This is a genomic window from Pseudomonas sp. NPDC098740 (assembly GCF_044760065.1).
GTDB classification, from domain to species: Bacteria; Pseudomonadota; Gammaproteobacteria; order Pseudomonadales; family Pseudomonadaceae; genus Aquipseudomonas; species Aquipseudomonas rossensis.
The window spans coordinates 22,048-77,013 of the sequence record NZ_JBIWAM010000021.1 but is presented as its reverse complement, the minus strand read 5'-3'; the positions used below and the strand labels follow the sequence as shown (position 1 = coordinate 77,013).

The 54,966-nt window shown below is 59.0% G+C and carries 55 protein-coding genes, 1 other RNA gene, 2 pseudogenes and 1 riboswitch (2 of these 59 cut by a window edge); of the genes and pseudogenes, 31 read left to right on the top strand and 27 right to left on the bottom strand.

Annotated elements, in window-relative coordinates:
• From ACIQU2_RS22435 to ACIQU2_RS22405, 7 genes and pseudogenes are all read right to left on the bottom strand, one after another.
• On the bottom strand, window positions 1–478 hold the 5' portion of the coding sequence (locus tag ACIQU2_RS22435; RefSeq protein WP_403144034.1) for an SDR family NAD(P)-dependent oxidoreductase. The gene continues 305 nt to the left of window position 1, outside the view; only the first 478 of its 783 coding nucleotides appear in the window; its start codon is at window positions 476–478; its stop codon lies beyond the left edge, outside the window.
• Complete coding sequence (locus ACIQU2_RS22430) at window positions 475–897, bottom strand: nuclear transport factor 2 family protein (protein ID WP_347804047.1); 423 nt, start codon at window positions 895–897, stop codon at window positions 475–477. The genes ACIQU2_RS22435 and ACIQU2_RS22430 overlap by 4 nt, the downstream gene beginning before the upstream one ends.
• Window positions 890–2,335 (bottom strand): deoxyribodipyrimidine photo-lyase, encoded by a 1,446-nt coding sequence (gene phrB, locus ACIQU2_RS22425; RefSeq protein ID WP_403144033.1) that lies wholly within the window; start codon window positions 2,333–2,335, stop codon window positions 890–892. Before phrB ends, ACIQU2_RS22430 begins: the two co-directional genes overlap by 8 nt.
• A 20-nt stretch (window positions 2,336–2,355) precedes the next feature.
• The gene (locus ACIQU2_RS22420; protein ID WP_403144031.1) at window positions 2,356–3,297 is read right to left on the bottom strand and encodes a MerR family transcriptional regulator; all 942 of its coding nucleotides are present in this window, start codon (window positions 3,295–3,297) and stop codon (window positions 2,356–2,358) included.
• 10 nt (window positions 3,298–3,307) lie between these two features.
• Complete coding sequence (locus tag ACIQU2_RS22415; protein ID WP_403144030.1) at window positions 3,308–4,267, bottom strand: YbgA family protein; 960 nt, start codon at window positions 4,265–4,267, stop codon at window positions 3,308–3,310.
• A gap of 216 nt (window positions 4,268–4,483) precedes the next feature.
• Window positions 4,484–4,612: pseudogene (locus ACIQU2_RS22410) on the bottom strand (TIGR02450 family Trp-rich protein); the annotation flags it as partial.
• Entirely contained in the window at window positions 4,609–5,595 is a 987-nt protein-coding gene (locus ACIQU2_RS22405) for an NAD(P)/FAD-dependent oxidoreductase (protein WP_403144028.1), read from the bottom strand. The pseudogene ACIQU2_RS22410 and the gene ACIQU2_RS22405, both read right to left, overlap by 4 nt.
• Before the next feature lie 196 nt (window positions 5,596–5,791).
• On the opposite strand from ACIQU2_RS22405, the gene ACIQU2_RS22400 reads away from it, so the two are divergent.
• Both ACIQU2_RS22400 and hemH read left to right on the top strand, forming a co-directional pair.
• Window positions 5,792–6,694 carry a TIGR01777 family oxidoreductase gene (locus ACIQU2_RS22400; RefSeq protein WP_403144026.1) on the top strand — a complete coding sequence of 301 codons (903 nt, stop codon included), beginning with the start codon at window positions 5,792–5,794 and terminating at the stop codon, window positions 6,692–6,694.
• 13 nt (window positions 6,695–6,707) lie between these two features.
• Window positions 6,708–7,733: a ferrochelatase gene (gene hemH, locus ACIQU2_RS22395; RefSeq protein WP_403144024.1), complete on the top strand. Its 1,026-nt coding sequence runs from the start codon at window positions 6,708–6,710 to the stop codon at window positions 7,731–7,733.
• Between the two features lie 129 nt (window positions 7,734–7,862).
• Here the strand turns inward: hemH and ACIQU2_RS22390 are convergent, their stop codons facing one another.
• Both ACIQU2_RS22390 and upp read right to left on the bottom strand, forming a co-directional pair.
• Window positions 7,863–9,137, bottom strand: coding sequence for a uracil-xanthine permease family protein (locus tag ACIQU2_RS22390; RefSeq protein ID WP_347803319.1), 1,275 nt, complete (start codon window positions 9,135–9,137; stop codon window positions 7,863–7,865).
• A 2-nt stretch (window positions 9,138–9,139) separates the two neighbouring features.
• Complete coding sequence (gene upp / locus ACIQU2_RS22385) at window positions 9,140–9,778, bottom strand: uracil phosphoribosyltransferase (protein ID WP_131059473.1); 639 nt, start codon at window positions 9,776–9,778, stop codon at window positions 9,140–9,142.
• Window positions 9,779–9,943: 165 nt separating this feature from the next.
• On the opposite strand from upp, the gene ACIQU2_RS22380 reads away from it, so the two are divergent.
• The 3 genes from ACIQU2_RS22380 (at window position 9,944) to ACIQU2_RS22370 (ending at window position 11,501) form a co-directional block, all read left to right on the top strand.
• Window positions 9,944–10,501 (top strand): hypoxanthine-guanine phosphoribosyltransferase, encoded by a 558-nt coding sequence (locus tag ACIQU2_RS22380; RefSeq protein ID WP_347803320.1) that lies wholly within the window; start codon window positions 9,944–9,946, stop codon window positions 10,499–10,501.
• Between the two features lie 164 nt (window positions 10,502–10,665).
• The gene (locus ACIQU2_RS22375) at window positions 10,666–11,151 is read left to right on the top strand and encodes a hypothetical protein (protein WP_347803321.1); all 486 of its coding nucleotides are present in this window, start codon (window positions 10,666–10,668) and stop codon (window positions 11,149–11,151) included.
• A 62-nt stretch (window positions 11,152–11,213) separates the two neighbouring features.
• A complete protein-coding gene (locus ACIQU2_RS22370) occupies window positions 11,214–11,501 on the top strand; it encodes a PA4642 family protein (protein WP_008153397.1) in 288 nt (95 codons plus the stop codon).
• 156 nt (window positions 11,502–11,657) lie between these two features.
• Here the strand turns inward: ACIQU2_RS22370 and mqo are convergent, their stop codons facing one another.
• Both mqo and ACIQU2_RS22360 read right to left on the bottom strand, forming a co-directional pair.
• Window positions 11,658–13,166 carry a malate dehydrogenase (quinone) gene (gene mqo / locus ACIQU2_RS22365; RefSeq protein WP_347803322.1) on the bottom strand — a complete coding sequence of 503 codons (1,509 nt, stop codon included), beginning with the start codon at window positions 13,164–13,166 and terminating at the stop codon, window positions 11,658–11,660.
• Window positions 13,167–13,905: 739 nt separating this feature from the next.
• A complete protein-coding gene (locus tag ACIQU2_RS22360) occupies window positions 13,906–14,139 on the bottom strand; it encodes a hypothetical protein (protein ID WP_347803323.1) in 234 nt (77 codons plus the stop codon).
• 194 nt (window positions 14,140–14,333) lie between these two features.
• On the opposite strand from ACIQU2_RS22360, the gene ACIQU2_RS22355 reads away from it, so the two are divergent.
• A complete protein-coding gene (locus ACIQU2_RS22355; protein ID WP_033061281.1) occupies window positions 14,334–14,918 on the top strand; it encodes a YajG family lipoprotein in 585 nt (194 codons plus the stop codon).
• A gap of 51 nt (window positions 14,919–14,969) precedes the next feature.
• On the opposite strand, the gene ACIQU2_RS22350 is transcribed toward ACIQU2_RS22355, so the two are convergent.
• A complete protein-coding gene (locus ACIQU2_RS22350) occupies window positions 14,970–15,176 on the bottom strand; it encodes a hypothetical protein (protein WP_403144021.1) in 207 nt (68 codons plus the stop codon).
• A gap of 190 nt (window positions 15,177–15,366) precedes the next feature.
• Here ACIQU2_RS22350 and ACIQU2_RS22345 point away from each other — a divergent pair, with 190 nt between their 5' ends.
• On the top strand, window positions 15,367–15,651 hold the full coding sequence (locus ACIQU2_RS22345; protein WP_347803325.1) for a hypothetical protein: 285 nt from the start codon (window positions 15,367–15,369) through the stop codon (window positions 15,649–15,651).
• A 126-nt stretch (window positions 15,652–15,777) separates the two neighbouring features.
• Here the strand turns inward: ACIQU2_RS22345 and ACIQU2_RS22340 are convergent, their stop codons facing one another.
• Window positions 15,778–16,941, bottom strand: a complete 1,164-nt coding sequence (locus ACIQU2_RS22340) for a 1-acyl-sn-glycerol-3-phosphate acyltransferase (RefSeq protein ID WP_403144018.1) — start codon at window positions 16,939–16,941, stop codon at window positions 15,778–15,780.
• A gap of 142 nt (window positions 16,942–17,083) precedes the next feature.
• Here ACIQU2_RS22340 and ACIQU2_RS22335 point away from each other — a divergent pair, with 142 nt between their 5' ends.
• The 3 genes from ACIQU2_RS22335 to ACIQU2_RS22325 are packed head-to-tail and all read left to right on the top strand — an operon-like array spanning window position 17,084 to window position 18,198.
• Complete coding sequence (locus ACIQU2_RS22335; protein WP_008153387.1) at window positions 17,084–17,266, top strand: CPXCG motif-containing cysteine-rich protein; 183 nt, start codon at window positions 17,084–17,086, stop codon at window positions 17,264–17,266.
• A gap of 12 nt (window positions 17,267–17,278) precedes the next feature.
• Window positions 17,279–17,539 carry a putative signal transducing protein gene (locus ACIQU2_RS22330; protein WP_347803327.1) on the top strand — a complete coding sequence of 87 codons (261 nt, stop codon included), beginning with the start codon at window positions 17,279–17,281 and terminating at the stop codon, window positions 17,537–17,539.
• A 35-nt stretch (window positions 17,540–17,574) separates the two neighbouring features.
• A complete protein-coding gene (locus ACIQU2_RS22325; protein WP_046048287.1) occupies window positions 17,575–18,198 on the top strand; it encodes an SOS response-associated peptidase in 624 nt (207 codons plus the stop codon).
• Window positions 18,199–18,303: 105 nt separating this feature from the next.
• Here the strand turns inward: ACIQU2_RS22325 and ACIQU2_RS22320 are convergent, their stop codons facing one another.
• Window positions 18,304–19,047 carry a methyl-accepting chemotaxis protein gene (locus ACIQU2_RS22320; protein WP_403144053.1) on the bottom strand — a complete coding sequence of 248 codons (744 nt, stop codon included), beginning with the start codon at window positions 19,045–19,047 and terminating at the stop codon, window positions 18,304–18,306.
• Window positions 19,048–19,161: 114 nt separating this feature from the next.
• Window positions 19,162–19,356 (bottom strand): annotated as a pseudogene (locus tag ACIQU2_RS22315) (HAMP domain-containing protein); the annotation flags it as partial.
• Between the two features lie 1,362 nt (window positions 19,357–20,718).
• Between ACIQU2_RS22315 and ACIQU2_RS22310 the strand changes: the two are divergent.
• Window positions 20,719–21,537 (top strand): M48 family metallopeptidase, encoded by an 819-nt coding sequence (locus ACIQU2_RS22310; protein ID WP_403144015.1) that lies wholly within the window; start codon window positions 20,719–20,721, stop codon window positions 21,535–21,537.
• A gap of 123 nt (window positions 21,538–21,660) precedes the next feature.
• Here ACIQU2_RS22310 and ACIQU2_RS22305 read toward each other — a convergent pair whose 3' ends face one another.
• The 3 genes from ACIQU2_RS22305 to ACIQU2_RS22295 form a co-directional block, all read right to left on the bottom strand.
• Window positions 21,661–22,245: a TMEM165/GDT1 family protein gene (locus tag ACIQU2_RS22305; RefSeq protein ID WP_403144013.1), complete on the bottom strand. Its 585-nt coding sequence runs from the start codon at window positions 22,243–22,245 to the stop codon at window positions 21,661–21,663.
• 89 nt (window positions 22,246–22,334) lie between these two features.
• Window positions 22,335–22,457, bottom strand: a riboswitch (yybP-ykoY riboswitch).
• 50 nt (window positions 22,458–22,507) lie between these two features.
• Entirely contained in the window at window positions 22,508–23,506 is a 999-nt protein-coding gene (locus ACIQU2_RS22300; protein WP_403144011.1) for a methyltransferase, read from the bottom strand.
• Between the two features lie 34 nt (window positions 23,507–23,540).
• The gene (locus tag ACIQU2_RS22295) at window positions 23,541–24,506 is read right to left on the bottom strand and encodes a 2-hydroxyacid dehydrogenase (RefSeq protein ID WP_403144010.1); all 966 of its coding nucleotides are present in this window, start codon (window positions 24,504–24,506) and stop codon (window positions 23,541–23,543) included.
• Between the two features lie 91 nt (window positions 24,507–24,597).
• Between ACIQU2_RS22295 and ACIQU2_RS22290 the strand changes: the two genes are divergently transcribed.
• The gene (locus tag ACIQU2_RS22290) at window positions 24,598–25,227 is read left to right on the top strand and encodes a LysE family translocator (protein ID WP_403144008.1); all 630 of its coding nucleotides are present in this window, start codon (window positions 24,598–24,600) and stop codon (window positions 25,225–25,227) included.
• A gap of 15 nt (window positions 25,228–25,242) precedes the next feature.
• Here the strand turns inward: ACIQU2_RS22290 and ACIQU2_RS22285 are convergent, their stop codons facing one another.
• Window positions 25,243–26,136, bottom strand: coding sequence for a glycosyltransferase family 2 protein (locus ACIQU2_RS22285; RefSeq protein ID WP_403144006.1), 894 nt, complete (start codon window positions 26,134–26,136; stop codon window positions 25,243–25,245).
• A 333-nt stretch (window positions 26,137–26,469) separates the two neighbouring features.
• Here ACIQU2_RS22285 and ACIQU2_RS22280 point away from each other — a divergent pair, with 333 nt between their 5' ends.
• From ACIQU2_RS22280 to ACIQU2_RS22265, 4 genes are all read left to right on the top strand, one after another.
• Complete coding sequence (locus ACIQU2_RS22280; RefSeq protein WP_347803333.1) at window positions 26,470–28,152, top strand: fatty acid--CoA ligase; 1,683 nt, start codon at window positions 26,470–26,472, stop codon at window positions 28,150–28,152.
• Between the two features lie 337 nt (window positions 28,153–28,489).
• Window positions 28,490–30,427, top strand: a complete 1,938-nt coding sequence (locus tag ACIQU2_RS22275) for a DUF1302 domain-containing protein (protein WP_283181621.1) — start codon at window positions 28,490–28,492, stop codon at window positions 30,425–30,427.
• Between the two features lie 28 nt (window positions 30,428–30,455).
• The gene (locus tag ACIQU2_RS22270; RefSeq protein WP_403144003.1) at window positions 30,456–31,820 is read left to right on the top strand and encodes a DUF1329 domain-containing protein; all 1,365 of its coding nucleotides are present in this window, start codon (window positions 30,456–30,458) and stop codon (window positions 31,818–31,820) included.
• 229 nt (window positions 31,821–32,049) lie between these two features.
• Window positions 32,050–34,788, top strand: coding sequence for a LuxR C-terminal-related transcriptional regulator (locus ACIQU2_RS22265; RefSeq protein WP_403144001.1), 2,739 nt, complete (start codon window positions 32,050–32,052; stop codon window positions 34,786–34,788).
• Between the two features lie 54 nt (window positions 34,789–34,842).
• Here the strand turns inward: ACIQU2_RS22265 and ACIQU2_RS22260 are convergent, their stop codons facing one another.
• Window positions 34,843–35,661 carry a PP2C family serine/threonine-protein phosphatase gene (locus tag ACIQU2_RS22260; protein ID WP_403143999.1) on the bottom strand — a complete coding sequence of 273 codons (819 nt, stop codon included), beginning with the start codon at window positions 35,659–35,661 and terminating at the stop codon, window positions 34,843–34,845.
• Between the two features lie 232 nt (window positions 35,662–35,893).
• Between ACIQU2_RS22260 and ACIQU2_RS22255 the strand changes: the two genes are divergently transcribed.
• Entirely contained in the window at window positions 35,894–36,538 is a 645-nt protein-coding gene (locus tag ACIQU2_RS22255) for an MBL fold metallo-hydrolase (RefSeq protein WP_347803338.1), read from the top strand.
• 117 nt (window positions 36,539–36,655) lie between these two features.
• Window positions 36,656–37,384: an OmpA family protein gene (locus tag ACIQU2_RS22250; RefSeq protein WP_403143997.1), complete on the top strand. Its 729-nt coding sequence runs from the start codon at window positions 36,656–36,658 to the stop codon at window positions 37,382–37,384.
• Between the two features lie 100 nt (window positions 37,385–37,484).
• Here ACIQU2_RS22250 and ACIQU2_RS22245 read toward each other — a convergent pair whose 3' ends face one another.
• Complete coding sequence (locus tag ACIQU2_RS22245) at window positions 37,485–37,919, bottom strand: YhcB family protein (RefSeq protein WP_123365671.1); 435 nt, start codon at window positions 37,917–37,919, stop codon at window positions 37,485–37,487.
• Window positions 37,920–38,063: 144 nt separating this feature from the next.
• On the opposite strand from ACIQU2_RS22245, the gene ACIQU2_RS22240 reads away from it, so the two are divergent.
• From ACIQU2_RS22240 to zapE, 3 genes are all read left to right on the top strand, one after another.
• A complete protein-coding gene (locus tag ACIQU2_RS22240) occupies window positions 38,064–38,708 on the top strand; it encodes an alpha/beta hydrolase (protein ID WP_403143996.1) in 645 nt (214 codons plus the stop codon).
• Between the two features lie 24 nt (window positions 38,709–38,732).
• Window positions 38,733–40,088, top strand: a complete 1,356-nt coding sequence (locus ACIQU2_RS22235; protein ID WP_403143994.1) for a tryptophan--tRNA ligase — start codon at window positions 38,733–38,735, stop codon at window positions 40,086–40,088.
• 91 nt (window positions 40,089–40,179) lie between these two features.
• Window positions 40,180–41,274 carry a cell division protein ZapE gene (gene zapE, locus ACIQU2_RS22230; protein ID WP_347803342.1) on the top strand — a complete coding sequence of 365 codons (1,095 nt, stop codon included), beginning with the start codon at window positions 40,180–40,182 and terminating at the stop codon, window positions 41,272–41,274.
• 194 nt (window positions 41,275–41,468) lie between these two features.
• Here zapE and ACIQU2_RS22225 read toward each other — a convergent pair whose 3' ends face one another.
• On the bottom strand, window positions 41,469–42,365 hold the full coding sequence (locus ACIQU2_RS22225) for a GlxA family transcriptional regulator (RefSeq protein ID WP_173860460.1): 897 nt from the start codon (window positions 42,363–42,365) through the stop codon (window positions 41,469–41,471).
• A gap of 244 nt (window positions 42,366–42,609) precedes the next feature.
• Here ACIQU2_RS22225 and ACIQU2_RS22220 point away from each other — a divergent pair, with 244 nt between their 5' ends.
• Entirely contained in the window at window positions 42,610–43,746 is a 1,137-nt protein-coding gene (locus ACIQU2_RS22220) for an acyl-CoA dehydrogenase family protein (protein WP_347803343.1), read from the top strand.
• A gap of 104 nt (window positions 43,747–43,850) precedes the next feature.
• Here the strand turns inward: ACIQU2_RS22220 and ACIQU2_RS22215 are convergent, their stop codons facing one another.
• A complete protein-coding gene (locus tag ACIQU2_RS22215; RefSeq protein WP_403143992.1) occupies window positions 43,851–44,891 on the bottom strand; it encodes an NADP(H)-dependent aldo-keto reductase in 1,041 nt (346 codons plus the stop codon).
• A gap of 244 nt (window positions 44,892–45,135) precedes the next feature.
• Between ACIQU2_RS22215 and rplM the strand changes: the two genes are divergently transcribed.
• The 7 genes from rplM (at window position 45,136) to ACIQU2_RS22180 (ending at window position 50,021) form a co-directional block, all read left to right on the top strand.
• A complete protein-coding gene (gene rplM, locus ACIQU2_RS22210; protein ID WP_007905295.1) occupies window positions 45,136–45,564 on the top strand; it encodes a 50S ribosomal protein L13 in 429 nt (142 codons plus the stop codon).
• Between the two features lie 14 nt (window positions 45,565–45,578).
• On the top strand, window positions 45,579–45,971 hold the full coding sequence (rpsI, locus tag ACIQU2_RS22205; protein WP_003216038.1) for a 30S ribosomal protein S9: 393 nt from the start codon (window positions 45,579–45,581) through the stop codon (window positions 45,969–45,971).
• Between the two features lie 267 nt (window positions 45,972–46,238).
• Complete coding sequence (petA, locus tag ACIQU2_RS22200) at window positions 46,239–46,832, top strand: ubiquinol-cytochrome c reductase iron-sulfur subunit (RefSeq protein WP_403143991.1); 594 nt, start codon at window positions 46,239–46,241, stop codon at window positions 46,830–46,832.
• Window positions 46,832–48,043, top strand: coding sequence for a cytochrome bc complex cytochrome b subunit (locus tag ACIQU2_RS22195; protein ID WP_403143990.1), 1,212 nt, complete (start codon window positions 46,832–46,834; stop codon window positions 48,041–48,043). The genes petA and ACIQU2_RS22195 overlap by 1 nt, the downstream gene beginning before the upstream one ends.
• Complete coding sequence (locus ACIQU2_RS22190) at window positions 48,043–48,825, top strand: cytochrome c1 (RefSeq protein WP_403143988.1); 783 nt, start codon at window positions 48,043–48,045, stop codon at window positions 48,823–48,825. Before ACIQU2_RS22195 ends, ACIQU2_RS22190 begins: the two co-directional genes overlap by 1 nt.
• 148 nt (window positions 48,826–48,973) lie before the next feature.
• Window positions 48,974–49,591 (top strand): glutathione S-transferase N-terminal domain-containing protein, encoded by a 618-nt coding sequence (locus ACIQU2_RS22185; RefSeq protein ID WP_008155978.1) that lies wholly within the window; start codon window positions 48,974–48,976, stop codon window positions 49,589–49,591.
• A 16-nt stretch (window positions 49,592–49,607) separates the two neighbouring features.
• Window positions 49,608–50,021, top strand: coding sequence for a ClpXP protease specificity-enhancing factor (locus ACIQU2_RS22180; RefSeq protein WP_008155980.1), 414 nt, complete (start codon window positions 49,608–49,610; stop codon window positions 50,019–50,021).
• Window positions 50,022–50,164: 143 nt separating this feature from the next.
• On the opposite strand, the gene ACIQU2_RS22175 is transcribed toward ACIQU2_RS22180, so the two are convergent.
• From ACIQU2_RS22175 to ACIQU2_RS22160, 4 genes are all read right to left on the bottom strand, one after another.
• A complete protein-coding gene (locus ACIQU2_RS22175; protein ID WP_008147477.1) occupies window positions 50,165–50,743 on the bottom strand; it encodes a BON domain-containing protein in 579 nt (192 codons plus the stop codon).
• Complete coding sequence (locus ACIQU2_RS22170) at window positions 50,740–51,333, bottom strand: phosphoheptose isomerase (protein WP_008025961.1); 594 nt, start codon at window positions 51,331–51,333, stop codon at window positions 50,740–50,742. The genes ACIQU2_RS22175 and ACIQU2_RS22170 overlap by 4 nt, the downstream gene beginning before the upstream one ends.
• 104 nt (window positions 51,334–51,437) lie before the next feature.
• Window positions 51,438–51,800 carry a YraN family protein gene (locus ACIQU2_RS22165; protein WP_347803350.1) on the bottom strand — a complete coding sequence of 121 codons (363 nt, stop codon included), beginning with the start codon at window positions 51,798–51,800 and terminating at the stop codon, window positions 51,438–51,440.
• A complete protein-coding gene (locus ACIQU2_RS22160) occupies window positions 51,800–53,611 on the bottom strand; it encodes a penicillin-binding protein activator (RefSeq protein WP_347803347.1) in 1,812 nt (603 codons plus the stop codon). The genes ACIQU2_RS22165 and ACIQU2_RS22160 overlap by 1 nt, the downstream gene beginning before the upstream one ends.
• Window positions 53,612–53,788: 177 nt before the next feature.
• Here ACIQU2_RS22160 and rsmI point away from each other — a divergent pair, with 177 nt between their 5' ends.
• Entirely contained in the window at window positions 53,789–54,694 is a 906-nt protein-coding gene (gene rsmI / locus ACIQU2_RS22155) for a 16S rRNA (cytidine(1402)-2'-O)-methyltransferase (protein WP_161990822.1), read from the top strand.
• Window positions 54,695–54,769: 75 nt separating this feature from the next.
• An RNA gene (rnpB, locus tag ACIQU2_RS22150) (RNase P RNA component class A) lies at window positions 54,770–54,966 on the top strand (it continues 198 nt past the right edge of the window).

The following is a 54,966-nucleotide window of genomic DNA, read 5'->3' as shown; positions in this document are numbered from 1 at the left end:
GCAGCCCGGCCTTCGACGCACCATAGGCTTCGGCCCGCGGCAGCGGCAGGTAGGTCACCGAGCTGGCGACGCCCACCAGATGCGGCGCGGTGCCGGCCCGCAACAGGGGCAGGGCGGCTTCAATGCAATAACTGCTGGCCAGTAGATTGGTGCGCACGACGTGCTCGACGAGCGACGAATCGAACTGCCGAACGTCGACATACTCGCAAGTCCCGGCATTGAGGATCACCGTATCCAGCGAGCCCCAGTCTGCAGCAATCTGCTCGCCGATTTCACGCACGGTCTGGCTGTTGGTCAGGTCACCGGCCACCACCATCACTTGCCCGGGATAACGCTGCGACAAGGCTTTCAGTGGCGCCACCGAACGTGAACTGACGGCCAGGTGGGCGCCGGTTTTCAGTATTTCTTCGGCCAGCGCGGCACCAATGCCGCTGCTGGCACCGGTCAGCCAATATCGTCGTGGAGGTGTAAGACTCATCCCATTCTCCTTTTCAGCCAGGCAATCGCCCGACCCAATACGGGTAAATGTTCATAAAGCAGTGCCCCGGCATCGAAGTAATCCCGGTGGCGATAAACCTTGTCGCGCCAGAGCAGGTGCGAGCAGCCGTCGACCTGAATCAACCGGCCACCGGCCAGGTGTGGATGGCGGTAGCTCATGACCCAGCGCAGATAACCTTCGCCTTCGCCGATCTGGTCGAAGCCGTGAAAATCGAAACGCAGTTCGCTGACGTTGGCGTAGAGCCCGGCGAAGTAGCCGCGCAGTTGCCCAAGCCCCTGCACTTCGTGCAGCGGATCGGTGAAGTGAATGTCGGCGGTGTACAGCTCATTCAGGCGCTGAAGGTTGTCTTTGTTCAGGTCTGCAAACTGCCGGGCAAAGCGCCGCAGGAAATCACTCATAGGCACCCCCCGCGTTCTGTCGCGAGGGCAGGTTCTTGAACGCGGCCAAGGCGCGCACGCGGGAAGTGCTCAGGTTGACGATCGGCGATGGATAATCCGCCACACCGAACAACCCGCCCACGTCCGCCGGGTTGTGCACTTCTTTTTTGTTGAGCCCGGCCAGCTCCGGCAGCCAGCGCTTGATGAACACGCCTTCTGCATCAAATTTTTCCGACTGGCTCAGCGGGTTGAAAATCCGGAAGTAAGGCGCCGAATCGGTACCCGTGGACGAGCTCCACTGCCAGCCGCCGTTGTTCGCGGCCAGGTCGCCGTCGATCAGATGCCGCATGAAAAAGCGCTCGCCTTCACGCCAGTCGATCAGCAGGTTCTTGGTCAGGAACATCGCCACCACCATGCGCAAGCGGTTGTGCATCCAGCCGGTTGCGAGCAATTGGCGCATGGCCGCGTCGATAATCGGCAGGCCGGTACGGGCCTCTTGCCAGGCCAGGAGATCTTCGGGGGCATCGCGCCAGGCGAGGGCTTCGGTTTCCGGGCGGAAGGCGCGGTGACGGGAGACCCGAGGGTAGCCCACCAGAATGTGTTTGTAGAACTCGCGCCACAGCAGTTCGTTGATCCAGGTGACGGCGCCGACCTTGCCGCTTTCGAACTCGCCCTGATTGCTTTGCAGGGCGGCGTGCAAACACTGGCGGGGGGAAATGACGCCGGCGGCGATATAGGCCGAAAGCTGACTGGTGCCGGGTTTCGCCGGGAAATCGCGTTCGCTTTTGTAGTAGTCGATGTGGGCGTCGGCGAAGGTGTGGAGCCGGCGACGGGCTTCGGTTTCACCGGCCGGCCAGAGAGCGCGCAAGGTTTCGCCGGGAGTTTCGAACCCGTCGATATGGTTTGGAATCTTGTCGCTGTTGGTCGTCAGCGAAGCCTGGACGCTGGGTGCCACAATCAGCGGCGGTAGTGAGCCACGCAATCGGTCGTAGCAAACCTTGCGGAACTGACTGAAGACCTGGAAGCAAGTGCCGGTCTTGGTCAGCACCGTGCCGGGCTTGAACAACAACTGGTCGAGGTAGCTGTGAAACGTTATGCCCTTGGCCTTTAGCGCTTGGGCCACTGCTGCATCGCGACGGGTTTCATGAATGCCGTACTCCTCGTTGACGTTCACCGCGTCGATATTCAACTGCTGACAAAGATCAAGCAGCACGGTCGGCGCGTCATCCCAGCGTGCTGCTTTGCGGATCAGCAGGGGGATGTTCAGCTCGCCCAACGCGCGACTCAACTCGCTCAGGTTACGCAACCAGAAATCCACTTTGCACGGCGCGTCATCGTGCTCCAGCCATTGCTGGGGACTCACCAGAAACACCGCGACAGTCGGGCCGCGGGCTGCGGCGGCCGAGAGGGCGGTGTTGTCGTGTAGGCGCAAGTCGCTGCGCAGCCAGATCATTTGCATGGTGGTGTCCGCACGCTTCATTAAATAAGCCCACGCTGAACCAGGTCCTGATGAGCCGACAACGAATCTTCGGCCAGGAACAGATCAGCGATCTCGCAAGTTATTACGGACAACTCGGCGTGGTGGATGCACACCGTCGGTCCGACAATCATTTTTGGGCATCTGACGCCATTCAAAAGTTTCGGCAGCTGCGAAAGGTTCATGGCTTTGCTGGAATACAGCAGTACGCCGCGGGCTTTCAGGTGATCGACCGCCAGCGCGAGTTCACCGGCGGGCAGTGGCCAGTCGAATACCTCCACCGGGCAATCGACGCTGCTGATCAGCCACGCGGTGAGCCACAGGTGAGGTTCCAGCGGCAGGTCCGAGTGATTGATCAACAGCAGCGGCGTGGTGCGCAACTGACGGTTGTTATGGTAGATGCGTGCGCCGAATTTGCTGCGCAACCAGGAATGGAAAAACACCCGCTCCATCTGTGCGCCGAACTGGCCCTGCCAGCGTTTTTCCAGTTCTGCCAGCAAAGGCATCAGCAGTTGTTCGCACAAGGTTCGCGGCGGATACAGCGCCATCGCCTGATTGACGGTGTCATCGAGGGGGCGTTCGCTCAGTTGAGTGACCGCTTGCAGCAGCGTATGGCGCAGCACTTGCCAATCGTTTTCGACCGATTCGGTAAACGCTTGCGGGGTGTCGAGCAGTTGCTTGACCTGGCTGACGGCCACGCCGCGATTGAGCCAGGTGAGAATCGTCAGGATGCGTTGCACGTGTTCGGCAGAGAACAGCCGATGACCCTTGGGCGTGCGTTGCGGCACGATCAGGCCATAACGTCGTTCCCAGGCCCGCAGGGTGACAGCGTTGACGCCGGTCTGCCGCGCGACCTCACGGATCGGCAGCCAGCCTTCGTCGAGGGCTTTCTTGAAGTCGGCGCCGAGGTCTTCGCTGGCGCTGGTGTCGAGTGGGCTTTTCATTAGATTGTCATTAGATCGCGTTTCGCAGGCTGAGATTTTCCGGATGCGGTTGCAGGTAAACCTGTTGTGCAATGTACGGATCCGGATGTTGACGAAAGTAGTGTTTGAGCAGCGTCAGCGGCACCACCAGCGGCACGATACCGTGGCGATACTGGCCGATGACGTGCTGCACTTCCTGTTTGTCTTCAGGGCTGATCGTCTGTTTGAGATAGCCACTTATGTGTTGCAAGACGTTGGTGTGGGTGCGGCGGGTGGCGCATTTTTTCAAGGCCGCCATTAGCTCGCTGAAATAGCGGGGGCCGAGTTCGTTCGGGTCGGTCTGGCCCATGTTGCCCAGCAGGTTGCCCAAGGTTTTGTATTGCACCGGGTTGTGGGCCATCAGCAGGTATTTGTAGCGCGAGTGAAAATCCGTGAGGCTGTGGCGAGTCAGGCCTTCTTGCAGTAACTGCTGCCAGGCACTGTAGGCAAACACGCGCGTAAGGAAGTTTTCCCGCAGTACCGGGTCGTTGAGTCGGCCATCCTCTTCCACCGGTAAATCCGGATGCAGGGCGCAAAAGGCCTGGGCGTAGATGCCGCGACCGCCGCCGTCCACCGGCGCTCCGTTGGCGTGGTAGACCTTGACCCGGTCCAGGCCGCACGACGGGGATTTCTGCATGAATATGTAGCCGCAAATATCGCCCAGCTCGGCCGCCATTTTCTGACCGTACTCAGCGAGTGGCCGGGTGACATTGATCGCGGGGTCGACCGTGCCGATGGCTTCGGGGTGTTCGGGGTTACCCACCAAACGGATGGGTTCGCGAGGAATGCCCAGGCCGATGGCGACTTCCGGGCACACCGGGACAAAATCGAAGTAGTCAGTGAGGGTGCGGCTGCACAGCCGCGACTCCTTGTGCCCGCCGTTGAAGCGCACCTCGGCGCCCATCAAGCAGGAGCTGATAGCGATTTTCGGTTTCACGCTGGCGTGGGGCATCGGAGCACCTCGAATCTAAACCTGTACAGAGTGTTGATTCTGTACAACATGACTTCATCATAGATTCAAAGGTGTACAAGTCAAATATTTTGTATAGGTTTTTATCTGGGGCGAAGGTGACCCCTGTAGGAGCTGCCGAAGGCTGCGATCTTTTTGGTCGTCGCGCCGAAGATCAAACGATCGCAGTCTTCGGCAGCTCCTGCCACCAGCCCAGCCATCAACTTCCAGCACCGTGCCTTGCTCGTCGCGGAACAGTTCGGTGATCAGAAAATGTTGTTCGCGGTTTTGCGGATGGGCTGCTGTCCATTTCGACAGCAGCAACTTGTTCGGATTAATGCGGTTCACTGCAGGTGTGCATGCAAGCGGCGAGCGGCTTCCTGGCCGCTGAGCCAGGCGCCTTCGACACGGCCGGACAGGCACCAGTCGCCGCACACATAAAGGCCCAGGTCGGCATCGGCCAGTACACCCCATTCATGGCTGCCGGCGGGGCGGGCGTAGAGCCAGCGGTGGGCGAGGCTGAAGGTCGGGGCGGGCATGGCGTCGTGCAGCAGTTCGGCAAATGCGCCGTGCAATTGCTCGATCACCGCTTCCTTGGACAGGTCGATATGTTGCCGGCTCCAGGCGCTGGTGGCGTGCAAAACCCAAGTGTCGAGTGTGTTGTCTCGCCCGGGTTTGCTGCGGTTGCGAGCCAGCCAGTCGAGCGGGCTGTCCTGTACGAAGCAGCCTTCCATGGGCGTATCCAGCGGTGTCTCGAACGCCAGCGCGACAGCCCAGGTCGGGTCCATTTTCACCCCGGCGGCGGCACCGGCGAGTTTCGGCGCGGAGGCCAGCAGTGCAGTCGCCTGAGGCGCCGGCGTGGCGATAATCACATGACTGAACGGGCCGTGGGTGAAGCCTTCGGCGTCCTGCAGATGCCAGTGCTCCTCGCCGCGATAGACCTCGGTAATGCGGCAGGCGAAATGCACTTCCAGGTCGCCGAGCAGGCCGCGGGTGATGGCGCTCATGCGCGGCGTGCCGACCCAGCGAGTCTGTTCGTCCGGCGACAGACTGAGCTGGCCGCCATGGTAGGTGTAGAGCTGCGGCATCCATTCAGCGACCCAGCCGTTGCCTTGCCAGCGCTGGACTTCAGTGACGAAGCGGCGATCGCGGGCGGTGAAATATTGCGCGCCCATGTCCAGAGCACCCGCATCGCTGCGCTTGCTCGACATGCGTCCGCCACTGCCGCGGCTTTTATCGAAAAGTTGAACGACATGCCCGACCTCTGTCAGGGCATGGGCGGCGGAGAGCCCGGCGATGCCGGTGCCGATGATTGCGATAGGTACAGTCATAGGGGCCTCGTTTACCTTTCTGTACAGACTACGCCGTGGTTTAAACCTGTACAATATTGTTTTTTGGTATAACTTTTAGCGTTCTCGTTCTGACAGCTTGGCCTATTGTTAATCACAGAGCCTGCCCGATACCAAAGATCCCTGCTTATAAAAATAGACTAGTGATCAGGGTAAAACGCTACGCGAGGAAGTAGTCATGCACATATTGCTGACCGGCGGTACTGGTTTGATAGGACGTCAACTCTGCCGCCTCTGGTTGAGTCAGGGTCACCGCCTGACGGTCTGGAGTCGCAAGCCTGAAAAAGTCGCGAAAATCTGCGGTGCCCAAGTGCGCGCAGTGGCCCGCCTCGAGGACATCGGCCAGGAGCCGGTGGATGCGATTATCAACCTCGCAGGTGCACCGATTGCCGACCGCCCCTGGACAACCAGACGCAAAGCGCTGTTGTGGAGCAGCCGCATCACCCTGACCGAAACCCTGCTGGCCTGGCTCGAAACCCGTGAACAAAAACCGCAGGTGTTGATTTCGGGGTCTGCGGTCGGTTGGTACGGTGACGGGGGCGAGCGGGAATTGACCGAGAAGTCTCCACCGGTCATCGATGATTTCGCCAGCCAGTTGTGCATCGCCTGGGAAGAAACCGCCCAGCGTGCCGAAGGCTTGGGCATTCGCGTGATCTTCATTCGTACCGGGCTGGTGTTGTCGGCCGAGGGCGGCTTTTTGTCGCGGCTGTTGCTGCCGTTCAAATTGGGGCTGGGCGGGCCTATTGGCAGTGGCCGGCAGTGGATGCCGTGGATCCATATCAACGATCAAATCGCCCTGATTGATTTTCTTCTGCATCAGGAAGACACCAGTGGTCCTTATAATGCCTGCGCGCCCAAGCCGGTGCGCAACCGCGAATTTGCCAAGACGTTGGGCAGCGTGCTGCACCGCCCGACGTTCATGCCCATGCCGGCCCTGGCGTTAAAGGTGTGTCTGGGCGAGTTGTCATTGCTGTTGCTGGGTGGCCAGAAGGCCGTACCGGCTCGCTTGCTGGAAGCGGGTTTCACTTTCCAGTTCACTGATTTGCGCGCGGCTCTGGACGACCTTTCCAGCCGCCTTTGAAATAGGACGTTGCATGACCGATCACGCATTGCTTCTGGTCAATCTGGGCTCACCGGCCTCCACCTCGGTGGCGGATGTGCGCAGTTACCTCAATCAATTTCTGATGGACCCGTATGTGATCGACCTGCCATGGCCGGTGCGACGTTTGCTGGTGTCGCTGATCCTGTTCAAGCGCCCGGAGCAGTCTGCCCACGCCTACGCCTCGATCTGGTGGGAGGAGGGCTCGCCATTGGTGGTGCTCAGCCGTCGCCTGCAACAGGCCATGACTGCCCAGTGGACCCACGGCCCGGTGGAACTGGCGATGCGCTACGGTGAGCCGTCGATTGAGTCGAAATTGGTGCAGCTGGCCGCCCAGGGCCACAAAAAAATCACTCTCGCGCCGCTTTATCCACAGTTCGCTGACAGCACCGTGACGACGGTGATCGAAGAAGCCAAACGAGTGGTACGCGAGAAGAAGCTCGACGTACAGTTCTCGATTCTCCAGCCGTTCTACGATCAGCCGGAATACCTCGATGCGTTGGTCGCCAGTGCCAAGCCTTATTTGGAGCAGGATCACGATCACCTGCTGCTGAGTTTTCACGGTTTGCCGGAAAGGCACCTGACCAAGCTCGATCCGACCGGGCAGCATTGCTTCAAGAATGAAGACTGCTGCAAGAGCGCTTCCCCCGAAGTGTTGGCCACCTGTTACCGCGCCCAGTGCCTGCGCACCGCGTTCGAGTTTGCTAAGCGCATGGGCTTGGCAGACGGCAAGTGGTCGGTGTCGTTCCAGTCGCGTTTGGGGCGAGCGAAATGGATCGAACCCTACACCGAAGCGCGCCTCGATGAGTTGGCTGGGATGGGTGTGAAGAAGGTGCTGGTAATGTGCCCGGCGTTCGTTGCCGATTGCATCGAGACACTGGAAGAGATCGGTGATCGTGGCAAAGAGCTGTTCCGCGAGGCGGGGGGAGAGGAGTTGGTGCTGGTGCCGTGTCTTAACGACGATCCGCGGTGGGCGAAGGCGTTGAACACCTTGTGTGAAAGAGCGCCGCTGGCGCTTTAAAAGCATCGCGAGCAAGCTCGCTCCCACATTTGATCTTCTGTGAACACACTTTTTGTGAGCAACATAGATCAATGTGGGAGCGAGCTTGCTCGCGATAGCTATCTAACTGGCAGCTAAGTCCTCAAGCCGTTACAACAACGACTCATTCGCCTTCTTGTGCTTCCAGCTGTCATTACCCGGCAGCAACAGGTTCAGCGCAATCGCCGTCACCGCGCACAGCGCGATGCCTTTGAGGCCGAAGTCGTCCGGCCCTGTGCCGGTGCCGACCAATACGCCGCCAATCCCGAACACCAGGGTCACCGAGACAATCACCAGATTGCGCGCTTCGCCCAGGTCGATCTTGTGGCGAATCAGCGTGTTCATGCCCACCGCCGCAATCGAACCGAACAACAGGCACAGAATCCCGCCCATCACCGGCACTGGAATGCTTTGCAGCAGCGCGCCGAACTTGCCGACGAACGCCAGGCTGATGGCGAATATCGCCGCCCAGGTCATGATCTTAGGGTTGTAGTTCTTGGTCAGCATCACCGCGCCCGTCACTTCGGCATAGGTGGTGTTGGGTGGACCGCCAAACAGGCCGGCTGCGGTGGTGGCAATGCCATCGCCGAGCAGGGTGCGGTGCAGGCCGGGTTTCTTCAGGTAATCGCGACCGGTCACGCTACCGACAGCGATCACGCCGCCGATGTGCTCGATGGCCGGGGCCAGGGCCACCGGAACGATGAACAGAATCGCCTGCCAGTTGAATTCCGGCGCGGTGAAGTGCGGGATCGCAAACCACGGTGCGGCGGCGATTTTCGCGGTATCAACGACGCCGAAGTAGAACGCCATCGCAAAACCCACCAGCACACCCGAGATGATTGGCACCAGGCGGAAAATGCCTTTACCGAACACCGCGACGATCAGGGTGGTCAGCAGCGCGGGCATCGAGATCAGCATTGCCGTCTGATAATGAATCAGTTCGGTGCCGTCGCCAGCCTTGCCCATCGCCATGTTGGCGGCGATTGGTGCCATGGCCAGGCCGATGGAGATGATCACCGGGCCAATCACCACTGGTGGCAGCAGACGGTCAATGAAACCGGTGCCTTTGATCTTCACCGCAAGGCCGAGGAAGGTGTAGACGAAACCGGCCGCCATCACGCCGCCCATGGTCGCCGCGAGACCGAATTGGCCCTTGGCGAGGATGATCGGGGTGATGAAGGCAAAACTCGATGCCAGGAATACCGGCACCTGACGCCCGGTGACGATCTGGAACAGAATCGTCCCCAGGCCGGCGGTGAACAGCGCCACGTTCGGGTCGAGACCGGTAATCAGCGGCATCAACACCAGGGCGCCGAAGGCCACGAACAGCATCTGCGCACCCGACAGCACCGTGCGCCAGAGCGGATCGTTGAACTCATCCTGCATGCTCAAGCGTCCTTCTGCTTGGTACCGAAGATCTTGTCGCCGGCATCGCCCAGGCCTGGGATGATGTAACCGTGTTCATTGAGTTTCTCGTCAATGGAAGCGGTGTAGATCATCACGTCCGGGTGAGCTTTCCCTACAGCAGCGATGCCTTCAGGGGCCGCCACCAGCACCATCGCGCGGATGTCCCGGCAACCGGCCTTTTTCAGCAGGTCGATGGTCGCGACCATGGAGCTGCCGGTGGCGAGCATCGGGTCGATGATCATCGCCAGGCGTTCGTTGATTTCCGGAACGAGTTTTTCCAGGTAGGTGTGGGCCTGCAAGGTTTGCTCGTTGCGGGCCACACCGACGGCGCTGACTTTGGCGCCCGGGATCAGGCTCAGCACGCCTTCGAGCATGCCGATGCCGGCGCGCAGGATCGGTACTACAGTAATTTTCTTACCGGCGATTTTCTCGACCGACACAGTGCCGCACCAACCTTCGATATCGTAGGATTCCAGCGGCAGGTCTTTGGTGGCTTCATAGGTCAGCAGGGCACCGACTTCTTGAGCGAGCTCACGGAAATTCTTCGTGCTGATGTCGGCGCGACGCATAAGGCCGAGTTTATGACGGATCAGCGGATGGCGGATCTCGAGGATGGGCATGGGAAAGGCTCCGGCGGCGGGCAAAAAAACCGGCCTAGATTAATCTATCCGAGGGTGTTGTCCTATAGACATACAGTACGTTAGTCCACAAACGCTTGATCTGGCCTCGCTTGATGCGTACCTTTGCCCGCTTTTCCTGAATCCGCCACCCCCCTGGAGAGCGCCATGTCTGCTGATCTCGAGCATATCCGTCAAATCATGCGAGAGGCTGACTGCCTGTACACCGAAGCTGAAGTCGAGGCGGCCATCGCCCGCGTCGGTGCACACATCAACGACCAGCTGGCTGAAAGCAATCCGGTGGTGTTCTGCGTGATGAATGGCGGGCTGATTTTCTCCGGCAAGCTGCTGACCTATCTGAACTTCCCGCTGGAAGCGTCCTACCTGCACGCCACCCGTTATCGCAACGAAACCAGCGGCGGCGATCTGTTCTGGAAAGCCAAGCCGGAAGTCTCATTCCTCGACCGCGACGTGCTGATCATCGACGACATCCTCGATGAAGGTCACACCCTGGGCGCGATCATCGACTACTGCAAACACGCGGGCGCCCGCGCTGTGCATACCGCTGTGCTGATCGACAAGGACCACGACCGCAAGGCTCGCCCGGACCTGAAAGCCGATTTCGTCGGCCTGCCATGCATCGACCGTTACATCTTCGGTTACGGCATGGACTACAAAGGCTACTGGCGTAACGCCAACGGGATTTTTGCTGTTAAAGGCATGTAAGACCGCAGCGCCCCAAAAGATCGCAGCCTGCGGCAGCTCCTACATGATCGAGTTCACCCGAAGATTATCGGGTGTATCCGGTTCTCTGTAGGAGCTGCCGAAGGCTGCGATCTTTTGCTTTTAAACCCATGCTAGAGTGCTCGGCCCCGCCCACGGAACCTGTCATGAGCCTTTTGATCCGCAGCTGCGCCGCCCTGTTGCTGACCGTCAGCCTGCCTCTGGCTGCCGCCCCGGCGCCGATGCACGCGCAGTTCCTGCCCCCCGATGACCTGACCCTGCGTGACGCGGAGCCCGAGCAGCAACAGCTGTTGCAGGTCACCGAGTACTCGGTGGTGGTCGGCAGTCAACGCCAGTCCAACCAGCAGCCGATTCCGGTGACCTCACCGTTGCTGATCCGCCTCAAGGGCAAATCCTTGAACAAGGGCGCGACCATCAACCAGGTGCTGGTCAATTTCGATGGCGAAAGCAAAAGCCTGAAAAAGCCGATCTACGACGACAAAAGCAAAACCCTGACGCTGTTTTACCCGATGGCCCAGTACCGGGTGGTGATCGACTTGTTGCGCAATGACACGGTGTATTGCCAGTTCCTCAGCTACGCCAACGGCCATGTCTGGGCCGACCTGCACACCGGCAGCGTTCGTCCGCGTTGAGCCCGGTGGCAAGGGAGGGGTAAACTGCCCGCCCGTGAAATGTCTGCGAGCTGGAGTCGGCAATGCGTAAAGATAAGAAGCAAGTGATTGGTGACGAGATCGGCGATGAGCAGATCAAGCTGTTCCTCGATTTCGAACCGGTCGACGCCACGTCGCCGTCGCTGCACAAACTGATCAAGGCCTATCGCGGCCTGCGCATCGATGACTTCGGGCGATTTCTGACGTTCTTCGTCGAAGCCGGTCTGGATCTGGACGGCAAGGATGAGCACGGCAATGACTTCGTCGCCCTGATCAAGGATCAGCGCAACGCGGCCGAGTACATCGAACTGATCGAAAAGGCTCGCGGTTAAGATCAACAGATCGCAGCCTCGCTGCGCTCGACAGCTCCTACAAATGGTTCGCTTGCACCTGTAGGAGCTGTCGAGCGTAGCGAGGCTGCGATCTTTTAAAGGCACAAAAAAACGCCCCGCTCTCAATGAGAACGGGGCGTTTTTTATGCGGCCGAATCAAGCGTAGCTTTCGGTCTCGTTGCTGGCTTCAACCAGTTCCAGCGCGACGTTGTTCTGCACATTGATCTTGCGATACAGCGCAGCGTCGGTTTCCAGAACCTTTTCCCGAGCCGGGAAGATTTCCGCGAGCTTGGCAGCCCATTCACCAGAAGTTTTGTTCGGGAAGCATTTCTCGATCAGTTCAAGCATGATCGAAACAGTCACCGACGCACCTGGCGAAGCGCCGAGCAGGGCAGCAAGAGTGCCGTCCTTGGCCGCGACCAGTTCGGTACCGAACTGCAGAACGCCGCCCTTTTTCGGGTCTTTCTTGATGATCTGCACGCGTTGGCCGGCCACTTCCAGGCGCCAGTCTTCGGCTTTCGCTTCAGGGTAGAAGCGACGCAGCGAGTCCAGACGCTGTTCCATCGACTGCATCACTTCGCTGACCAGGTACTTGGTCAGGTCCATGTTGTTTTTGGCCACAGCCAGCATCGGGCCGATGTTGCCGGCGCGAACCGACATCGGCAGGTCCATGAAGGAGCCGTGCTTGAGGAACTTGGTGGTGAAACCGGCGTAAGGTCCGAACAACAGGGACTTCTTGCCATCGACGACGCGGGTGTCCAGGTGCGGCACCGACATCGGTGGCGAACCCACGGCCGCCTGGCTGTAAACCTTGGCCTGGTGGTGCTTGACCACTTCCGGGTTGTCGCAACGCAGCCACTGGCCACTGATCGGGAAGCCGCCGAAGCCTTTGCTTTCTTCGATACCCGAAGCTTGCAGCAGCGGCAGTGCCGCGCCGCCAGCACCGAGGAACACGAATTTCGCGTCGACGTCACGGGAGTTACCGCTGTTGACGTCCTTGATGCTGACGGTCCAGCCGTTGCCGTTACGCTTGAGGCCGGTCACGCGCTTGCAGTACTTGACCTGGGCATCGGGTGCGCAGGTCAGGTGCTTGAGCAGTTGATTGGTCAGGGCGCCGAAGTTCACGTCGGTGCCGTTCATGACGCGGGTGGCGGCGACGACTTCGTCGGCCGGCCGGCCAGGCATCATCAGCGGCATCCACTCGGCCATGGTGGCCTTGTCTTCGGTGTATTCCATGTCCGAGAAGGCGTGGTGCTTGCTCAGCGTCTTGAAGCGTTCCTTGAGGAAGGAAACGCCATCGTCGCTCTGGACGAAGCTCAGGTGCGGCACCGGGCTGATGAACGTCTTGCACGAGCCGAAGGTGCTTTTCTTGGTCAGGTAGGACCAGAACTGCTTCGACACCTCGAACTGGGTGTTGATGTGCACGGCTTTCTTGATGTCGACGGTGCCGTCGGCGGCCTGCGGCGTGTAGTTGAGCTCACACAGCCCGGCGTGACCGGTACCGGCGTTGTTCCACGGGTTCGAACTCTCCGCGGCACCGGAATCCATCAGCTCGACGACTTCCAGCTTGATCGCGGGGTCGAGCTCTTTGAGCAGTACAGCGAGGGTGGCACTCATGATGCCGGCCCCAACCAGTACTACGTCGACTGCTTCGTTATGCGCCATTTAACGCGTCTCCAAAATCTGCAGCACCAAATTGTCGGCATGGCTGCCAGGCGTTCAGGGGCGTGTCAGTGATGCCCCAGGTACCCATGGCAGTATCGCCATGTCCGAATCTTCGCAATTTTTCGCAACTTCGACGGACGCTACCGGCCGGGTCTAAAAGAGTTACATGAACTCACTTCAACGCGCGGCTGGCAATTCGACTTATGGTCGATACATCCGTTTGTGCAACCAAATCCGTAGAGGACAGGCTTCAGGCTCCGGTGTTCGAGGCGTACTCGGTCCTGTGTCGTTGGGCTGTTTCAGACGCTAATGGTGCATATTCAGACGCAAAACTATTCATTTGCTCGCCACACTCTTGTGAAGTTGTGAAAACCCGTTTTTTTCACGCTCTTTTGAAGACGTGAACCTCAAAAAAGGGCTGCCCCAGCCTGGCACCGTGCCCGGATGGATTGCCGCCATGGGATACATGACAGGCAAAACGGGCAAACAGCTCAGTGACCGAGCGTAATGACAGCTCTGCAGATTCGCGAAAAGTGGGGGTTTTGCTCAAGGAACAGCAAGCGCGCCAGCTTCACTCGATCTGTGTGGGCGGCTCTCTGTGGGCGGTGCGGGGTGTCAATACAAGCGCATTGACGATGCTGCGAGGCCCGATCAGGAGACGTCCTTATAATCGGGGGGAGATTGTAGCGAAGAAACGCAGGGAAATGGTCGTGTTTAATGACTTTTATTAGGTGTTCGGTCAGGTGGTCAACAGTTGCTGAGCCCGCGCACGTGGCTGGCGCTGGCTGACACGGGCGCTAGGGGGCAGGGGGTGGTGCAACCAGTTGAGACGGATTTCTTCGATTTCGACCCAGCCGTCGCCCATCGGCTGGAGGCTGCACTGTTTGAATGCCTGGCAGTGGCCGTTGCGGTCGAGCAGGGCGAAGCAGCGATGCAAAGGACGTGGAGCGAACAGCGAGATGAGATAGCGCATGGCGAAGTACCGTGTGGGGTGACTGCTGTAAAGGTTGCCAGCGAGCCGTGACGTGCACGTGTATGGGGGGTGACAGATGTGTGACAGGAACCGCGGTGTCAGAGATTTCAGTATTCACTGTGAGGTGCTAGTTACCCGCAGTGGCCCACCGCTATACTGCGGGCCTGTTTGTGCCTGATTCTGGAGAGAAGAGCATGTTGCAACGCCTGTTGTTCGGTTTGATCACTGTGACCAGTTTGACGCTGGTCGGCTGCGCCCACAGCCCGCAACAACTGAATCCGGAACCCAAGCTGACGACTCAGCTGGCACCGGTCGGCCATGGTCAGCCGGTGGTAGTGCGTGTGGTGGACGGTCGTCCGTCGCCGACCCTGGGCACCCGTGGTGGCCTGTACCCTGAGACCAGCGCGATTACCGTGCAGGGCGCGCAGATTCTGCCGAAGTTGCAGGCTCAGGCTGAGGCGGCCGTGCGGTTGCTGGGCTTTACCCCAACCTCCAATGCGCTGAACGCTCCGCAGTTGACCGTGACCCTGGCGGAGCTGAAGTATCAGTCGCCTAAAGAAGGCATGTATGTGACTGAGGCCACCATTGGCGCGACCTTCCGCTCCGATGTACAGAATGCCAATCGTCGTTACAGCGGTCGTTATGGTGCGTCCCTGGATCAGCGTTTTGGTATGGCGCCGAATCAGGAAACCAATACCAAGCTGGTCAGCGATGTGCTGAGCGATGCGTTGACGCGTCTGTTCAAGGATCCGACGATTGGTCAGATTCTCGGCGAATAAACGTTCGCTGAATTCAAAAAAGCCCGGTGCCAGCAATGGTTCCGGGCTTTTTCATGCTGCCTCGGAGTAAAAATCCAGAACACTCACGCCCGTCAGCAAATCCGTCTCCGGCAAATCCGCATGTTGATGCCCACCCAATGCGCAATACACCAGCCAGTGGCGGTCCTGGATGTTGAAGGCGAGGCTGCCAACGAGGTTTTGTTGTTCGTCGCTTTGAGCAATGAGGTAGAGGCGATCCTGGTTTTCGGCGTGCAACATGACGGTTTCCGTGTCGGTTTCGAGGGGCGCCAGACTGGCGTAATCAGATGACGGCGCCGTGACACAGGACAGGAATCGGTCAAATGGTTCGTTATTTGTCGGATAGCAAGGGCAGGTGGCGAGGCTTTCGGTAGAATCCGCGCCGCGGTCGTCGGTTCGGCGTCTGCCACCTGTTTTGCTGAGGTTCGTGATGTCGTTGCATTTGATTTCGCTGTTTACCAACCATCCCGCCAAGTTGATCAACCTGTTGGCCTTGTTGTTTGCCTTTCCGGGCGGCTGGTTGCTGCATGCCACACGTCGCCGCGAACAGCGCGCGTTGGCCATTCTCGAAGCGCAAAGCCAGAGCCGTCGTATCGATGAACCGACGTTGATGCTGGACGGGGCGACCTTGCGCATGAACCGGTTTTTCTATCGATTCGGTTTTGCCTGCCTGGGGTTGGCGCTGCTGGTGTCGTGGATCAGTACTCGGGTTTGAATCGCTAAAAAGCAAAAGATCGCAGCCTCGTTCCACTCGACAGCTCCTACAGGGGATAGCGTTCGCCCTGTAGGAGCTGTCGAGTGGAACGAGGCTGCGATCTTTTGATCTTGCTTCAAAAAAACCTTACAGCGGCAAACCTGCTTTCACACGGTACTGATTGCGCACCGGCGTCGCGTATTGCAGGACCATGAACGGACGATGCTCCTCAGGGCACGCGTCCAGACGCTGTTGCCATTGCTCCTGAGCCTTGGCCAGTTCGTCTGCCGCAAACACCTCAGCGGCTTTCGGCACCTGCAATTGCGGGTCGGCGTCTTTCCACTGGGCGTAGGCCAGGTAGTGCACCGGGAACAGGCGATAGCCGCCAAGGATCTGCCGGTCCATCTCGATCGCCAATTGCTTGGTGTCATCGAACAACTCGGTGATCGGCGAGGCGAAGTTCACATGCACGCGGCCCTTGTAGCCGGTGATGCCCTTGGCAATGCTCACATCGTCCTCGCCCGGCACTTTGGTGTAGCTGCCGGTGGTGGCGCGGATGAACAGTTCGCGAGCCTTGGCTTGATCGCACGGGTCGTATTCGTAGCTGATCGACACCGGGGTGAGGTTCAACGACTGAATGACTTCGCCGAACGGCTCGTCCTTGCGGCTCATGTGGAACATCTTGAGGATGGCCGACTCGGTGCGGTCGTCGCCGTCCTTGGCCCGGCCTTCGGCCTGGGCGATCCAGATCGAGGCGCAATCGTTGCGGATCGAGTGGTTGATGTAGGCCGACAGCAACTGATACGCCGCCATCTTCTCGCGTCGACCGCTGATCGAACGGTGCACGATAAAGCTCTTGTTCAGACGCATCAGATCGCTGACGAAGGGCTTTTGCAGCAGGTTGTCGCCGATCGCGATGCGCGGTGTCGGCAGTCCGGCGTGGTACACGGCGTAGTTGACGAAGGCCGGGTCCATCACGATGTCGCGGTGGTTGGCGATGAACAGATAGGCGCTGCCGGACTTGAACTGCTCGACGCCGGTGTACGTCACACCGTCCGTGGCTCGCTCGATGGTGTGGTCGACGTACATCTCGACTTTATCCTGCAACGTGGCCACCGACGTAACGCCGGCGAACTCACGGCGCAGCCGATGAGCTATAAGAGGTTTGAGCGCCCAGCCGAAAGCACCGGCAAAGCGCGGGAAGCGGAAGTGGATGAGGATGTCTAGAAACGCCTTGTCGCCGAGCAGCCTGTCCAGCACCGCAGGGACTTCGCTATCGTCGTACGGTCGGATGGCATCGAATTCGCCCATCATGCTCTCTTGTTAGAAACGGCTAGGGTAAGTAAAGGTTTTGATCGAAAACCAACGGGGCACGGTCTGAAAAGTTAGCCAGACAAAAATAGCCCTGCAAATAGACCGGCGATTATACGCACAAGTCACCTGGGAGACCGCGATGCTGGAAACCGAGCGCTACGAATGTCCGTATTGTGGTGAAGAGGCTGAGGCCGTTCTGGACTTGTCCGGAGGCGATCAGACCTATATCGAAGACTGTCCGGTGTGTTGTCGCCCCATCACGTTTGTTCTGCAGACTGACGGTCAGGAATGGTTGCTCGAAGTTCATAGCGAAAACGAATGAAAGGGGCACCCCATGCAGCGAATCTACGAGCCGGAAAACCTCATGGAAGGTGAGTTGCTGCAAAGCATGTTGGCCAGTGAGGGCATCGAGGCCCATTTGGTGGGGCGCGATTTGCTCGGTGGCACCGGCGAATTGCCGATCTTTGGCCTGCTGGGCCTGTCAGTCGATAACGACGAGGCCGAGTACGCCCGGGAGCTGATCGCCGCGTACAAATCCGCGCTGCCACTGCCCGGCGATGAACCGGAAAGTTTTCCCGGCACGCTGGTCTGTTAGGCTGGTGTTCGTTTTATCAAGAGTCGTGTTGCCCCATGTGTGGACGTTATGCCCTGTTTCGCTGGAACCCCGCCTTCGCGGCCCTGCCTGGCTTCCCCGCCGATCAGCAGGCCCAGTGGAATATTTCTCCCAACGATTCGGTGTTGATGCTGCGCGCGGGTGTTGACGGCCAGCGCGAGTTGGCCCGCGCGCGTTGGGGTTTGACGCCGCCATGGCTGACCGATTTGTCCCGCACGCCAGCCCATGCCCGGGCCGAGACCGTTGCTGAACAACCGATGTTTCGCCAGGCCCTGCGCGAACGCCGTTGCCTGCTGCCGGCCAACGGTTTTTACGAATGGCGCGGCACGACCCGCAAGCGTCCGTATTGGCTGACACCGGGGGAGGGCTCGACGCTGTTCTTTGCGGCGATTTGGGAAGCGTATCCGGTGCAGGAGCAGGTGTGGCTGAGCACGGCGGTGATCACGCAACCGGCGGCGAGTCAGCGTCGGCCGTTGATTCTCGATGCGGCGGGGCAGGAGGCGTGGCTCAATCCAGAGACTCCGTTGCATGCGTTGCAGGCGTTACTCGCCAGTGAACCCGCGGCGTTGCGCGAGCGAGTGCTGGCGAATCTGGTGAATGATCCGAAGCTGAATGGGCCGGAGTGTCTGACTCCGGGTTGATTCGGCGCCTGTGCCGACGCCTTCGCGGGCAAGCCCGCTCCCACAGGGATTTATGGCGCTCACAAAACCTGTGGGAGCGGGCTTGCCCGCGATGGGGCCCTCGGATCAAACCTTGAACTGATTAATCAACCGCCGCTGCTGCTCTGCCAACTTGGTCAGATCCGCACTCGCCACACTCGACTCATCCGCTCCGCCCGCCACTTCATTGGCCACTTGCCCGATGTTGATCACGTTACGGTTGATGTCATCAGCCACCGCACTCTGTTCCTCGGCCGCACTGGCAATCTGGGTGTTCATGTCGTTGATCACCGACACCGCCTGAGTAATCGTCTCCAGCGCCTCGGCCGCTTTCGCCGCATGCTGCACGCTTTCGTCGGTACGGCTCTGACTGTCCTCCATCACCCGCACCACATCGCGCGTGCCTTGTTGCAGCTGCTGAATCATGGTCTGGATTTCTTCAGTGGCCTTCTGGGTTTTCTGCGCCAGGTTGCGCACTTCATCGGCCACCACCGCAAAACCACGTCCCTGTTCGCCGGCTCGTGCCGCTTCGATGGCGGCGTTCAAGGCCAGCAAATTGGTTTGTTCCGCGATCCCGCGAATGGCGGTGAGGATGGCGTTGATGTTCTCGCTGTCCTTGGCCAGGGTCTGTACCACGCTGACGGCCTTGCCGATTTCCACCGCCAGTACACCGATCGAGTTCGACGTATCGCGCACGATTTGCATGCCTTGCGCTGCTGCCTGATCCGCATGGCTGGCAGCTTGCGCAGCCTGGGTTGCGTTTCGCGCCACGTCCTGGGCGGTGGCGGTCATTTCATGCACCGCCGTGGCGACTTGATCAATCTCGGCCATTTGCTTGTGCACGCCGATGTTGGTGCGGATGGCGATGTCGGCGGTGTGTTCCGACGAATCACTGACGCTCTGCACCGAAGTCACCACCTGGGTGATCATCACCTGCAACTTGGCCAGGAATGTGTTGAAGCCTTTGGCGATCGAGCCCAGTTCGTCGGCGCGGTCGCTGGTCAGGCGTCGAGTCAGGTCACCTTCGCCCTGAGCGATGTCGTCGAGCATGGCAACCATCTGCTTCAGCGGCCGGGCAATGCCGTGGCCCACCAGCCAGATCACCAGCAAGCCGATACCGGCAATCAACAAGCCGACCATGGCCATGCCGAAGGTGTCGGACTTGCGCTGGGCGTCCAGATCGCCCTGAAGCTTTTGCAGGTCGGCCATTACCGCGTTCAGCGGCAGTTGCAGTATGAGGGTCCAGCGAGCGTCGGTCTGGCCGATGCCAAACGGCAGGTACAACTCGATCCGGCCCTGGGCCTTGTCGACGGTGTAGGTGACTTCGCCGCGCTTTAGATTGGCCATGTTGGCGATCTGCTGGCTGTCGAGGATGTCGCTGACCTTCTCGCCGAATTTGCTCGGGTCCTTGGTGTAGGCAACGATCCGGCTGTTGCCGCCAATCAGGGCCATTTCACCAGCGCCGCTGTACAACTTCTGATTCGCGCCGAGGAGCATTTCCTGGATGAAGTTCACCGAGAGGTCGGCGCCGACGATGCCCTGGAAGGCCCCGTTGAGCATGATCGGTTCTATGAAGGAGGCGAGCATGACGATCTTGTCGCCGACCTTGTAGGGCGCCGGATCGATCACACAGGACTTTTTGGTTTCTTTCGAGCACAGGTAGTACTCGCTGGCGCGCACGCCGGTGGACAGGGTTTTCTGGTCGTCGACGTCCACCAGTTTGTCCAGGCCAAGGCTGCCGTCTTCGTTGCGGAACCACCACGGTAGAAAGCGGCCGTTGCTGGCGTCGATGCCGACCACTTGGGTGTCGAGGTAGGCCGAATCGTTGTGATCAAGGGCGTTTTTCTCCCAGCCGATGTAGGTGCCGAGAATTTTCGGGTTTTTGGTGACGTTTTCCTTGATCAGACTGATCAACTGCTCACGGCTCAGGCTCAGCTGTGGCTGACCATCGGCGCCCGGTGTGCCGATCAATGCGTTGACTCGCACCAGTCCGCCGGCAATCAGCAGCGGCGCTTCGAGCTCGCGCTGGATCTGGCTGACCTGGGTTTGCGCCAGTGACGTCAGGCGTTGTTCGATGACTTGCTCGAATTGTGCCTGGGTCCGCTGCTGGACCATGTCTTGTGTCCGTGCGCCGGAAAACAGCGCGTACAGCACCAGGGCTGCCACGACACTAAGAACGATGGCGCCAGCGAGGGCCGCCACGGAAAACTGGATCGACTTGAATTTCATGGGTGCTCCGCACGCAAGAGGACGTCTGCGGTGCTGTATCGGCAGGGGGGGCGATGGCCATGAGCGGAGGTTGGCGAATTGGCTGTTTTGGAGGGTTTGATGTCGCAAACGAATCATTGCGGGCCGTTATCGACCACGGTGGTCGCTGTTAGGTGAATTTTTTCCTACGGTCATGAGAGCTTTGTCTGAAATGTGCGTCTACACGTCTGTTGTATCTGGCGCCAATACAATTCACCGCCTAGGATAACCGGCATGTTTTCAGGGAAATTTTTGATGAATAAGACATTGGTTTTGTGTGCGCTGAGCGCAGGTCTGCTGCTCGCGGGTTGTCAGTCGGTCAACACCACCAGCGGTGGCGCGGTGGGCGTTGAGCGCAAACAGTACATGTTCAGCATGCTGTCGACCGATCAGGTCAATCAGATGTACGCCCAGTCTTATCAAAAGACAGTCGGCGAGGCGAGCAGCAAAGGTGTGCTGGACAAGACCAGTAGCGAGGCCAAACGTGTCCAGGCCATTGCCGACCGGCTGATTGCCCAGGCGCCGATTTTCCGACCTGATTCGGCCCAGTGGAAGTGGGAAGTCAACCTGATCAAGAGCGACGAACTCAACGCCAACTGCGGGCCTGGCGGCAAGATCATTTTCTACACCGGCCTGATCGACAGCCTGAAACTGACCGACGATGAAATTGCCGCGATCATGGGCCACGAAATCGCCCACGCCCTGCGCGAGCATGGTCGTGAAGCGATGTCCAAGGCTTACGGCATCGAAATGGCCAAGCAGGGCGCCGGTGCCTTGTTCGGTCTGGGTCAGGGTAGCCTGGCGCTGGCGGATACCGTGGCCAACTACGGCATGACCTTGCCCAACAGTCGCTCCAATGAAAACGAGGCGGACCTGATCGGCCTGGAACTGGCCGCTCGCGCCGGTTACAACCCGAACGCCGCGATCACCCTGTGGAACAAGATGACCAAGGCCTCGGAAGGTTCGCCACCGGAGTTCATGAGTACTCACCCGGCGTCGACGAGTCGTATTGCTTCTTTGCAGGCGGCGATCCCGAAAGTCATGCCGCTGTACGAGAAAGCCAAAAAGTCCTGATAGTCATGCGGTGCTGCCACTGACGCCTTCGCGAGCAGGCTCGCTCCCACATTGGAACGCGATCATCTGTGGGAGCGAGCCTGCTCGCGAAGAACGATGACGCGGAGTCACTGACTTACCGCGTCAAACCCACCCACTGCTCTGCATCGCCTTGTACACCGCGACAATGGCGAGGATGAAGAACGCCGACGCCGCCAGGCGACGGATCAGGGTGAGCGGCAATTTATCCGCGGCAAAGTTACCCGCCAAAACCACCGGCACGTTGGCAATCAACATCCCGACGGTGGTGCCGATGATCACCAGCCACAGTTCCGGGTATTGCGCAGCGAGCATCACCGTGGCGACTTGAGTCTTGTCGCCCATCTCCGCAAGGAAAAACGCGATCAGCGTGGTCAGGAACGGTCCGAACTTACGGGCGGTGCTGGCTTCGTCGTCGTCCATCTTGTCCGGCACCAGGGTCCACAATGCGGTCGCGGCGAAGCTCACGGCGAGGATCCAGTGCAGCGTCGCATTCGAGAAGAAACTACCGACCCAGGCACCTACCGCGCCGGCGGCCGCGTGGTTGGCCAGGGTTGCAGCGACGATACCGGCGATGATCGGCCAGGGTTTACGAAAGCGAGCGGCGAGAATGAGCGCGAGCAGTTGCGTCTTGTCGCCGATTTCGGCCAAGGCAACGATTGCGGTGGGAACGAGAAGTGAATCCAGCATCAGGGTTTTCCTAAGGGGCGGGTCGACACGGCTATGACACGTACAGCCTTCCCGCCCCGGGTAAGGTGTTCGTGTCATAGGTCTTGTCAAACCCTGCGATCCGTCTGATGCGGACGCTTGGGTCGCATACGCCATGGTCTGTTGACCAAGTATGTTGACGTATGCCGGACGAGCATGGCGCTCGTGGGAGACTACTCCCCTAGGACGGAGCGGATTCTGCCTAGGCAAATCCGATTGGGCAAGCCTCTTTTTTAAAGAGGTTCTAGCCGCGTTTGGCTCGGTAGATCCTGAAACCCTGTCCTTCAGCCTTGATCGCACATACGCCCAGATGCTCTTCGATCAGCGGTTGGTACTTGAGGAAGCTGTTCGCCACCAAGCGCAGTTCGCCACCGTTTTTCAGATGTTTAGCTGCTTTTCGCAGCAAGTTCTCGGTAGCGAAGTAATCGGTGTGTACGCCGACATGGAACGGTGGGTTGCTCAGAATTGCACTCAAGCCCATCGGTGCTGCGTCGATACCGTCACCGGTAATCACGTCAGCTTCCAGACCGTTGGCAGCCAATGTCAGGCGACTACTGGCAGCCGCAAACGCATCCACATCAAGCAAGGTTACCTGGTTGTGTGGATAACGACGTTTCACCGCTGCTCCCAACACACCGGCGCCGCAACCGAAGTCCAGCAAATGGCCGCTCGGCAATTTGTCCAGATGCTCCAGCAACAGCGCGCTGCCGCGATCCAGCCGACCGTGGCTGAACACGCCCGGCAGGCTGATGACTTTTAGCGGACCTTCGGCCAGCGGCAGCTCATAAGTCCGGGCCAGGCTTTCCAGCGACTTGGCTTGCGGCGCACTGGCCACGGTCACCTGCCACAGCTGGCAATGCCGCGCGCTGTCGAGCTTGCGCGGTTTGCCGAAGGGATTCAGTTGCTTGGCCGCGCCTTCGATGCCGCTGCGTTTTTCACCCACCAGATACAGTTCACGACCGGCCAGTCTGGAGGCGAGGGCGTTGAGGATGTAGTCGGTCAGGTCTTTGGACTTGGGCAGAAACACCACGGCGGTGTCGAACGCGCGCTCCGTTACAGTCACACCGAAATGGCTGCGCTCGGCGAAGCGGGCATCCAGCGCTGCTTGATCGCCGGCATGCCAGCACCAGCCATGAGCGTCGGGCAGACGGCCCAGCAGGTCATCGGCGGGCAAACCGGCCAGCAGCACCGAACCCTGGAATAACTCGGCCTGACGAAGCAGTACTTCACTGCGCGGATCCATACTCTGCTCCTGTGAAAAAAAGTGCCGCAGTCTATCAACTGACGACCCGCAGCGCTTTACCACTGAAGTAACCCTGAGCGTTTTCGGTCAACTGGCCCACGATTCGCTGGCGTGCCTCGCGACTGCCCCAAGCGTTGTGCGGAGTGACAATCAACCGTGGAATGTCTTGGGCCAGCAGCGGATTGCCGGCGGTCGGTGGCTCGACGCTCAACACGTCGGTGGCCGCGCCACCCAGGTGGCCGTTGCGCAAGGCATCGACCAGCGCCTGTTCGTCGATCAGGCCGCCGCGTGCGGTGTTGACCACGAACGCACCGGGTTTCATCGAGGCCAGCTCACGGGCTCCGATGAAGTGGCGGGTGTGTTCGTTGAGCGGACAGTGCAGGGTCAGCGCGTCGATCTGCGGCAGCAGCTCATCCAGTGGCAAACGATCCGGCCGGGCAGGGCGCCCGGGAATCTGGCCGAGCAGTACACGCATGCCAAAGGCTTCGGCCAGTCGTGCGACCGCGCCGCCCAGTTCGCCGTGACCGAGCAGGCCGAGGGTTTTGCCTTCCAGTTCGACAATCGGGTAATCCAGCAGGCAGAACTGTTTCGCCTGCTGCCAGCGACCTTCGCCGACAGCCTTTTGATAATCGGCCAGGCGCGTTGCCAGATTGAGCAGCAACATGATCGTGTGCTGCGCCACCGACGGCGTGCCGTAACCCTGGCAGTTGCAGACGGTAATTCCGTGGGCGCGGGCGGCGGCGAGGTCAACGTTGTTGGTGCCGGTGGCGGTGATCAGAATCAGTTTCAGCTCGGGGCTGGCAGCGATGGCGGCGGCGTCGATCAGGATTTTGTTGCTGATGGCAACGGTGGCGCCCTTGAGGCGTGCGATCACCTGGTCCGGCGTGGTCTGGGCGAAAAGCTGTAAGTCGCTGAAACACTCTTGCAGCGGGCTGAGGTCGAGGTCGCCCAGGTCCAGGGACGGATGGTCGAGGAAAACGGCGCGGTGAGTGTTCGTCATCAACTGTACCTTTTGTGCGATGAACTGAAGGCGTAATCTGCCGAGCCTACCAGATGAAACAAACAGTTACGCTTGGCCAAAAGGATCCCCCATGTACTGGACAGAGTTTTTGACCGTTGCCCTGATTCACTTGCTGGCCGTTGCCAGCCCCGGCCCGGACTTTGCCGTGGTGGTGCGTGAGAGCGTGACCCATGGTCGTCGCGCCGGTACCTGGACGGCGCTGGGTGTTGGCACGGCGATTTTCCTGCACGTTGGCTATTCGCTGCTCGGCATCGGCCTGATCGTGTCCCAGTCGATCGTGTTGTTTAATGCCCTGAAATGGGCGGCCGCCGCGTACCTGCTGTACATCGGCCTCAAGGCCTTGCGAGCACAGCCGGCCCAACCTGCGACTGACGATCTGCACACGGAAGCGGGCGAGCGCACTGCTCGCGGCGCTTTCACTTCGGGTTTCGTGACCAACGGTCTGAACCCGAAAGCGACGCTGTTCTTCCTCTCACTGTTCACCGTGGTGATCAATCCGCACACGCCGCTGGCGGTACAGGCGGGCTACGGCATCTACCTCGCGGTGGCCACCGCTGTGTGGTTCTGCCTGGTGGCGATGCTGTTCAGCCAGCAGCGCGTGCGCGCAGGTTTTGCCCGGATGGGCCACTGGTTCGATCGGACGATGGGCGCGGTACTGATCGCCATTGGTGTCAAACTCGCGTTTACCGAGATGCACTGAGGCCCTGTGAGGTGGCTAGCGATGTAATACCAGCCGCTTGAAGCGTTTGAAGCTGGTTCTATTGAGGTGCCGCCAGGGAATCGAGCGCAACAGCTGCCAGGCTTCTTTCTTGTCTTCGACCACGGCATATTTGAGGGCCTTGTTCACCAGTTTGGTGCGGGCGCTCTGGTAGCCGGGATGGTTCACGTACGGTTCGATGGCCTCAAGGTCCGCCTGGAGCAATATCCGGTATTTTCTCGACAGGTTGTTGGCATGGCGGCGATAGCGGGTCATGCAGATCGGCAATTCATGGATCTCATAACCCAGCCGGGCAATCCGCAACGTCATCTGAAAGTCTTGAACCCGCAGCTTCGGCGCGTAGAAGTCGGCACTTCGCATGGCTTTCATGCGATAGAGCGCAACAGGGGCGCCGATCACGACGGCACCTCTGAGGACCTGATCGAAGTTGTAGGTGTGGATCTTGTCGCGTTGTTGCTGCTTGATGGTGTTGCCATCGCTGTCCATGTAGCTGATCAGCGCACCCACGCAGCCGACGTGCGGGTGCTGATCCAGATACTCGGCGCGAGTGCGCACCGACCCCGGCAACATGATGTCATCCAGGTCCGGCGTCGACACATAGACGCCTTTGGCGTATCGCAAGCCGTGGTTGAGCGCCGCGCTCACACCCTGGTTCGGTTGCGAGTACAGCTGGAAGTCATAGGTTTGTTGCAAGCGCTTGAGTATGGCGAGGCTGTCGTCGCTGGACCCGTCATTCACGATGATGACTTCGAAGTTCGGGTAGTCCTGGGCGAAGATGCTCTTGATGGCGTCTTCCAGAAATTTTTGCATGTTGAAGCAGGACGCCACGATGGAAACCAGGGGCGCTTGTGTCGATGGGGAGTTCTCGGGGGCGGTCAATTCAATAGTCATTGTTATATGCAATACCGATGGCGTGTAGAGAACAAGATCCTTCTCTTGAAGATGAGGTAGAAGGTCGGGCGACCCGGGGCAACTGTTCGGCTGCCAACCGATCGGCTCATCGTGTCCGTATGGTACGTAGGCTCACAGACAAGTGTTACGTGCATGCGTTGCAACGTTTTACAGCGCAATTTCAGAATTCCCGACGAAACACGTCAGGTAGTGGCGCAAAGCTAGCATTTTACCCGGTTCTGCAAATCATTCCTTTGGCTGATTTGGCTGACGTCCAAGGGCACTAAAGTGCTTACTTTAAGCCACGACCGTGCAGTCAGAAAAGGGACTCTTATGTTGCAGACTCGCGTTATCCCTCCAGCCGAAGGCGCTTACCAGTATCCGCTGCTGATTAAACGGCTGCTGATGTCCGGCGCTCGTTATGAAAAAACCCGCGAGATCATTTACCGCGACCAGTTGCGCTACAGCTATCCGACCCTGATCGAGCGGGTCGCAAGGCTGGCCAATGTGCTGACGGCGGCCGGCGTCAAGGCCGGGGATACCGTGGCGGTGATGGACTGGGACAGCCATCGTTATCTGGAATGCATGTTCGCCATCCCGATGATCGGCGCGGTGATCCACACCATTAACGTGCGCCTGTCACCGGAACAAATCCTCTACACCATGAACCACGCCGAGGACCGCTTTGTGCTGGTCAACAGCGAGTTCGTGGGGCTTTACAACGCGATTGCCGGGCACCTGACCACCGTCGAAAAAACCCTGCTGCTGACTGACCTGCCGGAAAAAACCGCCGACTTGCCGAACCTCATCGGCGAGTATGAGCAGTTGCTGGCGGCGGCGAATACGCAGTACGACTTCCAGGATTTCGACGAAAACTCGGTCGCGACCACGTTCTACACCACCGGCACCACCGGTAATCCCAAAGGTGTGTACTTCACCCATCGGCAACTGGTGCTGCACACAATGGGTGTGTCGACCATCATGGGCGCCATCGACAGCGTGCGGTTGCTGGGCACCAACGACGTTTACATGCCGATCACCCCGATGTTCCATGTGCACGCCTGGGGCCTGCCGTATGTGGCGACCATGCTCGGGCTCAAGCAGGTCTATCCCGGTCGCTATGACCCTGAGTATCTGGTGGAGCTGTGGCGCAAGGAGAAGGTCACTTTTTCCCATTGCGTACCAACCATTCTGCAAATGGTCCTTAATTCCAAGGCCGCGCAAGGCACCGACTTTGGTGGCTGGAAAATCGTCATCGGCGGCAGTGCGTTGAACCGCACGTTGTACGAAGCCGCCAAGGCCAATGGCATTCAGCTGACCGCCGCTTACGGCATGTCGGAAACCGGACCGCTGATCTCATGCGCGCACCTCAACGATGAGCTGATGGCCGGCACCGAAGACGAGCGCACCACGTACCGGATCAAGGCCGGTGTGCCGGGGCCATTGGTGGAGGCGGCGATCGTTGACACCCACGGCAACTTCCTGCCCGCCGATGGCGAGACCCAAGGCGAGCTGGTGCTGCGTGCGCCGTGGCTCACCGAGGGCTATTTCAACGAACCGCAAAAGGGTGCCGAGCTCTGGGCCGGGGGCTGGCTGCACACCGGTGACGTAGCGACCCTTGACAGCATGGGTGTGATCGACATTCGCGACCGGATCAAAGACGTGATCAAGACCGGCGGCGAGTGGATCTCCTCCCTGGACCTTGAAGACTTGATCAGCCGCCACCCTGCGGTACGCGAAGTAGCAGTTGTGGGGATCGCCGATCCGCAGTGGGGCGAACGTCCGTTCGCACTGCTGGTGGTCCGCGAAGGCCATGAGATCGGGGCCAAAGAACTGAAGGAACACCTCAAGCCGTTTGTGGAACTGGGGCACCTGAGCAAGTGGGCCATCCCGAGCCAGATCGCCCTTGTTACTGAAATTCCCAAGACCAGTGTCGGCAAACTCGACAAGAAGCGTATTCGCGTCGACATCACCGAATGGCAAGCCAACAACAGTACCTTCCTCTCGACGCTTTAAGCGTCACTTGGCGTGCCCAAAAGGGCACGCCAGCCCCACCAAGCAAGCGCTTGGCTTGTCAAATCCGAAATTTCAGCCATCCTTGACGGGCCGACAGGTGTCGGACTGGCGAAAGGACTGTTCCAGAGTGGCTGGCAGCTGCAAATCACACTTTAGAGGGATCAAGCAGTACTACCTGCTGGCTATAGTCCGCTCAAGGATTTTTAAGAACGGAGCAAACGCACAAACCGGGGCGATGCAACTTTGGAATGACTTAGGGACACCTTGGCTCCCAGTCATCCACAGCGTTTTTAAAAGTGCTCACTGCCATAACAATAATGCACATGGAGTAGCGTCGATGACATCAGTAAACCAGTTCTGGCGCCGGGCAAAACTGCCTTTGGCCGTCAGTCTTGCCTCTACGCTCGCCGGGCCAGCATTCGGCGTCAGTTTCAACGTTGGTGAAATCGAAGGTCAGTTTGACTCGTCCCTGTCGATCGGTGCCAGTTGGTCTACTGAAAGTGCCAACAAGAACCTTATCGGCGTCAACAACGGCGGCCGCGGCCTGTCCCAGACTTCCGACGACGGTCACCTGAACTTCAAGAGCGGCGAAACGTTCTCCAAGATCTTCAAGGGCATCCATGACCTTGAATTGAAATATGGCGATACCGGCGTTTTCGTCCGTGGCAAATACTGGTACGACTTTGAACTCAAGGACGAAAGTCGTCCGTTCAAGGACATCAGCGACAGCAACCGCAAGGAAGGCGCCAAGTCCTCCGGCGGCCAGATCCTCGACGCCTTCGTCTACCACAACTATTCCGTTGCCGATCAGCCGGGCTCCGTACGTCTGGGCAAGCAAGTAGTGAGTTGGGGTGAAAGTACCTTCATCGGCGGCGGTATCAACTCGATCAACCCGATCGACGTGTCCGCGTTCCGTCGCCCCGGTGCCGAGATCAAGGAAGGCCTGATCCCGGTCAACATGTTCTACGTGTCCCAGAGCCTCACCGAGAACCTCTCGACCGAAGCCTTCTACCAGCTCGAATGGGACCAGACCGTTACCGACAACTGCGGCACCTTCTTCTCGCAACCGGACGTGATTTCGGATGGCTGCGACAACAACCTGGCCGTACTGCGCACCCGTAACGGGCTCAACAGTGCACTGACGGCTGCGGGGCTGCCGGCTTCGTTGCGTAACGCCAGCATCAACACCCTGGCTGCCAGGGGCGTGACCTGGGGTGACCCGGATGAAGGTGTAATCGTTCGTCGCGGTCCGGATCGCGATGCCCGTGACAGCGGTCAATTTGGCGTGTCCTTCAAATACATGTTCGATCCGCTGGACACCGAGTTCGGCGCCTACTTCATGAATTACCACAGCCGTGCGCCGATTTTCAGCGGCAAAGGTGCTCCGGCGAGCGCTTACAGCGCGGCGGGCCTGGTGGGCTCGCTGGTGGCCAGGGGTGTTCCTCTCGCTGTCGCGCGTAACCTGGCACCGACCTTGTTGCCATTGAATGTGGCCGGTAACTCCAGCTACTACGTCGAGTACCCTGAAGATATTCGCCTGTATGGCTTGAGCTTCTCCACCACGTTACCGACAGGTACTGCGTGGAGTGGTGAAGTCAGCTACCGGCCGAATGCGCCGGTTCAGCTCAACACCACTGACATTCTCTTTTCCGGTCTGACACCTCTGAACCCTAACGTTTCCGTGCTCCAGGGTACGCCAGGGGCGGATCAAAAAGGCTATCGCCGCAAGGAAGTGACCCAGCTCCAGACGACTCTTACTCACTTCTTCGACCAGGTGATGGGCGCCGAGCGACTGACCCTGGTGGGCGAGGTCGGCTTTACTCACGTTGGCGGTCTGGAAAGCACTAACAAAGCGCGTTACGGCCGTGACCCGAGCTACGGCCCTGGTCCATTGCCAGGTGGTCAGTGCCAGACATTGAACACCGGCACCCTGGCAGGCGGACCGCAAAACAACGTGAGTCGCTACTGCGAAAACGACGGGTTCACCACCGCAAACTCCTGGGGCTACCGCGGTCGTGCCATCTGGGAATACAACGACGTATTCGCCGGTGTGAACCTCAAGCCGAACGTGGCCTGGTCTCATGACGTGGAAGGCTACTCGCCTGGCCCTGGCGGCAACTTCGAGGAAGGTCGCAAAGCGGTGAGCCTGGGCGTCGATGCCGAGTACCAGAACACCTACACCGCGAGCCTGGCTTACACCAACTTCTTTGATGGCAAGTACACCACCGTCGATGACCGCGATTTCGTTGCGCTCAGCTTCGGCGTGAACTTCTAAGCACTGCATTATCAGGACGAACACACCTATGAAAATAATAAAGAGTCTGTTCCACGTCGGTGTTCTGGGGCTTTCGCTGCTGGCAACCGGTGTCATGGCGGCGGTCCCTGCGGCCGAAGCGGACAAACTGGGCAAGAGCCTGACCCCGATGGGCGCCGAGATGGCAGGCAACGCTGACGGATCGATCCCGGCCTGGAAACCGATGGCGAAAAACGCCGGCAACGTCGACGGCAAAGGCTTCCTGTCCGACCCGTTCGCCAGTGAAAAACCGCTGTTCACCATCACGGCGCAGAACGTCGACCAGTACAAGGACAAACTCGCACCGGGCCAGTACGCGATGTTCAAGCGCTACCCGGAAACCTTCAAAATGCCGGTCTACCCGTCCCATCGCGGCGCGACCGTGCCGGATGCCGTGTTTGCCTCCATCAAGAAAAACGCCACCGCTACTAACCTGGTGTCTGGCGGCAACGGTCTGGAGAACTTCGAAACCGCAGTTCCATTCCCGATTCCGAAGACCGGCGTCGAAGTCATCTGGAACCACATCACCCGCTATCGCGGTGGCAGCGTGACCCGTCTGGTGACCCAGGCCACGCCGCAGCCGAACGGTTCGTACAGCCTGGTGTACTTCCAGGACCAGTTCGTGTTCCGCGACAAGATGAAGGATTACGATCCGGCGAACCCGGGCAACATCCTGTTCTACTTCAAGCAGAAAGTGACCGCGCCGGCACGTCTGGCCGGTGGTGTGCTGCTGGTACACGAAACCCTCGACCAGGTAAAAGAGCCACGTTCGGCGTGGGTCTACAACGCCGGTCAGCGTCGTGTGCGTCGCGCACCACAAGTGTCCTATGACGGGCCGGGTACCGCAGCCGATGGCCTGCGTACTTCCGACAACCTGGACATGTACAACGGTGCACCGGATCGTTACGACTGGAAACTCGAAGGCAAGAAAGAGATGTACATCGCCTCCGACGCCTACAAACTCGACTCGCCGCAACTCAAGTACGACGACATCATCAAGGCCGGTCACATCAACCAGGACCTGGCGCGTTACGAGCTGCGTCGGGTCTGGCATGTGGTGGCTACCTTGAAGGAAGGTCAGCGTCACATCTACGCCAAGCGTGACTTCTACATCGACGAAGACACCTGGCAAGCGGCCGTGATCGACCACTACGACGGTCGTAATCAACTGTGGCGTGTGGCGGAAGCTCACTCCCAGAACTACTACAACGTTCAAGTGCCGTGGTACACCCTGGAAACCTTGTACGACCTGCAATCGGGCCGCTACCTGGCGCTGGGCATGAAGAACGAAGAGAAATCGGCGTATGACTTTGGCTTCACTGCCACCACCAGCGACTTCACTCCGGCGGCTCTGCGCCAGGATGGTGTTCGCTAAGCTGCCCTGAACAGAGGCCGCATCCTCGAAAAACGCCCCGACTGGTTCGGGGCGTTTTTTTTGAATTTCATAACGATCGCTGCTACAAGGTGAGTTCAGATCAGGCAGATACCTTTGCTTGTATTCTTTTTGTAGCCATTTGTAGCAATAACCTTCATTCCCTCTTCGTTTACCGCTAGGCTGCGGACATCTGCAACGCCGCCAACCGCCATTCAAACAAGAGCCGGCCATGACTGATCTGTCCCCACACCCGGGCCCTGCAAGCGTTGCCGTCGCGGCACTGGACGGGCGTTTTTTTCGACCTCCGTTGCCTGACGGCCATGTGCTGCGGCCTCGTCTGTGCGAGCGCCTGAGTGCGGGGCTCGGTGGCAGGCTGTTGCTGGTCAGCGCACCGGCGGGGTTTGGCAAAAGTTCGTTGGCAGTGGAGTTCTGTCAGGGCTTGCCGGCTCACTGGCAAAGTCTGTGGTTGGGGTTGAGTCCGCGAGACAGTGATCCCGGACGTTTTCTTGAGCGGTTGCTCGAAGGCCTCCAGGACTATTTTCCGCAACTGGGCAGCCAGTCCCTGGGACTGCTGAAAATGCGGCAGCGGCATCAACCGTTTGCTTTTGAAGAATGGCTGGACGGTTTGCTCGATGAGTTGGCCGTGCACCTGTCTTTGAGTACGCCCCTGCTGTTGGTGCTTGATGACTACCATCTGGCGCAGGGCCCGGTTCTTGATCGCTGCCTGCAATTTTTCCTCAATCACCTGCCTGACGGCTTGCTGGTCATGGTCACCAGTCGGCAGCGGCCGGACTGGCATCTGGCGCGCCTGCGGCTGTCGCGGCAACTGCTCGAGTTGAATGAACAGGACTTGCGCCTGACTCACGATGAAGCCTTGACCCTGCTCGATCGGCACAGCAGCTCTTTGCGCGGCGAAGCGCTGGAGAGCCTCATCCAGCGTAGCGAAGGTTGGGTTGCCGGACTGCGTTTCTGGCTGCTGGCGGCGTCTGAAGCGGGCTCCCAGGGTGCTTTGCCGCAGGCCTTGCATGGCGGGGAAGGGCTGATCCGCGATTATCTGCTCGAAGAAGTCATCGATTGTCTGCCCGCCGAGGTGCAGTCATTCCTTTACGACACAGCACCTCAGGAACGCTTTTGCAGCGAACTGTGCGATGCCGTTCGCGAAGCCCATGACAGTGCCGAGATCCTGCGTTTTCTGCTGGCCCATCAGGTGTTCCTGGTGCCACTGGATGAAAACGGTCACTGGTATCGCTACCACCATTTGTTTTCCGACCTGTTGCGCACCCGGCCTACCGCGCAAGCGATGGTACCGGCGGCCAGCCTGCACCTGCGCGCCTGTCGCTGGTTCAATGCCCAGGGGCTGCTCGATGAAGCGGTGGAGCAGGCATTGCGCGCCGGGCACCTGGACGTCGCGGCGAACCTGGTGCAGAACCTCTCCGAAGAACAACTGTTGGCCGAGCAGAACGTCGGCATGTTGCTGCGCTGGAAAATGGACTTGCCCGACAGCCTGCTGATCAGCACGCCACGGTTGATCGTGCTGTACAGCTGGGCGCTGGGGCTGGCCTGTCAGCTGGACGCCGCCGAGGAGCTGGCCAGTCATTTGAGCCGCTTCCTGCCGGCCCCGTCGGCCACTGCGCAGAAATCCATGCTGGCGCAATGGCTGGCCCTGAGCGGGATCATCGCTCGCGGACGCGGCAATCGCGAGCTGACGCTGCTCTATTGCACCGAAGCGCAGGAGAGCCTGCCCGCCAAACGTTACGGGCAGCGCCTGATGTGCCTCTCGACCCTGTCCAACCTGGCCATTGCCGACGGCGATTTGTGGCGTGCGCGCGGGTTGAACCGTGAATCTCTGGAGTTGGCGCAACGGGTCGGCAACCCGCTGTTCGAAGCGCTGGCCCACTACGACCGCGCTCGCGTGCTGCAAGCACGAGGGGAAATCCTGCGTGCGCTGGATGAAGTGCGCCAGGGGCTGCAACGCCTGCAACGGTTATCCCCGCAACGGCTCTATGCAGTGCGCGCCCGACTGATTTTGTACGAAGGCTTTTTGCTAGCCCTGCGCTTGCAGCCCCAAGCCGCGCGGGCACGCTTGCAAGCCGGCTTGAATGAAGCACGCGCCTGTCGTGATATCAGCGTATTGATCGGTCACTGCGTGATCGCCAGGCTTGAGGGCAGCAGCGGCGAATTCGCCAAAGCCTTCGCCGAACTCGCCGAAGCCGAGCGCCTGATGCACATCTGGGACGTGCCACCAATCTACTACCTGGCGATGATCACCCTGGTCAAATGCGAACTCTGGCTGGCTCAGGGGCGTACCGACCTGGCCGAAGCCTGGCTCGCTCGCTTGGGCCAGACCTACAACGGCGAACACGCGGCAGCCCCTCCGGAGTTCCATCCGCAACTGCCGTTGCATATCGAGTTGCAACAGGCCTTGCTGGAGGTCATTCAAGGGCAGCCGATGCTGGCCGAAGGACGATTGAATGCGTTGCTTGAGCATGGGCAGCAAACGGGCAGGCAGCTGCTCAGCGTGATGGCACTGACTCAGAAAGTGACGTTATTGCTGGGGGGCGGACGCGAACCCGAAGCCCGCAAGGCCTTGAGTCAGGCACTGGAAGCTGCGGCCGGGGGGGCGCTGCAACCGTTTGTCGGGTTGTTGGCTGAACATCCTGACTGGCTACGTAACCAACTTCAACTCGGTGCGCCGACGCCCGTGTCTCAGAGCCTTTCAGAAAAACTTCCGACGGTGGCAGCCCGTCCCGCAGCGGAGTCATCCGCCGCGGCGGAACAACTCAGTACGCGGGAAATGGCCGTCCTGCGCCTGATCGCCCAGGGTTGTTCAAATCAGGAAATCAGCGATCAGCTGTTTATCTCGCTGCACACGGTGAAAACCCATGCCAGCCATATCAACAGCAAGCTTGGGGTGGAGCGGCGAACGCAAGCGGTCGCCAGGGCGAAAGAGTTGGGTGTATTGCAGTAATCACCGTTTGAAGACCTCCGAAACAAGTTGGGCCTTGCGATCAGAGGTTTTCGGTCATTTCTCCTCTGAGACAGTCACTCCGGATGTCTGCCCCACGTCGATGGAGTGCTTCAGGATCGACAGTAAGCCTATGGAGCAGTCATCTCCGGTTTTATTGGCAATGGACTGTTGCAAGTTGTCACCCAATACTTCCCTCATTTTTTTTCTGGGCAACGTTGCATTCCACTCCAGCAGCTTTTGGATCGCCGGGGCGGGGACGCCGCTGGATTTGTCATAGAGACTTTGCGCGGTGCCGTCGCTCATGATCGCGAAGCCAGTCGTGGCTTCGATTTGCCCACGGTACAACCTGAGCCGCGACGCCGCTTTATGATCAGTCAGAAACAGGGTGGTATTGGCGAACTCGCCATTTTCTGGATGAGAAAGGGCCTGAAGTTGTCCGTCCGCGTCAACGCTTGCGATGACGCCATCGCCCAAGTGACCTGCGAGGTAGCGGCCTCGTGAGTAAGCGACGAACGACAAGGTACAGGCCAGGTCGTTGATATCGCCGCCAAGTTTTGCAGCTTTGCGTCTGAACGCGTCCAGGCAGCGATTGACCAGTCGCTGGGCTGCCTTCGCGTTGTGTTTGTCCATGTTTTGCCAGAGGCTTTCAAAGTTTTTGCAGACAAAGGCCAGGGTTGCCGTGACCGCTACTTGAGCGCCGATTTCGGATCTGGCTCTGGAATCAGCCCCCTCGGCCAATGAAATGCAGGTCACCTCGTTGGACTCTCTGGCCGCGACATAGTCCTGGCAAGGCGTTTGAGTTCTGAGGTGCTCGCGTCCTGCCACAAACGCGCAGGTCGTTTTACAGCTGAAGTCTACCGGGATCTCAGGCATGGTTCAGACCTGTGCCCAGGCTTCGATACCTTTAATGTCCTGACGAAGGAGATAGTCTTCTTGCATGGGATTATCCTTTTTGGGCTGAGCGTTACAAAAAACGCTTCAAGAGTCGTTTGAACCAGGCATTGGCTTCCTGCCGTCCTGTTTCAAATAGGCGCGGCGCGAGGATAACCTATCAATTTTGCGGATCATAACCGCAGTACCCAGCCTTGGCACCAGGATTAAACCCATGCAAACCCCGAATACAGTCCTCATCCGCGAAACCTTCCCCGTCGGCCCGTTGCAGTGCAACTGCACGATCATCGGCGACCCGATCACCAAAAAGGCCATCGTCGTTGATCCGGGCGGTAATCACGAACTGATCCTCGCGCGGCTCGACGCACTGGGCCTGAAGGTGGTCAGCATCATTCACACCCACGCGCACCTCGATCACTTCCTGGCTTCCGGTCAGTTGAAGGAAAAAACCGGTGCAACCCTGCATCTGCATAAAGAAGATCAATTCCTCTGGGACAACCTCGAGATGCAGTGCCAGATGTTCGGTGTGCCCTACACGCCGGTGCCGCCGCCGGATCGCTGGTTGGCCGATGATGAAGAACTGGCCTGCGGCTGCGGCGTGGCGTTGCACACGCCGGGTCATACGCCGGGTTCCATGAGCTTTTGGTTTTCAGAGGCTAAGCTGCTGATTGCCGGTGACACGTTGTTTCGTCGCGGGGTAGGGCGCACGGATTTGTGGGGTGGTGATCAGGCGACCATCGTGCGGTCGATCAAGCAGCGGCTGTACACCCTCGATGAAGAGGCGACGGTTGTGACCGGGCATGGTCCGGACACACGTCTGGGCGATGAAATGCGCGAGAACCCTTTTGTGCGGGCCTGATTTGTGCAGTTGTGTGGGCACGCCGCGGAATTATTTTCATCCGCAATGATCCAACACCCGCAAAGGTTTAATGCCTTAGTCCGTTGCACCACAGAATGTAAAAAGTAGGAGCTCTTCATGTTCACCAAGCAGCGTTTGATTATTGTCGCTACGGCTGTGGCCTTGCTGTCTGGCTGCGCCTCGCCTAACCCTTACGACAACCAGGGTCAGGCCGACGGTGGCTCCACGGGCATGAGTAAAACCGCCAAATACGGCGGCCTCGGCGCTCTGGCCGGTGCGCTGGCCGGTGCCGCCATCGGTCACGACAACCGTGGCAAGGGCGCGCTGATTGGCGCTGCGGTGGTGGGTGCATCCGCCGCCGGTTACGGGTATTACGCCGACCAGCAGGAGAAGAAGCTGCGCGCCAGCATGGCCAACACCGGGGTAGAGGTTCAGCGCCAGGGCGATCAGATCAAACTGATCATGCCGGGCAACATCACCTTCGCTACCGATTCGGCGAACATCGCGTCGAGTTTCTACCAGCCGCTGAACAATCTGGCAGGCTCGCTCAAGGAGTTCAGTCAGAACCAGATCGAGATCGTCGGTTTCACCGACAGCACCGGCAGCCGCCAGCACAACATGGACCTGTCCCAGCGTCGCGCCCAGAGCGTGGCGACTTACCTGACGTCGCAAGGCGTGAGCGGTGCCAACCTGTCGGCTCGCGGTGCCGGGCCGGATAACCCGATTGCCAATAACGGCGACGTCAATGGCCGGGCGCAGAACCGTCGGGTCGAGGTCAACCTGAAGGCGATTCCGGGTCAGCAGTATGGCGGCCAGCAGCAAGGCACTGTTCAGCAGTATCCATAATCGTCTGACTGAACCCCAGGCAACAAAAAACCATCAGCAATTAAAAAAGCCCTCGGACGATCACTCATCCGAGGGCTTTTTCATGTCGCGCGAAACCTGATTACTTCTTCAGGCCGTAATGCTCATCGAGCATGCCCGGCGCGTTCGGGGCTTTGGGGGCGTAGTCGCGAGGTGGCTCCTGATTGCGCGGCGGCGTCAGGCGTTCCCGTGGGGCGGCTGCCGCATCGGCGTGCAGCGAGGCCAGCAGGCGTTGGCGGGTTTGCTCGTCCAGGGCCAGGCGGTTGGCACCCTCGGCGAGGTGATCCTGCACTTCCTGATAGCTCTGAGTCAGCTTCTTGACCAGTGTTGCAGTGCTGTTGAAGTGGGTAACCACCTCGTTCTGATAACTGTCGAAACGTTCCTGAACGTCATCCAGCTGACGTTGTGTGCTGCTAGGCGCGGCATTCGGCACCAGGCGAGCGATCAGGAAACCAATGGCGACACCCACAACCAGGGCAAGAGTCGGCAACAACCAAACTAAGAGCGAGTGTTCCACGAGTCCTTCCTCTATAAACGGCTTTGCTTTACGTTAACGGCTCGAACCTGCGCTGTATACCGCGATTCACTCGCAATAGATTGGCACAGACAATTTGCTAGACGAGTCGACCCGATTCGAGGTCACGGAGTTCCTTCCTTGCTTATGCGCGAAACCCCTGTAGTGATTGATGGCCCGGTCGGCCAACTGGAAGCCCTGTATTTGGAAAACAAGGGCCTGGATAACGAACAGCCCCGCGGCCTGGCGCTGATCTGCCACCCGAACCCGGTGCAGGGCGGCACCATGCTCAACAAAGTCGTCTCGACCTTGCAGCGCACTGCGCGCGATGCCGGTTTGATTACTGTGCGCTTCAATTATCGTGGCGTGGGTGCCAGCGAAGGCACCCACGACATGGGCACGGGTGAAGTTGACGATGCTCAAGCGGTCGCCGAGTGGCTGCGGGCCAAACATCCTAACTTGCCGCTGACCCTGTTCGGTTTCTCCTTCGGCGGTTTTGTTGCTGCAAGTCTCGGTGGACGCCTGGAAGCGAATGGCGAACAACTGAAACATTTGTTCATGGTTGCGCCAGCGGTCATGCGCCTGGGTGATCAGGATCAACTGCCGCAGCAAGGCGAGCTGACCCTGATCCAGCCGGAAACCGACGAAGTCATCGATCCGCAAGCTGTCTACGACTGGTCCTCGAAACTCGAGCGCCCCCATGAACTGCTGAAAGTGGCAGAATGCGGACACTTTTTTCATGGCAAGCTGACCGATCTCAAGGATCTGATCCTGCCGCGTCTTTCGAATTGATTGCAGTCTGACAAGCGATTACCCATGACGACTCGTACCCGTATCCTCACCGGCATCACCACCACCGGCACGCCGCACCTGGGCAACTACGCCGGCGCTATCCGTCCGGCGATCATCGCCAGCCGTGACAGCAATGCCGATTCGTTCTACTTCCTGGCCGACTACCACGCCCTGATCAAATGCGATGACCCGCTGCGCATCCAGCGCTCGCGTCTGGAAATCGCCGCGACCTGGCTGGCCGGTGGCCTGGATGTGGACCGCGTAACCTTCTATCGCCAGTCCGACATCCCGGAAATCCCAGAGCTGACCTGGCTGCTGACCTGCGTCGCCGGCAAGGGCCTGCTCAACCGCGCCCATGCCTACAAGGCCTCGGTGGACAAGAATGTCGAAACCGGCGAAGACCCGGACGCCGGCATCACCATGGGCTTGTACAGCTACCCGGTGCTGATGGCCGCGGACATTCTGATGTTCAACGCCCACAAGGTGCCGGTCGGTCGTGACCAGATCCAGCACGTGGAAATGGCCCGTGACATCGGCCAGCGCTTCAACCATCTGTTCGGTCAGGGCAAAGAATTCTTCACCATGCCCGAGGCGCTGATCGAAGAAAGCGTCGCCACGCTGCCAGGCCTCGACGGTCGCAAGATGTCGAAGAGCTACGACAACACCATTCCGTTGTTCAGCAGCGCCAAGGAAATGAAGGACGCGATTTCGCGGATCGTCACCGACTCCCGTGCGCCGGGCGAGGCGAAGGATCCGGATAACTCGCACCTGTTCACCTTGTTCCAGGCCTTCGCCACACCGGCGCAGTCCGACGAGTTCCGCAGCGAATTGTTGCAGGGGCTGGGTTGGGGCGAGGCGAAGAATCGTCTGTTCCAGCTGCTGGATAACGAGTTGGGCGAGTCCCGCGAGCGCTATCACCAGCTGATCGAACGCCCGGCGGACCTGGAAGACATCCTGCAGGTCGGCGCCAAAAAGGCTCGTTCGGTGGCGACACCGTTCCTTCATGAACTGCGTGAAGCGGTTGGTCTGCGTTCTTTCGTCGCTCAGACCCAGGTCGCGACCACCACCAAGAAGAAAGTCGCGAAAGCCGCGCGCTTTGTCAGTTTCCGCGAAGACGACGGCAGTTTCCGCTTCCGTCTGCTGGCGGCCGACGGCGAGCAACTGCTGCTGTCGCGCAACTTCGCCGACGGTAAAACCGCAGGCCAGGTGACCAAGCAACTGCAATCGGGTCAGCCATTGGACGTGCGCAACGAAGACCTGAGTTTCAGCGTCTGGCTGGAAGGCGAGTGCGTTGCCGACAGCCCGGCCTTCGCTGACGGTGCGGCTCGCGATGCTGCCATCGAGACCCTGCGGGTTGCTCTGACGCCGGTTCAGGAATAAATCAGCGGCTCGGCCCGACCAAGGGCCGATTGCCATTCCCACGGGCCGTCGCTACAGTGACGGCCCGTTTTTGTTGCCTTGCTAACGAATTATGACGCCCCTAGAACGATATCAAGCTGATCTGAAACGCCCGGAATTCTTCCATGACGCTGCGCAGGAAACTGCGGTGCGCCATTTGCAGCGCCTGTACGACGATCTGGTCGCGGCCTCGCACAGCAAACCGGGTCTGTTCGGCAAACTGTTTGGCAAGAAAGACGCGGCGCCGGTCAAGGGTCTGTACTTTTGGGGTGGCGTCGGTCGCGGCAAGACCTATCTGGTAGACACCTTCTTCGAAGCGTTGCCGTTCAAGGAAAAGGTCCGCACTCACTTCCACCGCTTCATGAAGCGCGTGCACGAAGAGATGAAGACCCTCGGTGGCGAGAAAAACCCGCTGACCATCATTGCCAAGCGCTTTTCCGACGAGGCCCGGGTGATTTGCTTCGATGAATTCTTCGTGTCCGACATCACCGACGCGATGATCCTCGGCACGTTGATGGAAGAGCTGTTCAAGAACGGCGTGACCCTGGTCGCGACCTCGAACATCGTGCCGGACGGTCTGTACAAGGACGGCCTGCAACGTGCGCGCTTCCTGCCGGCCATTGCGCTGATCAAGCAGAACACCGACATCGTCAATGTCGACAGCGGCGTCGATTATCGTCTGCGCCACCTTGAACAAGCGGAGCTGTTTCACTTCCCGCTCGACGATGAATCCCACGAAAGTTTGCGCAAGAGCTTCCGCGCCCTGACGCCGGAATGCACGGCAGCCATCGAAAACGACGTGCTGATGATCGAGAACCGCGAAATCCGTGCCCTGCGCACCTGTGATGACGTGGCCTGGTTCGACTTCCGCGAACTCTGTGATGGCCCGCGCAGCCAGAACGATTACATCGAGTTGGGCAAGATCTTCCACGCCGTGTTGCTCAGCGGTGTCGAGCAAATGAGCGTCACCACCGACGACATCGCCCGACGCTTTATCAACATGGTCGACGAGTTCTACGACCGTAACGTGAAGCTGATCATTTCTGCTGAAGTCGAGCTCAAAGACCTCTACACCGGCGGTCGCCTGAACTTCGAATTCCAGCGCACCCTCAGCCGTCTGCTGGAAATGCAGTCTCACGAATTCCTGTCCCGGGCGCACAAGCCATAAGCGTTTTAAAAAAAGTAAACGATTCGGAAAATAAAAAAGGCCTGCAAATGCAGGCCTTTTTTTATGCGCGTTGTTTGGCTCACCACAACCCCTGTGGGAGCGAGCTTGCTCGCGATTGCGGACTGTCAGTCACATCAATGCTGGATGTGCCGCCTTTATCGCGAGCAAGCTCGCTCCCACAGGGGATTTGTGGTTTACGCTGCCTGCTGGAACTGCTGCCGATACTGGTTCGGCGACAGCTCGGTGTGCTGGCGGAATAGCCGAGCGAAGAAGCTCGCATCGTCGTAACCGACTTCATAGCTGATGGTCTTGATGCTCTTGCGGCTGCCTGACAACAAGCCCTTGGCTGTCTCGATGCGTAGTCGCTGCAGGTAATGCAGAGGCTTGTCGCCGGTGGCGGTCTGGAAGCGGCGCATGAAGTTGCGGATGCTCATGCCGTGTTCGCGAGCCACGTCTTCGAAGCGGAATTTGTCGGCGAAGTGTTCTTCGAGCCAGTGCTGGATCTGCAGGATGATCACATCCTGGTGCAGCTTCTGACCGCCGAAACCGATTCGTCCTGGCGAGTAGCTGCGCTGCACTTCATAAAGAATGTCCCGCGCCACGGCCTGGGACACGTTGGCGCCGCAGAAGCGTTCGATCAGGTAGATGTAAAGGTCGCAGGCCGACGTGGTGCCGCCCGCGCAATACAGGTTGTCGGCATCGGTCAGGTGCTTGTCCTGATTGAGCTGAACCCGTGGGAAGCGCTCGGCGAAGGCGTTGAAGAAGCGCCAGTAGGTGGTCGCTTCCTTGCCGTCTAGCAACCCGGCCTCGGCGAGCCAGAACACCCCGGTGGCTTCGCCGCAGAGTACTGCGCCGCGAGCATGTTGCTGACGCAGCCAGGGCAGGACCTGTGGGTAGCGTTGGCAAAGGGTGTCGAAATCGTCCCAGAAAGCTGGAAGGACAATGATGTCGGCGTTTTCCAGGCCGCCGTCCACCGGCATGATCACGTCACTGAAGCTGTTCACCGGTTTGCCGTCGGGGCTGACCAGGCGGGTTTCGAACGCCGGAGTCAGGCCTTGGCCCAGTTGTTTGCCGTAACGCAGGCTGGCCAGGTGGAAGAAATCCTTGGCTTGCATGAGGGTGGAAGCGAAAACCCGGTCGATAGCCAGGATGCTGACGCGCCGCAAGGGCGTGGAGACTTGGTTGGACATAATTCAACTTTATTCTTATAGGGGAAAGTGGTCACCAGACGGCTGGATCGTCTTATTTTTTGTCTGATGTGTCCAGTGTCCTGTATCGGATGTGAGGCTTAGTCTCTGAAGGTCAATCCCTTCTAACAATAACGACAGGTGCCGCATGATCCCCAGAACCTTGTTCAGTTCCGAGCACGAACTTTTTCGCGACAGCGTGCGAACGTTCCTCGAAAAAGAAGCGGTGCCGTTTCACGGGCAATGGGAGAAGCAGGGCTATATCGACCGTAAACTTTGGAACAAGGCAGGGGAGGCGGGAATGCTCTGTTCGCACCTGCCGGAAGAGTACGGCGGGCTGGCAGCGGACTTTCTCTACAGTGCAGTGGTGATCGAAGAGGTGGGGCGTCTCGGCTTGACCGGTATCGGTTTTTCCCTGCATTCGGACATTGTCGCGCCTTACATCCTGCATTACGGGAGTGAAGCGCTGAAACACAAATACCTGCCGAAGCTGGTGTCCGGGGAGATGGTCACGGCGATTGCCATGACCGAGCCTGGTGCCGGTTCCGACCTGCAAGGGGTGAAAACCACCGCGGTGCTCGATGGCGACGAGTATGTGATCAACGGTTCGAAGACGTTCATCACCAACGGCTTTCTCGCTGACCTGGTGATTGTCGTGGCCAAGACCGATCCGAAGGCCGGCGCGAAAGGCACCAGCCTGTTTCTGGTGGAAGCCAACACCCCAGGCTTCGCCAAGGGCAAGCGTCTGGAAAAAGTCGGCATGAAGGCTCAGGACACCTCGGAACTGTTCTTCCAGGACGTTCGGGTGCCCAAGGAAAACCTGTTGGGGCAGGCCGGGATGGGCTTCGCGTACCTGATGCAGGAATTGCCTCAAGAGCGTCTTACCGTTGCCATCGGCGGGCTTGCTTCGGCTGAAGCTGCGTTGCAATGGACGCTGGATTACACCCGCGAGCGCAAGGCGTTCGGCAAGGCGATCGCCGACTTCCAGAACACCCGCTTCAAACTGGCGGAGATGGCGACCGAGATTCAGATCGGTCGGGTCTTCGTTGATCGCTGTCTGGAGCTGCACCTGCAAGGCAAGCTCGACGTGCCGACCGCGGCGATGGCCAAGTACTGGGGCACTGACCTTCAATGCAAGGTGCTCGACGAGTGCGTGCAGTTGCATGGCGGTTACGGTTTCATGTGGGAATACCCGATCGCCCGGGCGTGGGCGGATGCGCGGGTGCAGCGGATTTATGCCGGGACCAATGAAATCATGAAGGAGATTATTGCAAGGTCGCTTTGACCTTGCGGTGACTGTTAGGCCGCCATCGCGAGCAAGCTCGCTCCCACAGGTATTGCGCAAAACCTGTGGGAGCGAGCTTGCTCGCGATGGGGTCTATGAATCAATCAAGGTGCCGGGTTCGGGTGATCCTTGTGAATCGCCTCGATCCCCTCCAGTACTTCATCCGACAGTTTCAGCTCGAAGCTCGCTAAATTGCTTTCAAGCTGCTCCATCGTCGTCGCGCCAATGATGTTGCTGGTCACAAATGGCTGCTGAGTGACAAACGCCAGCGCCATTTGTGCCGGGTTCAGGCCGTGTTCACGCGCCAGTGCCACATAACGACTGCACGCTGCTTCCGACTGCGGGTTGAAATAGCGGCTGAAGCGGCTGTAGAGGCTCAGGCGGCCTTTAGGCGGACGCGCGCCACCTTCGTACTTGCCCGACAGGAAACCGAACGCCAGCGGCGAATAGGCGAGCAAGCCGCACTGTTCGCGGATAGCGATTTCCGCCAGACCGACTTCGAAGCTGCGGTTGAGCAGGTTGTACGGGTTCTGGATCGACACGGCGCGCGGCCAGCCACGGGCTTCGGCCAGGGCGAGGAAGCGCATGGTGCCCCATGGCGTTTCATTGGACAGGCCGATGTGGCGGATCTTGCCGGCCTTGACCTGCTCGTCCAGCGCTTCGAGGGTGTCCTCCAGCGGCGTGAGGTTGGCTTCGGTCTGGTGTTTGTAACCGAGCTGACCGAAGAAATTGGTGCTGCGCTCCGGCCAATGCAACTGGTAGAGGTCGATGTAGTCGGTCTGCAAGCGCTTGAGGCTGGCGTCCACGGCTTCGGTGATGTGCTGGCGGTTATGTCGCAGGTTTTTGTCGCGGATGTAGTCAATGGTGTTGCCGGGGCCGGCGATCTTGCTGGCCAGGATCCAGTCGGCGCGATCACCGCGGCTTTTGAAGTAATTGCCGATGTAGCGCTCGGTGGTGGCGTAGGTTTCGGCTTTTGGCGGCACCGGGTACATCTCGGCAGTGTCGATGAAATTGATCCCGGCGCTCTTGGCCCGTTCAATCTGGGCGAAGGCTTCAGCCTCGCTGTTTTGTTCGCCCCAGGTCATGGTTCCGAGGCAGATGGCGCTCACGTTCAGATTGGTTCGGCCTAGCTGTCGATAGTCCATCGGGTGCTCCTTGGGCAAAACAATCATAAAAGCAGGTTGAATTATTTTTCGCAATCTGCATAATTGCGCACCTCTTTCTGCAGTGGAAGTGATGCGCCGCCGCCGAAGAATCTTGCCGTTGAACGGACGCGCCGACCCGAGCCCCCGAAAGCGTCTGTATCCGGCTGCCTTGACTTGTCAAAGTACGCACTATTCAGTAAGATCCGCCGTCTAATTTACAGGGCGGCCCCTGAGGCTATAAAGAATGAAAACTTTTACTGCTAAACCGGAAACAGTACAGCGCGACTGGTTTGTCGTCGACGCTGCAGGTCAGACCCTGGGTCGTCTGGCCACCGAAATCGCGAGCCGTCTGCGTGGCAAGCATAAAGCTGAGTACACTCCTCACGTTGACACCGGCGATTACATCGTCGTTATCAATGCCGAGCAGATTCGTGTAACCGGTGCTAAAACCACCGACAAAATCTACTACTCCCACTCCGGTTTTCCGGGCGGCATCAAGTCGATCAACTTCGAAAAGCTGATCGCTAAAGCCCCTGAGCGCGTGATCGAGACCGCGGTCAAAGGCATGCTGCCTAAGAACCCGCTGGGTCGCGACATGTATCGTAAGCTGAAAGTCTATGCGGGCGCTGTACACCCTCATACTGCTCAGCAGCCCCAAGAACTGAAGTTTTAACGGAATAGTTCATTATGTCGGCGACTCAAAATTACGGCACTGGCCGTCGCAAGACCGCAACCGCACGCGTTTTCCTGCGTCCGGGTACTGGTAACATCTCCATCAACAACCGCACCCTGGAAAATTTCTTCGGCCGCGAAACTGCCCGCATGGTAGTTCGTCAGCCGCTGGAACTGACTGAGACTGTCGAGAAATTCGACATCTACGTCACCGTGATCGGTGGTGGTGTAAGTGGTCAAGCTGGCGCAATCCGCCACGGTATCACTCGCGCACTGATGCAGTACGACGAAACCCTGCGTGGCGCTCTGCGCAAAGCTGGCTTCGTTACTCGCGATGCACGTGAAGTTGAACGTAAGAAAGTTGGTCTGCGTAAAGCGCGTAAGCGTCCGCAGTACTCGAAGCGTTAATTCGCTTTTACGTTCAAAAAGAACGCCCAGTTTCCTCGCGAAGCTGGGCGTTTTTTTATGGGCGCGACTTATCAAAGAATTGCTCTGTGACAACTTGCCACAGCCGTAGAAGCCCTATACTGCAAGGCTTGGCAGTGGAGCCCCTCGGTAATTACCTTGTCAGAATTGGGGCTTTTCATTACCATTCGGCAAAATTTTTATAAGTTCAGATTTTTACTTAGTAGACGCCTGATTTAACAGGCCACAAAGCTGATGGGAGAGGACTGAATGAGCAATGACGGCGTGAATGCAGTCCGTCTTCGCTTCTTGTTAGCAGACACATCCGTGGAGGGTGCTGCAGGAGCGGTGGGGGCTGCGGTCACGTTCGTGGGGTCCTGGTTTCCCAGTGCCAAGGCGAAAGCCGCAGGTGCACCGGTGAAGGTGAATGTCAGCAAAATCGAGCCAGGCCAGCAGATGATTGCTGAGTGGCGCGGTCAGCCGGTGTTCATTGTCCGCCGTACCGAGGAAATCCTGGGGAATCTGAAAAAGATCGAGGGCCAGCTGTCTGACCCGACCTCCAAGAACTCGACACAACCGACCTATGTCGACCCGGAAACGCGTTCGATCAAGCCAGAGGTTCTGCTGCTGATCGGTATCTGCACGCACCTGGGTTGCTCGCCGACCTTCCGTCCAGAAGTGGCACCTGCGGATCTGGGCAAGGACTGGGTAGGTGGTTATTTCTGCCCTTGCCACGGTTCCCACTACGATCTGGCTGGCCGCGTCTACAAGTCGCAACCTGCGCCTTTGAACCTGCCAGTTCCCCCGCATTCCTATGAGACCGATGACATCATTGTCGTTGGCGTCGATACGGAGAAAGCGTGATGAGCAAGTTCATGGATTGGGTTGATGCGCGCTTTCCCGCGACCAAAATGTGGGAAGACCATCTCAGCAAGTACTACGCCCCGAAGAACTTCAACTTCTTCTATTTCTTTGGCTCCCTCGCACTGCTCGTTCTGGTCAACCAGATCGTTACCGGTGTCTGGCTGACCATGAGCTACACCCCGTCGGCGGAAGAGGCATTTGCTTCCGTCGAATACATCATGCGCGACGTCGAGTACGGCTCGATCCTGCGTCTGCTGCACTCCACCGGCGCCTCGGCGTTCTTCGTCGTGGTCTATCTGCACATGTTCCGTGGCTTGCTCTACGGTTCGTACCAGAAGCCGCGTGAGCTGGTGTGGGTCTTCGGCATGCTGATCTATCTGGAGCTGATGGCTGAAGCCTTCATGGTTTACCTGCTGCCGTGGGGTCAGATGTCCTACTGGGGTGCCCAGGTGATCATCTCGCTGTTCGGTGCGATCCCGGTCATCGGCGACGACCTGACCCAGTGGATCCGTGGTGACTACCTGATTTCCGGTATCACCCTGAACCGCTTCTTCGCCCTGCACGTTGTGGCCTTGCCGATCGTGATTCTCGGTCTGGTGGTGCTGCACGTTCTGGCGCTGCACGAAGTCGGTTCGAACAACCCGGACGGCGTGGACATCAAGAAATACAAGGACGAAAACGGTGTACCCCTGGACGGCATTGCCTTCCACCCGTACTACACCGTGAAAGATATCGTCGGCGTGGTGGTGTTCCTGTTCATCTTCTGCTCGATCGTGTTCTTCTTCCCGGAAATGGGTGGTTACTTCCTCGAGAAGCCGAACTTTGAAGTGGCGAACGCCTTCAAGACGCCAGAGCACATCGCTCCGGTCTGGTACTTCACACCGTTCTACGCGATTCTGCGGGCGATTCCGGACAAGCTCCTGGGCGTTATCGCCATGGGCGCGGCCATCGCTGTGCTGTTCGTCCTGCCATGGCTGGACCGCAGCCCCGTCAAGTCGATGCGCTACAAAGGCTGGATGAGCAAAATCTGGCTCTGGGTGTTCTGCATTTCGTTCGTGATCCTGGGCGTGCTGGGCGTATTGGCCCCAACCCCTGGTCGGACATTGCTGTCGCAGGTATGTACTTTCCTGTACTTCGCCTACTTCATTCTGATGCCGTTCTACACCAGGCTCGAGAAGACCAAACCGGTTCCGGAAAGGGTGACTGGCTGATGAAAAAGCTATTTGCTGTACTGATTCTTGCGGCGATGCCTGTGTTCTCGTTCGCCTCGACAACTGGCGCTCCCGAGTTGGAAAAGGTCGATATCGACGTATCCGACAAAGCGGCCATGCAGGACGGCGCGCGTACGTTCGCCAACTACTGCATGGGCTGCCACAGCGCCAAGTTCCAGCGCTATGAGCGTGTCGCCGATGATCTGGGTATTCCCCATGATCTGATGCTCGGCAATCTGGTGTTCACCGGCGCCAAGATCGGCGACCACATGAGCATCGGCATGCAGCCGGCTGACGCCAAGGCCTGGTTCGGTGCGGCGCCGCCCGACCTGACCCTGGTCGCCCGCGTTCGTGGCACTGACTGGCTCTACGGTTACCTGAAATCTTTCTACGAAGACCCATCGCGTCCTTGGGGCGTGAACAACAAGGTATTCCCGAACGTCGGGATGCCTAACGTTCTGGTCGGCCTGCAGGGTCGTCAGGTGGTAGGCTGTAAACAAGTTCAAATCGTCGAAGACGGCAAGAAGCAATACGATCCGCTGACCGGCACCGCTTTGACTCATGAAGCCTGCGACCAGCTGACCATACTGCCGAAAACCGGCACGCTGAATGAAGAGCAGTTCGACGAGAAGGTCAAGAATCTGGTGACCTTCCTGGCCTACTCGGCCAACCCGGTGAAGCTGCAGCATCAGCGCATCGGTACCTATGTGTTGCTGTACCTGGCGTTCTTCTTCGTATTCGCATACTTGCTCAAGCGTGAATACTGGAAAGACGTCCATTGATATTTCTGTAAAATTGCTGTCAATCGCGCGCGCCCAAGGGCGTCTCTGAAGGTGTAACTAGCCTGGTGATCCAGGCGTTACGGGAGGCGCCCTCTGGGCGCGCGCGTTTTTCCGTTTCCGATAATTTCAACAAGCGAGGAGGACCGCCATGGGCGTGACCAATCGGTTGGCCTGTTACTCCGACCCCGCCGACCACTATTCCCACCGAGTGCGTATCGTACTTGCAGAGAAGGGTGTCAGCGCCGAGATCATTTACGTGGAAGCTGGTCGCCAGCCGCCTAAACTGATTGAAGTGAACCCTTACGGCAGCTTGCCCACCCTGGTCGATCGTGACCTGGCGTTGTGGGAGTCGACCGTGGTGATGGAATATCTGGATGAGCGTTACCCGCACCCGCCTTTACTGCCGGTTTATCCAGTGGCGCGTGCCAACAGCCGTCTGCTGATTCATCGTATTCAGCGTGACTGGTGTGGTCTGGTGGATCTGATCCTGGATTCCCGGTCCAAGGAAGCAGCCCGTGTCGTGGCTCGTAAAGAGCTGCGCGAAAGCCTGACCGGCGTGTCGCCGTTGTTCGCCGACAAGCCGTTTTTCCTCAGTGAGGAACAAAGCCTGGTGGATTGCTGCCTATTGCCAATACTCTGGCGATTGCCGATTCTGGGTATAGAACTGCCGCGGCCTGCCAAGCCGCTGCTTGATTACATGGAGCGCTCGTTTGCGCGTGAGGCTTTCCAGGCGAGTCTGTCTGGTGTCGAACGCGATATGCGCTAAGGCTTAAGGAGCCGCTATGAACTCCAGTCGACCTTATCTGGTCCGCGCGCTCTACGAGTGGATTGTGGACAACGATTGCACCCCGCACATGCTGGTCAATTCCGAGTATCCGTCGGTGCAGGTGCCTCAGGGTTTTGCCAGTGACGGACAGATTGTCCTGAACGTATCGCCGGCAGCCGTGCGTCATCTGCACATGGACAACGAGGCGGTTAGCTTCGAAGGGCGCTTCGGTGGCGTGCCGCACACCCTGTATGTGCCTATCGCATCGATCCTGGGCATTTACGCCCGGGAGAACGGTCAGGGCATGGTGTTCGATCTGGAATCGCCTATGGAAGACGAGGAAGAGATCGAGCCGGATGACGATATTCCGCCACCCGACAGCGAGCCACCGCGTCCCAGCGGTCGACCCAGTTTGAAAGTGGTGAAGTAATAAAAAAGGCGATCCAGATGGATCGCCTTTTTTATTACTTCACCACTTTCAAGCGGGTAGGAACTGCCGCAGGCTGCGATCTTTTGATCTTAAAAAGCAAAGTCAAAAGATCGCAGCCTGCGGCAGCTCCTGCAAAGTGCAGATCAGTCGATGTATTCGAACAGTTTCACAATCTTCTGCACGCCGGAAACGCCCTGCACCAGGTTGGTGGCTTGGGCAGCTTCCTGTTTGGTCAGCAGACCCAGCAGGTAGACGATGCCGTTCTCGGTGACAACCTTGATGCGCGAGCCCGGAATGTTCGGGTCGGTGAGCATCTGGGTCTTGATCTTGGAGGTCAGCCAGGTGTCGTTCTGGCGGGCAAGGAAGCCGGAGGGTGGCAGGACTTGCAGTTCGTTGTGAACCGTCTTCACCCGCTGAACAGCAGCAGCGGCCTGTTCGGCCTTGGCCTTGAGGTCTGCGCGCGGGGTTTGCCCGGCGAGCAGCACGACACCGTTGAAGCTGGTGACGACGATGTGCGAGTCGTTGTCCAGGGCCGGATCGGCCTTGGCGATATTCACGCCGACCTTGGTGTCGATCAGCGAGTCGTCGATCTTGCTGCCGAAGGTGCGGGTGCCGCGGTCATCTTCAATCGGCGCTTCACGGCTGGCGTTAACCACCGAGGTGCAGCCGCTGATGCCGAGGCACAGGGTCAAGGCCAGAAGGCCTAGGCGATTAGGGGTCATTCTTCACTCCCGAACAGTTGGCTGTCGATCAAATCGCAAAGGCAATGGATCGCCAGCAGGTGGACTTCCTGAATACGTGCGGTGACGTTGGCCGGTACGCGAATCTCGACGTCCTCGGGCAATAGCAGCGACGCCATGCCGCCGCCATCACGCCCCGTCAATGCTACGACAATCATTTCGCGATCATGTGCGGCCTGGATCGCTTGAATAATGTTTGCCGAGTTGCCGCTGGTGGAAATCGCCAGCAACACGTCACCCGGCTGGCCGAGGGCGCGGATCTGTTTGGAGAAGATTTCGTTGTAGCTGTAGTCGTTGGCGATCGAGGTGATCGTCGAGCTGTCGGTGGTCAGCGCAATCGCTGGCAGGCTCGGGCGCTCGCGCTCGAAACGGTTGAGCAGCTCGGACGAGAAGTGCTGGGCATCACCGGCAGAGCCGCCGTTGCCGCAGGACAGCATTTTACCTTCGTTGAGCAGGGCGTTGACCATCACCTGGCTGGCTTGCTCGATGTGCGGTGCAAGTACGTCCATCGCCATTTGCTTGGTATCGATACTGGCCTGAAAAAGCTGGCGAATTCGGGATTGCATGTCCATCTGTGTGACCTTAATTAGCGCGGCTACTCGGCACATGAATGTGCAGCCCGCAAAGCAAAGAGCAAAAGTGTTGGGTGAAAGTGTCCGGTTCGGGGCGCACGCGATCAGCTGTCGAAGGCATTCTGCAACCAGTTCAACTGATCGAGGTTGCTGTCGATGGCAACCACGTCGAAACGGCAAGGGGAATTGGCCCAACGCGACTCGCGCTGAAGAAAATACTGCGCGGCAACTATCAGTTTCTGCCGTTTGCGCTCATCGATGCTACCGAGCGCGCCACCCCATTGAGTGTTTTTTCTGTAGCGGACTTCAACGAATACTACTGTATCGCCATCAAGCATGACCAGATCAAGCTCGCCGCGTTTACACAACCAGTTCTGCGCCAGCAGGCGCAGACCTTGTTTTTGAAGATGCTCGAGCGCATGGCGCTCGGCATCTTTACCGCTTTGCTGGCGTGACCTGTCGGGCATCAGCGTGGGGTGTCCGGCAGGCGTTGAACCTGGCCGCTGACGAACTGTGCCCACGGCAATTGGCGGACCACACGTTGGTTCTGAGTCATGCCCAGGCTGCCCGATTGACCTTCGATGCGGCTGTCCGGCAGAGCCTTGAGTTGCCCCAGGCGTGGTGCCAGTCGATAGGCATCGACACCCATTGCGTACAGACGGCCCAGGCTGCCAGCAGCTTGCGGCCACTGAGCGGTCACTTGTTTGCGCAGTGGATCGTTGGCCTCCAGCAACCATGGGGTTTCGCAGAAGCGAATGCCGTTCATGTCGTTGTACTGGTTCACATCGCCGCTGGCGCTGAACACGTGGGAGGTGGCATAAACCGGCACGTCGCCGGCGTACTGGAAGTTCAGGGTCGGCTTGATCTGCTGGGCTTGTTGAGGTGTTGCGGCCAGGAAGATGAACTCGATGTCCTGGCGACGCGAAGGCTGGGCGGCTACCTGCCCGCCAACGGTGCTTTGCAGGCTCTTGGCGCGACCTTCGCTCTGACGCAGCTGGAACATGTCGGCAATCTGTTGTGCCAGTTGAACTGGTTGGTCGACGCGCTCGGTGGCGACGATGCTGCCACCGTTAGCCTGCCAATCCTGGCTGAATGCTCTCAAGACGCGATCGCCCCATTCGCCTTTCGGCACCATGATGGCTGCGCGATGCAGGCCATCGGCGCGAGCACGGCGGGACACTTCACGGGCTTCGTCTTCAGCCGCAAGACCGAACTGAAACAGCTGGGCCGGACCTTGTGCGCCTTCGCTGTAATTCAGCGCCAGGGTGGTGATCGGCAGTTGCGGGCGAGCGCTGAGCTGTTTGACCAGCGGTTTCTCCAGCGGGCCGACGACCAGTTGCACGCCGTCGGCCTGAGCCTTGCGATAGAACTCGTCGAGGGACGTCAGGCGCGAGCTGTCATAGAACTCGATGGCTGGCGGCTTCTGCCCGGCTTGTTGGGCCTGGTAGTGAGCAGCCATGAAACCTTCGCGCAGTGCTTTGCCGACCGACGCCAGCGGGCCGTCTTGAGGCAGCAGCAGGGCGATTTTGCTCAGGGGCTGGCTGGCCAGTTCCTTGAGCTTGGTCAGTGGCAGCGGCAATTGAATGGCGGCCGGGTGCTTTGGATTCTGTGCGCGCCAGTTGTCAATCGCTGCTTGCTGCTGTTCCAGGGTGCCGGCAGTTTTCACCGCCAGCGCCAGGCCCATCCAGCCGCCGAGGTCGTCGGTGGCGGTTGGCTGCAACTGGTCGGTCGGCAGCGAGGCGATCAGGGTCCAGATCGCTTCGTGGTTTTTGCTGGCGGCTTCACCTTCAAGCATTGGCGCGATGAAGATGCGCTCCCGTGCGGCGGCCAGCGTCTGGCCATCGGCTTCAAGGGCGCGGGCATGAACAGTGCCGGTGCGAACCTGTTGCTCAACCGGCAGTTCGCTCAGGCGTTGCAGGCTCGGATGACTCAAAGCTGTCAGCGCCGCTTTGGGCTGATTGCGAACCATGGCCAGTTCCGCCGCCAGGGTACTGGCGAAAACCTGTTGGCCAGGCTTGAGGGTTTCGACGGGGACTTGTTGCAGGATTTGCGCGGACTGGCCGGCATTCCCCTGACGATAGGCCAGGTCTGCCGCGCTCAGGCGCAACAGGGAGGCTTTTTCCGGGTCTTTGCTTTGAGCGGCCTGTGCGAGCAATTGCTCGATACTGGCATCCGGGGTCCGTGGAAGTTCGCCAAGGCTGGAGGAGGGCGAACTGGCGCAAGCCGCCAGCAAGGCAGCGAGGCAGAGGGCAGTGAGCAGCCGCAGGCAAGCGATCATGTAAGTGTTCCTGATACTCGATCAAATTAGCGTGGAATTGTACCCAAGCACTGGCCGGGGCGCGATGTTACTGGTGTGAATCGATCAATTTAGCTCGTGCAAATGTTGCGGCACTGCACAAAAGGGCGCAAAACCGAGGGTTGCTTGCGCGTATCGCGAACGTCACGACGCGCTACAATGGCGGCTTTTACCGATCATGAGGTATGCGCTTTGACTGCTCCAGGTGCTTTGAATTCCGCTGCTGGCTCGCTTTATGTGGTGGCGACGCCCATCGGCAACCTGGACGACATCAGTGCGCGTGCGCTGAAAATCCTGCGCGAGGTCGCCCTGATCGCCGCCGAAGATACCCGTCACTCACAGCGATTGATGCAGCATTTCGGCATTCCTACACCGCTGGCGGCCTGTCATGAACACAATGAGCGGGATGAAGGTAGCCGCTTTATCACCCGCTTGCTCGCCGGCGACGATGTGGCGCTGATTTCAGATGCCGGCACGCCGTTGATTTCCGATCCTGGTTATCACCTCGTGCGTCAGGCGCGTGCTGCGGGTATCAATGTGGTGCCGGTTCCGGGCGCCTGCGCGTTGATCGCAGCGTTGTCGGCGGCGGGGTTGCCGTCGGACCGTTTCATCTTCGAAGGCTTCCTGCCGGCCAAGGCTGTCGGTCGGCGCGCCCGTCTTGAGTTGGTAAAGGAAGAGCCGCGCACGCTGATTTTTTATGAAGCCCCACACCGGATCCTTGAGTGCCTTCAAGACATGGAGTTGGTGTTTGGTGGTGAACGTCCGGCGTTGCTGGCGCGCGAGCTGACCAAGACTTTCGAAACCCTTAAAGGCTTGCCGCTGGCTGAGTTGCGCGAGTTCGTCGAGTCAGACAGCAATCAGCAGCGCGGTGAGTGCGTGGTGTTGGTGGCGGGTTGGTCTGCCCCCGAGACCGAGGACGCCGTCAGCAGTGAAGCCATGCGCATTCTGAATCTGTTGCTTGAAGAAATGCCGCTCAAGCGAGCCGCGGCGTTGGCGGCGCAAATTACCGGCGAGCGCAAGAATGTGCTGTATCAGGTCGCGCTGGATAAACAGAAGGGTGAGTAAAAACCGACGTGCAGGCGTAGCCCAAGGCGTTTAGCGCTTGTCCTTCGGCCGCTCTGCCGTTAATCTTCGCGGCGGAGAGTCGATCGGACAGTCGCTGCCCTCTATGAAAATTAGGGGGGGGAGGAAAGTCCGGGCTCCATAGGGCGAAGTGCCAGGTAATGCCTGGGAGGCGTGAGCCTACGGAAAGTGCCACAGAAAATAACCGCCTAAGCGCTTCGGCGCCGGTATGGGTGAAAAGGTGCGGTAAGAGCGCACCGCACGTCTGGCACGAG

Coding starts and splice junctions, on each gene's coding strand:
- zapE (WP_347803342.1), top strand. CDS start 40,180: ATGACGCCCCTAGAACGATATCAAGCTGATCTGAAACGCCCGGAATTC.
- ACIQU2_RS22195 (WP_403143990.1), top strand. CDS start 46,832: ATGAGCAAGTTCATGGATTGGGTTGATGCGCGCTTTCCCGCGACCAAA.
- ACIQU2_RS22390 (WP_347803319.1), bottom strand. CDS start 9,137: ATGCAGGATGAGTTCAACGATCCGCTCTGGCGCACGGTGCTGTCGGGT.
- mqo (WP_347803322.1), bottom strand. CDS start 13,166: ATGGCGCATAACGAAGCAGTCGACGTAGTACTGGTTGGGGCCGGCATC.
- ACIQU2_RS22160 (WP_347803347.1), bottom strand. CDS start 53,611: ATGATCGCTTGCCTGCGGCTGCTCACTGCCCTCTGCCTCGCTGCCTTG.
- rpsI (WP_003216038.1), top strand. CDS start 45,579: ATGTCGGCGACTCAAAATTACGGCACTGGCCGTCGCAAGACCGCAACC.
- hemH (WP_403144024.1), top strand. CDS start 6,708: ATGACCGATCACGCATTGCTTCTGGTCAATCTGGGCTCACCGGCCTCC.
- petA (WP_403143991.1), top strand. CDS start 46,239: ATGAGCAATGACGGCGTGAATGCAGTCCGTCTTCGCTTCTTGTTAGCA.
- ACIQU2_RS22360 (WP_347803323.1), bottom strand. CDS start 14,139: ATGCGCTATCTCATCTCGCTGTTCGCTCCACGTCCTTTGCATCGCTGC.
- ACIQU2_RS22320 (WP_403144053.1), bottom strand. CDS start 19,047: ATGGCCGAGATTGATCAAGTCGCCACGGCGGTGCATGAAATGACCGCC.
- ACIQU2_RS22305 (WP_403144013.1), bottom strand. CDS start 22,245: ATGCTGGATTCACTTCTCGTTCCCACCGCAATCGTTGCCTTGGCCGAA.
- ACIQU2_RS22240 (WP_403143996.1), top strand. CDS start 38,064: ATGCGCGAAACCCCTGTAGTGATTGATGGCCCGGTCGGCCAACTGGAA.
- rsmI (WP_161990822.1), top strand. CDS start 53,789: ATGGCGGCTTTTACCGATCATGAGGTATGCGCTTTGACTGCTCCAGGT.
- ACIQU2_RS22170 (WP_008025961.1), bottom strand. CDS start 51,333: ATGGACATGCAATCCCGAATTCGCCAGCTTTTTCAGGCCAGTATCGAT.
- rplM (WP_007905295.1), top strand. CDS start 45,136: ATGAAAACTTTTACTGCTAAACCGGAAACAGTACAGCGCGACTGGTTT.
- ACIQU2_RS22165 (WP_347803350.1), bottom strand. CDS start 51,800: ATGCCCGACAGGTCACGCCAGCAAAGCGGTAAAGATGCCGAGCGCCAT.
- ACIQU2_RS22430 (WP_347804047.1), bottom strand. CDS start 897: ATGAGTGATTTCCTGCGGCGCTTTGCCCGGCAGTTTGCAGACCTGAAC.
- ACIQU2_RS22285 (WP_403144006.1), bottom strand. CDS start 26,136: ATGACTATTGAATTGACCGCCCCCGAGAACTCCCCATCGACACAAGCG.
- ACIQU2_RS22350 (WP_403144021.1), bottom strand. CDS start 15,176: ATGTTGCACGCCGAAAACCAGGATCGCCTCTACCTCATTGCTCAAAGC.
- ACIQU2_RS22420 (WP_403144031.1), bottom strand. CDS start 3,297: ATGAAAAGCCCACTCGACACCAGCGCCAGCGAAGACCTCGGCGCCGAC.
- ACIQU2_RS22260 (WP_403143999.1), bottom strand. CDS start 35,661: ATGCCTGAGATCCCGGTAGACTTCAGCTGTAAAACGACCTGCGCGTTT.
- ACIQU2_RS22345 (WP_347803325.1), top strand. CDS start 15,367: ATGTCGTTGCATTTGATTTCGCTGTTTACCAACCATCCCGCCAAGTTG.
- ACIQU2_RS22290 (WP_403144008.1), top strand. CDS start 24,598: ATGTACTGGACAGAGTTTTTGACCGTTGCCCTGATTCACTTGCTGGCC.
- ACIQU2_RS22190 (WP_403143988.1), top strand. CDS start 48,043: ATGAAAAAGCTATTTGCTGTACTGATTCTTGCGGCGATGCCTGTGTTC.
- ACIQU2_RS22330 (WP_347803327.1), top strand. CDS start 17,279: ATGCAGCGAATCTACGAGCCGGAAAACCTCATGGAAGGTGAGTTGCTG.
- upp (WP_131059473.1), bottom strand. CDS start 9,778: ATGCCCATCCTCGAGATCCGCCATCCGCTGATCCGTCATAAACTCGGC.
- phrB (WP_403144033.1), bottom strand. CDS start 2,335: ATGCAAATGATCTGGCTGCGCAGCGACTTGCGCCTACACGACAACACC.
- ACIQU2_RS22270 (WP_403144003.1), top strand. CDS start 30,456: ATGAAAATAATAAAGAGTCTGTTCCACGTCGGTGTTCTGGGGCTTTCG.
- ACIQU2_RS22215 (WP_403143992.1), bottom strand. CDS start 44,891: ATGGACTATCGACAGCTAGGCCGAACCAATCTGAACGTGAGCGCCATC.
- ACIQU2_RS22275 (WP_283181621.1), top strand. CDS start 28,490: ATGACATCAGTAAACCAGTTCTGGCGCCGGGCAAAACTGCCTTTGGCC.
- ACIQU2_RS22255 (WP_347803338.1), top strand. CDS start 35,894: ATGCAAACCCCGAATACAGTCCTCATCCGCGAAACCTTCCCCGTCGGC.
- ACIQU2_RS22370 (WP_008153397.1), top strand. CDS start 11,214: ATGCGTAAAGATAAGAAGCAAGTGATTGGTGACGAGATCGGCGATGAG.
- ACIQU2_RS22375 (WP_347803321.1), top strand. CDS start 10,666: ATGAGCCTTTTGATCCGCAGCTGCGCCGCCCTGTTGCTGACCGTCAGC.
- ACIQU2_RS22340 (WP_403144018.1), bottom strand. CDS start 16,941: ATGGGCGAATTCGATGCCATCCGACCGTACGACGATAGCGAAGTCCCT.
- ACIQU2_RS22295 (WP_403144010.1), bottom strand. CDS start 24,506: ATGACGAACACTCACCGCGCCGTTTTCCTCGACCATCCGTCCCTGGAC.
- ACIQU2_RS22185 (WP_008155978.1), top strand. CDS start 48,974: ATGGGCGTGACCAATCGGTTGGCCTGTTACTCCGACCCCGCCGACCAC.
- ACIQU2_RS22265 (WP_403144001.1), top strand. CDS start 32,050: ATGACTGATCTGTCCCCACACCCGGGCCCTGCAAGCGTTGCCGTCGCG.
- ACIQU2_RS22300 (WP_403144011.1), bottom strand. CDS start 23,506: ATGGATCCGCGCAGTGAAGTACTGCTTCGTCAGGCCGAGTTATTCCAG.
- ACIQU2_RS22415 (WP_403144030.1), bottom strand. CDS start 4,267: ATGCCCCACGCCAGCGTGAAACCGAAAATCGCTATCAGCTCCTGCTTG.
- ACIQU2_RS22405 (WP_403144028.1), bottom strand. CDS start 5,595: ATGACTGTACCTATCGCAATCATCGGCACCGGCATCGCCGGGCTCTCC.
- ACIQU2_RS22220 (WP_347803343.1), top strand. CDS start 42,610: ATGATCCCCAGAACCTTGTTCAGTTCCGAGCACGAACTTTTTCGCGAC.
- ACIQU2_RS22280 (WP_347803333.1), top strand. CDS start 26,470: ATGTTGCAGACTCGCGTTATCCCTCCAGCCGAAGGCGCTTACCAGTAT.
- ACIQU2_RS22310 (WP_403144015.1), top strand. CDS start 20,719: ATGAATAAGACATTGGTTTTGTGTGCGCTGAGCGCAGGTCTGCTGCTC.
- ACIQU2_RS22355 (WP_033061281.1), top strand. CDS start 14,334: ATGTTGCAACGCCTGTTGTTCGGTTTGATCACTGTGACCAGTTTGACG.
- ACIQU2_RS22180 (WP_008155980.1), top strand. CDS start 49,608: ATGAACTCCAGTCGACCTTATCTGGTCCGCGCGCTCTACGAGTGGATT.
- ACIQU2_RS22235 (WP_403143994.1), top strand. CDS start 38,733: ATGACGACTCGTACCCGTATCCTCACCGGCATCACCACCACCGGCACG.
- ACIQU2_RS22250 (WP_403143997.1), top strand. CDS start 36,656: ATGTTCACCAAGCAGCGTTTGATTATTGTCGCTACGGCTGTGGCCTTG.
- ACIQU2_RS22175 (WP_008147477.1), bottom strand. CDS start 50,743: ATGACCCCTAATCGCCTAGGCCTTCTGGCCTTGACCCTGTGCCTCGGC.
- ACIQU2_RS22325 (WP_046048287.1), top strand. CDS start 17,575: ATGTGTGGACGTTATGCCCTGTTTCGCTGGAACCCCGCCTTCGCGGCC.
- ACIQU2_RS22380 (WP_347803320.1), top strand. CDS start 9,944: ATGTCTGCTGATCTCGAGCATATCCGTCAAATCATGCGAGAGGCTGAC.
- ACIQU2_RS22400 (WP_403144026.1), top strand. CDS start 5,792: ATGCACATATTGCTGACCGGCGGTACTGGTTTGATAGGACGTCAACTC.
- ACIQU2_RS22335 (WP_008153387.1), top strand. CDS start 17,084: ATGCTGGAAACCGAGCGCTACGAATGTCCGTATTGTGGTGAAGAGGCT.